The organism is Flavipsychrobacter stenotrophus, assembly GCF_002954265.1.
GTDB classification, from domain to species: domain Bacteria; phylum Bacteroidota; class Bacteroidia; order Chitinophagales; family Chitinophagaceae; genus Flavipsychrobacter; species Flavipsychrobacter stenotrophus.
On the sequence record NZ_PPSL01000006.1, the window covers coordinates 173,014 to 230,684 of the forward strand.

Sequence of the window (57,671 nt, forward strand, 5' to 3'; positions counted from 1 at the left end):
CGGAGGGGTGACACGAATACAGTGTCGATAGCAGGCAAACTGCAATGGTGATTTTTTTCATGTTTGGTAGTATTTGGACATTAATAAAAATAACGAGGGTGCAAATGAAATTCTCTTGCTGTCCAAGCCCTACCACGGGCCCCAAATACAAAAGACACAAATGCACCCCTTGAGGCACATCATATCTATACTTGTATTTGGGGCTGTTAAAATGTGGTAGTATTTGGACAGCATAACATAGTATAATGCAAAACTCTATGTTGATTCTTTATTTTTCTATAAGCAGTCTATTTTTTCACAAATATAATGTACTTATGTTCTAAGTCAAGGTGCCCTTGCACCTTTATTAATTCGTCTATTCATATTTTATAGGTTGGTTTAACGGTAAAATTCTCTGACTTGTAAATCTGGAGGTATTGGCAAAACTTTATCAATCTGTTTGAAGAAGTATGGAGTATCAGTTGCCTTGCATTCGGCAAGTAACTTTCTGGCCCAATCAGTATTAAACGGCCGTCTACCGGGTCCAGATTCGCCTCCCTGAATAACCCAGGATATCTGCTTCGACTCTAACCATGGCAATAATGTAATTTCATCCAGCTGTGGCTCTACTGAAAGAAAGCGTTTTCCATTGACCTGAAGCAACTGAGGAATTAATGTATTTGATGTAGTCTGGCTTACCGGTGAAGTACCGAACATAACATTTACCGGTGGATTCACTTTCCATGTCTCCGGAATATACTTATTGACATTACCAGGTCGCTTTGTTAGTAATAAAAACATTAGATTGGGATACATTCCATCGGATATGTTTTTGAATAGCTGATCTCGTAAGTCGCCAGTATTTTCATTTAGCGCATCACCTTTTTTATCAATTAGTGGCATCGGTTTTTCGAATATATCGCACATTGACCCAACGAATACCCGATGTATTTCTCCCACTGCTTTTGCCAACTTCTGATATTTAATTAAGTCTGAGAAAGTTGATTGTATTTTCTTTCGGGGCTTATCATTACCCCAGATGTCGTTGCCCCATCTAACTGCACATGTTTCTGCATAGCAGTTATTGCACCCTTCATGTACCTTTGTGCAACCGTGCCAGAGGTTTCCTGTATGTTTTGTCCACTCTATAGACGAGTTCTTACCCATTTGTTTTCTTTTTAAAAGTAATGTTTGATAATAAATACAATTTGCTTGGGAACATTTTTACCATTTAGGTAAAGGGTAAATTTGTTACCCCGCGCATAACTCCCCCCATTCCGACAGTATTAGATTACGTATTTCCCCTTGTGTATCCTGCCCCCCACATATAGTTGATTGATCCCTGAATTTTGTACGCTGTTTATTAAAGTACTTAGGCCTAGCCTGATGTAGTTGTTGCCAGTAGTCCCGATACTTACCCATTAATAGGAGTTCCCTCTGAATATCTGTTATACCAATTGTGTCAAGGTTTACTCCTGGTTCACTAATAAGTATATTATCCCACGCCTTCGTTAAAACTTTACCTAGCGCAGCAACCTTTCTTTTGTTAAGAAGATCAGCAAATGTTGCAATACCAAAAATTGCCATTGGTTGCATTTTAGTATACCTTACTTCAAACCTCATCAATTGCCTATCTAGTTTGTTTTGCAACCCCTTGTCATAACATTTTATTGAATGTTGAGTGTGTGGGGCGTACCGACCTAATATTAGACCTGTTGTATCGGGTTTATATTCAATGAAAGGTACTGTACGATGCAGTAATACACTGTTTGCGATATAATTGCTTACTCCAAATGACAAAGGGACGTTCACCCCGACCTCAATATTTTGTAACTTTAAATCGCTCGGTGACAAACACAACACATCAGAGAGGTGATATACTTCATAACTCAACGCAGAGTTTGGAAATTGTTGAAAGTTTACTCCATTAAAATAGTTCTTATGGAAACTTCCTTTTACAAATAAAAGACAGCTTTTTGCTCCTAATATACCCCCGTTAAAATAGTTAGTCTGTTTAACAGTAAGCGTATATTCTTCAAATTTACATTCGTAGGTATTAACTACTTCACCCACCCTCGAACTGGTGTTTTTTAATTCACCAGTATCATCATCTGTGCCTACGTAGAATGTTAAGCCTGTCCTTTTCTTCCACTCCTCAAAATCTGTAATCTCTGCAATTGCCTTAAAGCCGTCAATCATATCAACAGGTTTAATTGGGGGTTCCTGTTGAATGTTATTTTCTGTCTGTTTTCTTGTACTTCTTGAGTGTAACAATTGCCGTAGCTTCAGCCTCTGTTTTATCAGCAGTTTTAACCTCGTTGCGTAGTAGCCAATGATCCACCTCCTCTCGGTCGAAATAAATCTGCTTACCCATCGGCTTAGAATGCGGCACTAAACCAGCAGCGGTTAGTTTGTACAAATACGACTTACTTAAACCCGTGTAAGCTGCCACTTCATCAAAAGTCAGTACCGCTTTTACAGATAATAAGGCTTGTTCTATTGAAGTAAGCCGGCCATTTATCAACTGTAGTTCCTGAAATGCATCAGAATTGTTTTCCATTTTTTATAGTTCACAAATTAAAAATGGACATTGCGCAATGTCATCACCTCATTTAAAGTGACAATGCAAATTTTGAACTTATTATTCACTAAGGGAAAAAAGGGGAAGATGTCGAAACGGCTAAAACCCTTTACCAATAAGGGTTTCAGTTTAAACACAAACTAAATAAGGGGAATATCAGGGTGGAAGAAGGTGGATAATATAGGGAAGATTAGAGGCTAATCTTTACCATTTAATTTCGGTACAGCTATTTTATAGTTAATAAATCTCTTATCATGCTTTGTTAAAATAAATTTTTTAACACTCGCAGCAAGCGTAGTGTCATATCTTTTTTCGATAAACCGCCGATACAAAGGGAAATTATTAAGAGTGCTTCTATTATGAAACTGGCTCTTAAAGTACCCATGCTCAGATAGAACATGTATCAGGACAATTAATTTTAATTTATTACCCTTTTTATCTAAAAACTTATGATTGATATCAATTACGCCCTCATCTAATAGTCCTTCCTCTACTTCCAAAAAAGTTGGGATGGCTCTCGGTATAAACACATCTTCGAGGTTGTCAAGATTATGGGGTGCATTAAATTTTGCACTCATCTTTTTATCAATATTCGCTGCTTTCTTTGCGCCATTAATTTTAATTTGATTAGCTCTGCTCATAGCATCGCTGACTTTCTGTACTCTGATTGCTGTTTGTTTATATTTGTCGTATTTGAAATTAATATGGCGTGTAAATTTCCTTTTAAAATATCCAAGGACTAGCAAATACTGCTTTTTTGCGGCATTTTTCTCTAGTTCAATTAATCCTGATTTTACTATTGAAAATGCAAAAGCTACAAGGTCACGTTTTCTAGCATCAGTAGGATTTTCCAAATCCTGGAACGACAAGGTAATTATGCTGTCCAATAACCTGCATACAGCTCGTCCTTCAATTGGTAAATTATCCCCTTCGTAACGTAATTTTTCGAAGTCATATTCCCAACAATATTCAACGAGCGAGACATTTACATTTTTAGGATCAGTATTGTCTTTACGACTATCTGGGTCGTAACCGTTAACCTGACCAGTTATAACCCTAACCAATCTCTTTGATTTAGGGTTATAACCTACTTCAGATTTAAACATTTTCGACATAGCTGAGAACCATTCGCTATTCATTCTGCCGACGATAGATAAAATTTCCTCTTCAAATGACATCATAATTCCAGTTGTGGTAAGCTATTTACAGCATTTCTTTTTAATTCTTCTGCAACTCTTGCATATCTAAGTACATATTTTAAGCTAGAATGCCCCAATAATTTAGCTACTATCATGACATCTACACCATTATATATCAAATTTGTTGCAAATGTATGGCGCGCACAATGCCAGGTCACGTGCTTACCAATCTCGGCAGCATTTACCCAGTTTTTCAGTAATTTAAGAGCCCCGGTGGGGGATGGTAAAGAAAATATTATTTCGTTGGGCTCTAAAGGTTCTGGCAATAAAGCCTGTGCAGTTTTGTTTAATTGGACAACTGTCTCAGTATTAGTCTTAGCTCTATTCTTTGTTAATACGCCATTGCGAAGATTGATATTTTTCCATCGCAACTCTTTTACGTCAATCCAGGCAAGACCTGTATGACAACAGAAAAGAAATGAATTGCGAACCTGTTGATTTGATATTGGCGTTTTGGATAGAATCTGTATCTCCTCGCTCGTTAATACTGATTTAATTAAACTTTCATCACGCTTAATAGTTACCTCTTCAGCGGGATTACTAAGTATGATCTTGTCCCGATGTGCATTCTTAATCATCTTTTTAAAACGCTTGAAGTAACTACTCGCTCCTTCACCTTCAGATGTGTCCATTAAATATTCAGAGAATTTATAAACGATAGACTCCGTAAGTTGCCTCATTGTGAGACTTTTAATTCCTTCATTTTTCATAAAGGTTTGGAACCGCTTACATACACCTTCCATATTACGCTTATCCTTCTTGGTATAATTAGAAATGTAGTTTTCAAAATATTCTATGAAATCAACATTACCTTTAAAAGATGCTACCACATCATAACTAAGGCTGATTATTTCCTGCTCCCTCTTTACTCTAATATTCTCAGCAAGCTCTTTTATTTCCTTATTCCTCTTCCTATCTGCTACGGTTGTGGCATTTGTAACTAACCTACAATTCTCTAAATTTTCTTTATGTCGTTTACCATTCTGATATACATCCAGATATAAGGCTGTAAGACCATTAGCCAGGGGCTTCTTTCGTATTGTAACGCTCATGATTGTCTTTGTTTTCCTTTGGTTAGATAAAATTAGCTAAATGACAAATGTTCCCCAACAACGGGGGACAAATGAGGGACAAAAATTGTGTTAAAGTAAGAAAATAAAGAAATACCAAAAGAAAGAAAGTGTTGATTTTACTGGGTTTCAGGCATAAAAAAACCACCCCTAAAGGTGGTTTTGTGCCCCAGACGGGAATTGAACCCGTACTCGCATTACTGCAAACAGGATTTTAAGTCCTGCGCGTCTACCAATTCCGCCACCAGGGCTCCTGGCCACTTTCGGTAGAGAAAGTGTACTGCAAAAAAAAACCAAACCTAAAAGGTTTGGAATCTTTTGGAGCGGAAGACGAGACTCGGACTCGCGACCCCGACCTTGGCAAGGTCGTGCTCTACCAACTGAGCTACTTCCGCATTTTGTTAAGACCTTTTCCCCTTTCGGGAGTGCAAATATAACGACACATTCCTTTTCCACAAACTCTTTCACACTTTTTTTCAAAGAAATTTTTTCTGTATGTTTCACCAGCAGCAGATAGTCGTTAGTACATAGTAAATAGTTCCGTTTTACTCCTAATATATTGTTTTACACTTTACCCAACATTTTCTATCTCCTAACCACTATTTACTATCTGCCAACGACTATGTACTATCTACTAAATACTATCTTTGCGCCCTGAATGGCTGGAAGTGCATTTATATCGTTGGTAAAAAAAGACCTGCTCATAGAGTGGCGGCAGAAACATACACTGTTTGGTGTGCTGCTATATGTGGGTGGTACCGTATTTGTGGTGTACATGATGAATGGACAGCCTGAAGCACGCGTATGGAATGCACTCTTCTGGCTCACTCAGCTTTTTGTTGCTGTCAATTCTGTTGCCAAGAGTTTCTTGCAGGAGCATCCCAATAGATTCCGCTATTACTTTACACTCGTACACCCTATAACCTTTATGCTGGCCAAGATGACTTACAGTATCGTTCTGATGCTGGTCATGACACTGGTTACGCTATTTCTATATTACCTTATGCTGGGTTGGCCACTCACCAATTCAGGTTTATTCATCCTCATTAGTTTAGTGGGTAGCATCAGCTTGTCTTCTGTTTTCACCTTCCTCTCTGCCATAGCAGCACGTGCACAACAGAACTCGGCACTCATGGCTATTCTTGGTTTTCCATTGGTCACGCCCCTACTCATGATCCTTAGTAAACTGGCTGTTGTAGCGCTAAGTCCGGTGTATGTAGAAGGTTGGGGGGCATTGGCTGCTGTGTTATTAGCTCTTGATGGGCTGATCATTCTATTGGGTGTGATCCTGTTCCCTTTCCTGTGGCAGGAGTAGGTGGTAAATAGTCATTAGTCGAGAGTAGATAGCCCCGTGTTAGACAGATTATCTTTCAACATAAAGGTAAAGGCTAACCAATATTTCCACGTGTCCCATTCACTATTTACTATTTACTATTTACTATTTACTTTACGGTGTCGCACTCACCCAAACTTCTCCATCTTCGAAGATCTCTTTCTTCCATATAGGGACAGTTTGTTTGAGGGTATCTATTATGTAGCGGCAGGCATCAAATGCTGCACCTCTGTGTGCTGCCGAAACTGCTATTACCACCGGCACTTCCCCTACTTCAAGTATACCCGTGCGGTGATGGATCACCACTTTATGTAACGGCCATTGCGCAGTAGACTGCTCGGCTATCTTCTTCATCTCGCTGATGGCCATAGGCTCGTAGGCTTCAAATTCCAGCCGCACTACCCTTCTCCCTTTAGTAGCGTCTCTTACAGTACCAATAAATACATCAATACCACCTGCAGCAGGTGTCATCACTGCATTGATGCAGTTGGTTATATCTAATGGTCTGTCTGTAAGTACTATGTCTATCATATGTATTTGTTTATCCACCGCTTACAGGTGGAATTATAGCTATTTCTTCGTTCCCGACTAATACTACTTCATTACCTGCGTACTCATTGTTTACTGCCACCATGTAAGACGAAAGGCTTGCCAGTCTAGGATACTGTAGCTCCAGGGTTTGCTTCAGGTCTCCTATAGCGGATTTACCACCCATGTCGACACTCAGTTGCGATGTATTGAAGATCTCCTTCGCCACTCCAAAAGCCAATATTTTCACTACCATATCAGATGTACATGTTTTGATAATACTTCTACCCCGGCCGCAAACACCAGCACTGCTGTTACCCGCCTTATAGCCAGTTCATTCAACTTCTTAATCCCTACCCTCGACCCAATCTGCCCCCCAACAAATACTGCCACACACAACAGCAAAATTCGGGAATAATTGATATCCGAAGGGATGGGTTTAGACAAATGAGCTAAAAGGCTGGATACTGAATTGACCAGTATAAATACCGATGCTGCTGCGGCTATCTTCTTTGGCACGTCCCACTTAGTAAGGTGCAGCATAGGCGAAAGAAATATGCCGCCACCTATCCCTACCATCCCCGACAATAATCCGATGGATGCCCCCATGATCCCGCTCTTTACCACACCCTGCTTCTCGGCAGCAGTGTATGCACTTGGCTTCTTCAGCATCAACAAAATAGATGCAAGTATCAAACTACAGCCTAATAGAATGAAGAAGGTATCTGCACTTATCTTCACCAATGCCCCCAGGAAAGCCATAGGTATACTGAGTATAACTATGGGCAGTATCTTCTTTATGTCTACCTGCTTACTGCTCATGAACAGTATACTGCCACCGGTTACCACTATTATATTGCATACCAGCGCTACTGTCTTCATTTCATATATTGGCAGTTGATACATAGCCAGTACCGCCAGGTAACTGGAACCTCCTCCAAAACCCACAGAAGAATATATGAAGGCTATACCCAGAAAGAAAATAAGTAGCTCCCAGTGCTGCATGGGCTAAAAGTAATTAACGATAGGCAAACACCAACAAAAAACCGGGAAACAACTTTCGCTGTTTCCCGGTGAGTACTTAATGATTGTGCATATTACCTATTGGCGTTAATGAAATCATTCAATGCAGTCTTGTTAGAATCCCATGTAAATATGTTAGCTATTGTGTAGTAGTTCTGCCTGTCTACTGTTCTCTTATAGGCATACTTAGCAAAATCTATCTTACTGTCTTCCCATGAGAAGGTCTTGCAAATGGTTATCACCTGGTCTACAGTGAAATAATTGTTGTTAGCAATGGTTTTAGCTGTAGACAATCTTGTCTCGTCCCAGGCGCTTGACTTAATAGTCTGAATAGCTGCTGCAAAAGACTGATTGTCCATCTGCATTGGAGGTGGTGGTGGCGGTGGTGTAGTAACTACCTGAACCGGCGCGTTGTTACGACCATTATCACGGCCGTAGTGCATCACATACTCTCCCTGCTCACCACGGTAATCCCGCTCCAGGTTATTCATTCTGTTAAACGAAAGCCTTGCATAACCACTTCTGTCTCTCACTATCCTCATGCTCAGGTTTATCGGTCCACCCTCAATAGGATCCATAAACGTAATGGTCTTAGAAATAGCTGGTGTACGGTTATCGTCAAATATGATCTGTATATCATTTACAACAAATGGAAGATCTTCTATTCGTACCCTCGTCTGTGCGTAGGTATTCTGTTTGATACCGTTGAGCATTAAGAAAAAACGCTCCCCATTTTCAGACCAAATAGACAATGCACTACCTGGCACACCCACCATCTGGCCATATCCGCTTCCGTTTCCATTTCCGTTTCCTCTTCCTCCTCCATTACCATGTCCATTGCCACCGCCACGGCTGTCTCTGCTACCCTGAGCTAATGATAAAAATGGCAATACAATCAGTGCTAATAAAAATAATCTACGTTTCATAAAATTATGTTTGTGTGCAAGAATAATAAATATTTCTCAATCTATAGAGCTGTAAATCAATTAGTGTGCCAATTTTATTTAGTCGTTAGTAAACAGTATATAGACTTTATAAACGACAAGAATGCAGCTAGAGAGAGGATCATTTTTGTTATGGAAGTCACATGCAAGCGTTCTTATGAATATGTGCTAACGACTATAGACCAATAACTATCTACTATTTTAACATCTCTTAAAAGGCTATTTATTTATTTTCATACCTTGGTAGTTGTAAACTGATCATGAATATCAAACAAATGAAGTGGCGTATACGGTATGCCATGCAATATTTCCCCTTTACGCTCAATACCCTGCTCTGTACCGCTGCTTTTTGGGGTGGCTATCACTTGCTCTATAAGCCTACTCCAAAGGGCGAGGATCAATCTTCTCTGATGCCCTTCATCATACTTATGGGCAAAATGACATTCATGCTACTTGCATTTATAGTCATCATATCTGTGCTCAGCACCATAGCCACCTGGATATACTACCTGATCCAAAAAAGCAATGGCAAATTGCTGACTGTTGACTTCAATATAGAATCGAGGAAAGGCAGAAAGAACAGGTTGTTCCTGTATGCCAGTCTACCTGGGGCTATACGGCCTTTACTGGGCTTTGTAAAGGGTCGCCTTATCTATGACGATAACCAGATGACAGACCAGTTCAGCTTAATGTCGGGGCAACGTAAAGAACGCAGTATCTGGCGGCTGGCCATAACCGGCAAAAGCAATATTGTACTACCCGACATAAAGGAATATGACCTTAAAGGTGGCTTTGTGTACTTTCAGGATATGCTGCATCTCTTCTCGCTGGCGGTGCCGCAGCCTATAAGCGGACACTTCTACCAACCGCCTGTTTTAATGCAGGAACAGGATGCTGATGTATACCCTAAGAAGACCGAAACACTTGATGTGCGCATAGAGCAGATGCGCCGTGTAGAGGGCGAGCATACCAACTATAAAGACTTTGAGGCGGGTGATGATGTGCGCCGCATAGTATGGAAGGTATATGCCCGCAACCGCGAACTGGTAGTGCGCATCCCCGAAATGTTTGAGCCTTATGCATCGCACCTCAACTACTATGCTTCCTTCTTTGCCGATGTAAAAGACAGCTGGCTGGATGATGGCTACCTGAAGGAAATGCTCAACTACTACAAGAACAATGTATGGACTGTTTACGACACCCTTTCTAAGAAAGAATGGCAAATGTCATTTGTGCCCGACCAGGAATTTACGGTGGCAGACGAGGCTGATGACGCGGCTAAAACTGCCCGCATCATCAGCAATAGTGAGTGGCATAAAGACAAGTCATTATCAGAATATTTCAGCCCTAAAAACGGCACAGTGCTGTGCATTTCTTCACTTACCGACCCGCACGATCTAGCCAACCTGCTGGAGCGTTGCGATGCCTCAACAGTTGTGTATTTTGTAAAGGTATCGCAAGTATTTAAGCACTATGCGGCACTCAACCTGTTGAGCCGCCTGATCATCCGTCCGCCGCAAGACAGGCTCTCCAAACTTCGCACCCGCTGGCTCTTCTCGCCAATGCGCCTGCAGGTCAATAAAAGAGAGCAGGCAATTGAAGCATTGCTCAAAAAGAGCGATGTAGTGTGGGGGGAATTGTAATTCCATCTAATAAGTATATCTTTTCTTGTTACGCCCATATTAGAATGGGACGGGCTTCAATGTCACAAATTTAGTCAATAAATATAATATTCCATTTTTAATGACATATATTTGTCAATTAAATTGACATTTTATGCAAATGTCTGATTTATAGCAATACAATATGGTTATTATGAATGAACAGGTGGCAAAGAATGACGTTATCAGACAATTGCAAAAAGAGGTTCTTTCGTTGCAGGGAAATATAATACCTACTGCCGATCAGCGTTGGAAAACAGCGCTTGGCCCTATTGAAAAGGCATTCCCTAACAGCACTTTCCCTATTGGCGCTGTGCATGAGTTCATAAGTAATACACAAGAAAATACTGCAGCCACTAATGGATTTATATCCGGTCTGCTTAGTGGCTTTATGAAAAAAGAAGGCATCTGCCTTTGGGTGGGTACCAAACGGACTATATTTCCCCCGGCGTTAATAGCATTTGGCATACAACCAGAACGCATCATTTTCATTGATGTAGCTAAATCGAAAGAAGTATTATGGGTAATAGAGGAAGGATTGAAGTGCAATACGCTTATAGCTGTTGTGGGTGAGTTACAGGAGCTAAGCTTTACTGAGTCCCGGCGATTACAGTTGGCTGTTGAGGAAAGCAGGGTGACAGGTTTTATTCATCGCTATAAACCCAAAAGCGAAAATACAGTTGCCTGCGTTTCGCGCTGGAAGATCAATCCCTTACGGAGTATTATTGAAGACGGCATGCCGGGAGTGGGCGCACCCCGATGGAATGTACAGTTGGCAAAGGTAAGGAATGGTAAGCCCGGCAGCTGGGATGTGGAATGGACGGCCAATACATTCCGGTTTCTTACCCGCACTCTTGCTATTCCTGAACTTGAAACCCGAAAAGCAGGATAGCATGGGCAAGCGTTTTGTAGCATTATGGTTCCGTCATTTAACTACTGACTGGATGATCCGCCGTCGGCCGGAACTTTCAGATCGTCCATTTGTTTTTGCATCACCCGAGCGGGGACGTATGGTAGTGAGCGCAGCTAATATTGCCGCAGAGGCGAAAGGCATTATGGCAAAAATGGTTGTTGCTGATTGCAGGGCGATACTCCCATCTTTAGAGGTGCTCGATGAAATACCCGGGCAGGCCACAAAACTACTTCGTGCTATCGCCGAATGGTGCATCCGATTTACGCCTGTTGCGGCTGTTGATGAGCCCGACGGGATTATGCTGGACGTAAGCGGCTGTCCTCACTTGTGGGGAGGTGAGCGCCCATACCTTATTGACCTGCTCCAAAAGCTAAGGGGATTCGGATATGATGTAAGAGCCGCTATTGCAGACACCGCAGGTGCTGCCTGGGCTGTATGCCACTTCGGCAAGGTTAAACCTATCATTGAACCATGCTGCCAGCTGGAGGCGTTGCTACCACTTCCGCCGGCATCATTACGGCTGGAGGTAGAAACGTTACAAAAGCTTGAAAAACTGGGGTTACACCAGGTGAGCAGCTTCATTAATATGCCTCGCAGGGCATTACGCAGGCGATTTGGAGATACCCTTCTCTTAAGGCTTGACCAGGCCTTAGGGCAGGAACCGGAGATAATTCATCCCATCCAACCTATTGAGCCTTACCACGAACGGCTGCCCTGTATGGAGCCGATACGAACAGGAACAGGAATAGAGATAGCATTACAGCAGCTTTTAGAAACGATGTGCCAACGACTCGTAGATGAAGGAAAAGGATTGAGGAAAAGTATTTTTAAAGGATTCCGTATTGATGGTAATATCCAGCAAATAGTAATTGGCACGGTGCGCCCGTCAAGAAATGTTGCGCATTTATTCAAACTATTTGAAAATAAAATACCTGGTATAACACCTGCATTAGGCTTCGAATTGTTCATACTTGAAGCCCCGGTTGTTGAAGATATTGCCATAGCACAGGAAACATTATGGCACACTTCAGAGCATGATGATGTTGCCATATCAGAGCTACTAGACAGAATAGGTGGTAAGGTCGGCATGCACACTATCCACAGGTATCTGCCAGATGAGCATTACTGGCCGGAGCGCTCTTACAAGGTCACCACTGCATTGCAGGAAAAACCTGCTACAGATTGGCGTACCGACCTACCCAGGCCTTTGTACATACTTCCCCAACCGGAAATAATAGAAGTGACAGTACCCATACCAGATTATCCACCCATGCTGTTTATCTATAAAGGGGCGTTGCACACGATCATAAAAGCAGATGGCCCCGAACGAATAGAACAGGAGTGGTGGATAACAGGAGGCCTGCAAAGGGACTATTATTGTGTGGAAGACGAGAAGGGAGGCAGGTACTGGCTATTCCGTTCCGGTCATTACAGTAGCGGTGAACCTGAATGGTACATACATGGATTTTTTGCTTAAAAAACAACTACGGTGGATTATACAGAATTACAGGTAACAACTAATTTCAGCTTTTTACGGGGTGGCTCACATCCCGAAGAAATGGTAGAGGCTGCAGCAGCATTAGGCTATTCAGCAATTGCTATCACTGATGTAAATACATTAGCGGGAATTGTACGTGCTTATGCAGAAGCAAAAAAACAGGGTGTACGTATTATTCCCGCCTGTCGCCTTGATCTGATCGACGGGCATAGCCTGCTTGCCTACCCAACAGATAAGGAAGCGTATGGTCGGCTGTCAGGATTGCTTTCTGAAGGAAATCGCCGTACAGAAAAAGGGCAATGTCATTTGTATAAAAAGGATGTATACCAATATAGTCAAGGGATAAAATTTATTATACCACCACCTGCCGCGCTCGATGCATCATTTGATTTTGATCCCGCTTTTGTAGCAGATATACAAGAGTACAGGCAGGCATTGGGCAGCAATGTATATTTAGGTGCCACCCGCTCCTACCAGGCAAACGACAGTAAAAAGCTGTTCCGCCTTTCTCAATTATCAGAGCAATTCGCCATTCCACTCATTGCTACTAATGATGTGCATTACCATATTCCCGAACGTAGGGAGTTACAAGACGTACCTACCTGCATCCGCGAAAAATGCACTATACACACCGCGGGCTTCAGGCTATATCAGAATGCGGAGCGACACCTGAAAACTAAGAAGGAAATGCTACGGCTTTTTCAACAATACCCCGATGCTATATGCCGCGCACAGGAATTGGCAGAGGCATGTACATTTTCTTTAAATGAACTCAAATATATTTACCCCGAAGAAATAACCAGCGAAGGAAGAACACCACAGGAGGAACTGGTACATCTCACCTGGCAAGGGGCAAAAGAAAAATTCGGAGAAACAATACCCAACGCTATCAGGCAAACAATACAATTTGAGCTTGAGTTTATGGAGCGGAAAAATTATGCATCCTATTTTTTAACTGTTTATGATTTCGTCAGTTTCGCAAGAGATCGGAATATCCTTTGCCAAGGCCGTGGCTCGGCTGCCAATTCTGTAGTGTGTTATTGCCTTGGCATTACTTCGGTCAACCCTTCGAAATTCAAGCTGTTGTTTGCCCGCTTCATGTCTGACGCAAGGGATGAGCCACCTGATATAGACGTTGACTTTGAGCATGAGCGGAGAGAGGAGGTCATTCAATACATCTACCAGAAGTATGGGCGCGACCGCGCGGCAATTGTTGCCACGGTTACTCAGGTACATTTTAAAGGAGCAGTACGTGATGTGGCAAAAGCAATGGGTCTGTCAGTAGATGCTATCAACAGGTTGTCCGATTCCTCATGGGAGTTTACTGATGATTGGTTTGCCGGCAAGGGCACTACTTCTGATGGCTTTGACCCCAACGACAGCCATCTTATGAAGGTATTGCAGCTAACAAGGCAATACATAGGCTTTCCACGCCAGCTAGGGCAGCATACAGGTGGGTTCATCATCACACAGGGCAAGCTATCCGACCTCTGCCCTATACTTAATGCCCGTATGGAAAACCGCACCTGCATAGAATGGAACAAAGATGACATAGAAGCATTGGGCTTCCTTAAAGTAGATGTATTGGCTTTGGGTATGCTCACTTGTATCCGTAAAACTTTCGACCTGTGTAAAGCACATTACGGGCTTGACCTTACATTGGCTAATATCCCTCAGGATGATCCGCTGGTATACGAAATGATATGCCATGCCGATACTATTGGTGTATTCCAGATTGAGAGCAGAGCACAAATGTCTATGTTGCCCAGGCTCAAACCAAAATGCTTTTATGATCTGGTAATAGAAGTGGCCATAGTGCGGCCCGGCCCTATACAAGGAGACATGGTACATCCTTATTTGCGGCGGCGTGAGGGTAAAGAACCTATAGAATATCCTAAAGAAGAACTGAGAAATATATTGGGTCGCACATGCGGCGTGCCCCTGTTTCAGGAGCAGGCAATGGAAATAGCCATAGTAGCGGCAGGCTTCACACCAGCCGAAGCTGATGGGCTGCGCAGAAGCATGGCTACTTTTAAGGCAAAGGGAAAAGTGAGTGACTGGCACAAAAAACTAGTGGCAGGCATGACAGCAAATGGTTATACGGAAGAGTTTGCCAACAGGGTTTTCAAACAATTGGAAGGCTTCGGTAGTTATGGATTCCCCGAAAGCCATGCTGCAAGTTTTGCATTACTGGTGTATATCTCATCCTGGGTAAAATGTTACTACCCCGATGTATTTGCAGCCGGGCTTTTAAACAGCATGCCTATGGGTTTCTACCAACCCGCGCAGATAGTCATAGATGCGCAGAAACATGGTGTAGAGGTATTGCCGGTAGACATCAACTATTCTTATTGGGACAATACACTTGCAAAAAGATCAGGTAAATATTACAGTCTTAGATTAGGCTTCCGGCAAGTGAAAGGACTACGCGAAGAAGAGATGGTGTTGCTTACCTCCAACCGCAGTACTGAATATACCACCATTGCATCCTTACGAGATCCGGGCCTGCCATTGGCTGTATTAGAAAAACTGGCAGATGCTGACGCCTTCCGGTCTATAGGACTAGACAGGCGGCAGGCATTATGGGAAGTTTCTGCGCTTGCAGACCGGCCAACCGGAATATTCACGGGCCAGCAACCTGAAGTTGAAGAAGGAATCCAACTTCCGGAGATGTCCTTATCAGAGCATGTCTTGCAAGACTATGGCTCTGTTGCATTATCCGTAAAGGCCCACCCTGTTAGCTTTATCCGCGAAAAATTATTGATGCTGCAGGCAATTACTACGAATGATCTAACTAACTGTAATGATGGCGCTATGGTAAAAATTGCAGGTTTGGTACTTGTCCGCCAGAGACCGGGCACTGCATCAGGCATTTGCTTTATAACCATTGAGGACGAAACAGGTGTAGCTAATCTGGTAGTATTTAAAAAGCTGTTTGATAAGTACCGCAAAGAAATTGTTCGATCGAGATTATTGCTGGTTGAAGGTAAAATACAGAAAGAAGGAGAGGTGATCCATGTTGTCGCCAGGCGCTGTTCCGACATCTCAGCATTGCTCAGGCAGTTGAGTAATAATGGCATGGATGGCAAACAGGTACACACTCCCCTACGAGCTGATGAAAATGGCGAGGACATGGCGAATTATAAAACCCTCGACACGCGGGTAAAGAAAGTAGTACAGGGCGATATTTTTTATGGGGGAAGAAATTTCAGGTAACCATTAATTCATAAGAACTGAAGTACGCATACCATCGGGGGAATCTCACCATAAGTAAGAGGGCTGACCAAAGTTTTGGTCAGCCCTCTTGCTATTTAATAAAATAAGCTTGCTACAACATTACTGCTCCAATACAAAATGGAACACCTTACTCACATGTTCTGATTGTACATTAAGTATGTACTGACCATTGGCCAGCGCACCATTAAGCAAGATCTGTGTATTGATTTCGCCATTTACTGTTTTAGCGGTGTTGCTGTATACCTTACGACCCAACACATCAGTTATGTTCAGTGTCACTTCTTCATTGTTTTTTATACCCAGGTCACCCTTGATGGTGAATGAACCATTATTAGGGTTAGGGAGCAATGATAGATTAACTCCATTCTGATTGAGCTCATGCACACCTACATTAGTACCTATTGCAATGGTCAATGATGTAAACACACTCACGCCGCTACACTGGTCGGTATTGGTAACCGCGCAACTTACTGAGTCACCATTCAACAATGTGTTGGTGATGAATACAGTATTGGTAGCGCCTGTGATCGGAATATTGTCAATGAACCACTGATAGGTAGGTGCAGTACCACCACCGCTGGTAAGTGTGATGGTAAATGTATCGTTCATGCCCGCCGGAATAATATACCCGGGCTGTGCTGTGATAACACCTACAGGTTGTGTAATTGGCAACACGGTTATAGTCTCATTAGCAGTTGCAAACGGTGTGGTCACGCAAGGGAAGTTACTGGTCATGGTCACCTGCACATTATCACCATTAACAGGTGGATAAGAGAATATAGGACCCGCGACTGTGTTCACTCCGTTTACTGCCCACTGGTAAGTAGGAGCTGTACCACCACCTATCATATTGGTTGTAAATATTTCGGGGTAACCCTCGCAGGTTGTCAAGCCCAATGATGAGTTGATGGAAACAAATGGCGTTATCAGGTTACTTACCGTTAGTGTCTTGGTAGCCGTGGCAGTTGTGGCCGTGCGGCAGAAAGCATTACTGTTTAGAATAGCAGTTACTACATCACCATTAGCAGGAATATATCCGTAAGACGAACTTGTACCTACAAAACCAAGGTTAACATACCACTGATACGTAGGTGCCGTACCACCCGCCACAGGAATTGCATTGATGGTAGTAAATGCACCCGAACAAACAGTATCTCCGCCAGGTATAGACAAGCTTACAGCCGGTGTAACAATAGGATGCACCGTCATGGTAACCCAATTACTTGCAGTATCAGGCACAGCACAACCATAGTTACTCAGTATCCAAAGCCTTACCAGGTCACCATCGGCAGGATGGTAAGTGTAAGTAGATGCACCGGATAAGATAACATTATTGATACTCCATACGTATAACGGGGCAGATCCACCGTTAACAATAGTACCCGAGAATGTAACCGTATCTCCTGCACATATAGTTGTAGACGGGCTGGCATTTACGGTAACTGAAGGCACCACAATAGACGTAACATTTACAGGCAAGATCACATAACAGCCGCTTGTACCTGTAGTATAAGAAATGGTTGCAGGCCCTATAGCCACACCATGTGCCACACCCGATGCGTCGATAGTTACATTCGTAGTATTGCTACTGCTCCATGTGCCGCCACCAACAGCATTGCTTAGTGTGCTTATGCCATTGATACATATGGCAGCTGAGCCTGTAATAGGCCCCGGTATTGAATTTACAATAACACTTGTAGCTGTTTTACAACCCGTTGGCAATGTGTAGGTGATAGTAGATGTACCCGGAGTTAGCCCCGTAACACCACCACCCGAACTAACAGTAGCAACAAATGGATTGCCAACCGTCCAGGTGCCACCAGGCGTAGAGGAAAGCGTTGTTACAGATGTCTGGCAAACAGAAAGCGTACCTGCAATAGCAGATGGCAATGGTTTTACCTGAAATGGAGCGGTATAAGAGCAAGCGTTACTGCCGGTATAGCTAACAGTAGCAATACCCGCATTTACACCGGTAACTACTCCCGCTGAAGTGATCGTTGCTATTGTAGCAGGAGTGATACTCCACGTACCAGGAGTGGTAGTATTTGTCAATGTGGTCATATCACCCGCCTCGCATACAGACAAAGCTCCTCCTATTGGATTAGGTATTGGCAATACAGTAACGTTGGTAGCTATAGAGCAACCCGTAGCTGTAATAGTATAAGAAATAGCCACTACTCCCGCAGCTACACCATACACCACACCACCGGCATCAACAGTAGCTGTGGCTGTAGCACCACTGCTCCATGTACCACCCGTTGTAGTTTCAGTAAGCGTAATAGTTGCACCACCACCGCATACGGTAGTTGTCGCACCACCTATTGGCGCAGGCAATGGATTAACGGTAGCCGGAACAGATACGTAGCAGCCGGTAGCATTTAATGTATAAGTAATATTGGCTGTGCCTACTGCAGCACCTGTCATAGTACCCGCAGGTGAACCCATAGTAACATTCGCATTAGAAGAAGACCATGTACCGGGAGCAGAAGCATCTGTAAGTAAGGTCGACTGATTCAAACAAACAACTGGTGTACCACCAATAGCCGCAGGAAGCGGATTGACCGTAATAGCTCTGGTAACATAACAACCGGTTATTGGCAGTGTGTAAGTAACTGTGCCAGCACCCGCACCTACCCCTGTAATAGTACCGGCAGCATCAATTGTCAAAGCTGTACCCGGACCACCGCTCCATGAACCTGTGCCTGAAGCATCGGCCACGGTTACTGTAGCACCATTCTCGCAAACTGCTGACGCGCCGGTAATAGCCAAAGGAAGCGGATTGACCGTAATTGGCGTGGTTACATAACAACCGGTAACCGGTAAGGTATAAGTGATAGTAACACTACCTGTAGTACCGCCCGTAACTACCCCACCCGAAGTGATCGTAGCGGTAGCTGATGGCCCTGAACTGCTCCATGACCCCGTACCACTTGCATCTGTAAGTGATATGGTAGCACCACCCGCACATACGCCCGAAGGACCTGATATTGGTGATGGCAAAGGATTGACCGTAATAGTGGTTGATGCACTGCAACCAACTGACACTGCATAAGTAATAGCCGAGCTACCCGATGCAACTCCTCCAACTGTACCAATAGTACCGGCGCCCGATACTGTGGCGGCGGCAGTGGTACCGCTGGTCCATGTACCACCAGTAGCAGTATTAGCCAATGATATTGTGCTACCCGCACACACTGCCGTAGAACCCGTGATGGCAGGCATAGCTGCATTTACCGTGATAGGATAAACAACATAGCAACCCGACGGCATAATATAACTGATAGTAACCGGACCGGTAGACACACCGTAAACCGCACCACTGGCTGCATCAACAGTAGAACGAGCTATAGTACCGCTGCTCCATGAACCACCCAATGTAGTTTCAGACAGCGTCATGATACCGCCTACGCACACTGTAGTTGGGCCCGTGATACTGTTTGGTGCCGATATAACCGTGATCAAAGCGGTATCTGAACAGCCCGTGATAGGTGCTGTATAAGATACTATAGTAGTACCTACCCCAACACTTGTTACCTGGCCTGTAGCACTAATGGTAGCTACAGCAGGACTGCCACCACTCCATGTACCGCCAGCGGTAAGATCTGTAAGCGTGGTGGTAAAACCACCCGTACATAATGTGAACAGACCCAGGATAGGTGAAGGTGGAGGATTCACAATGAGCGTCAATGTATAAGTATTGGTACAACCTGTAGTTGAGTTTTTGATAGTTAAAGTACCCGTATATGTATTGGCTGCTGTACCACCCGGAACAGTAACCGTGAGCGGGCTTGCAGGCAAAGCAGTGAAAGCGGTAATATCTGCCGGACCGCCTGCAGGCAACCAGGTAAGTGTATATTGGTTAGGCGTACTTAGTGAGCCTGTATATATATAGTTGACAGTTGCTGTTGCGGTATTGTAACACATTATGGCCGACGTAGTCAACCCGGTAAGGCTTACCGCTATTACTGTGTAACTGTTAGGCGTAGTAGGCGCTGTTGTAACCGTGTTCACATCGGTAGCTACCAACCCTGCAGAAGGATTGGCGAACACTGCACCGGCCGTTGTCTGCGCTATTACGTAATAAGTGATCACATCGGTACCCGCTACACCACCCATAGTACCGGCAGTAATGTTGAAATTCCATGTACCGCTGCTGGCAGTACCACTGGCCAAGGTACCCGAGGAATGGAACCATGCACCTGCATTCTTCCTGAAGTAGATTTGCGGAACGGTAACACCGGTAGTAGGCACACCCACACCCGACGTAATGGTCACACCATTCAGTGCCACATCGCCCGTGCTGCAGGTAGTAGTTGGCAGCAAAGTGTAAGAAATGTTATTGGCTACTATCTCATCTGCGCCCATTGTTGGAAAAGTAGTGCTTCTTGTATTGCCATCTATGTCGGTAGTAATTGCTGGTGTGCCAATGGGGGTACCTGTAGCTAATACGTTGTTGGCGGCCGCTGTAGTAAGATGTAGATCATAAGGAACAACAGTAGAAACAAATGCAGGTAGGTATGGAGTAATTGAATTGACATTACCACCAAAACCCGTTTGCATTGCAGCAATTGTGGTTCTGTTTACACCACCAATTCTACCCAGGTTAGGTGAAACAGAATAATAGTCGTTATAATCCATCCCATTTGCTGGGAAAATTGTATTTGCAGCCGTGCAATAGACGCCATAACGGGTAGAACCAGATGTCTGGCTATTTACAATAATGTTGTTTTTAATTATTACTGACCCAGCTGTCGTAACAGCATTTGTAATATTAATAGCCGCAGTAGCAAGTCCCGCAGTGGAATTGGTAATTAGCTGTATCGTATTGTTATACAAATTATATCCACCTCCCAGATCTATAATTATTCCATAGCCATTATCTCCGAAACCAGTGCCGCCAGTCCAACCAGTAGTTGACCAGATGTTGTAGACAAAATTATTGTACACATTAATATTGGATGCTGTAGTTGTTGCATCCAGAAAAATACCATTGCAACCAAATGTAGCAGCGGTATTATTTACGTTGCCCACACTATTATTATATATATTTCCTCCGGCAAAAGAAGATGTCAACTGAATACCGGTTGGGCAGGATGCTGTGTTAGCACTTACTCCATCTATAATATTATTACTAATAGTGAAACTGCCAGCATTCTGTAAGATCATTCCGCGAAATCCAAGTGTAAGAAATGAGTTACCCGTAATATTCCAGTTCAAATCGTACGGGGCTGTTGCCACTCCAAAAAGATAAATACCATTCTGTGTATTTGAAAAAAGATTATTCTGTATTGTATTGTTTGAATTGGCTGTTAATGCCGCGGCACCAACAGTACTACTGCCAGTAAGTATACCAGCAACAGTTGTTCCTGCTGAAAACCCGGTTATTTTACAATTCTTAATTACGTTATTCGTAGCTCCATCTGCCGCACTTGCGCTTACTATCCAAAGCACAGTGACAGTTCCTGTATTAGTATTTGTAATAGTGAGGTCCCTGGTTGTTCCACCGGCTGTATTTGATCCATCAATGGTAACATTATCTGCTCCGTTCAACTGAAGGATGCTACTGGTAGCTATATTTCCTGTTATCGTTGGCGTTGTTGCTGCAGCTGGCTTTATTGTAATAGCACTATAAACAGACGATCCTGTCCCACTACTGTTCAAAACTGACTGTACCGTTTCGGTTGTATTCGCCGTGACTGACACATTAATAACACCCTGATGTGTACCCGCATTGATCGCATTTACAGCACCATTCAATGTAGTATACACAGTTGGCCCAACCGTACCCGCAGTGGCGGTAACACTAATCTGCGCATGCGCAACAGTGGCAAATAATAGGGTAAATGCAAAAATGAGCAAGCCAGAAAACTTACTCTTCATCAATGTATAGATAGACATAACAACAACTTTATAGAATTATTCAATATAGATAACCCATTGTAAACTTAACGATTCCTTATTATTAGAACAAATTTACGTTTGAGATTGTTTATTTATTATCTTTTTACACTTTTTTATTAACCGTAAGTTATAATTACTTAATCCACAAAAAACTAAAACAGCCCGTCCATATTACCGGACGGGCTGCTCAACCTTTTATCTAAATATAATAGACGAGGTATTATCTACTATCTACTATCTACTCAATGAGAAATGGAACGTCTTGCTCACATTAGGCGATTGAACGTTGAGCAGGTACATGCCTGCTGCAAGGCTATTGCTCAATATCACCTGCTGGTCCAGTTCACCACCCTTTGTTATCGCGGTATTTCTGTAGATCACCTGGCCCAGCATATTGGTAACTTCCAGAGTCACTTCCTCATCCTTAGCATTACCTACACTACCTTTTATAGTAAATGTACCACTGTTAGGGTTGGGTATCAGCAAGAGGTTACTACCCTGCTGCGTAAGATCATGTACGCCTACATTGCTGCCTATGGCAATGGTGAGAGAATTGAACACACTTACACCGCTGCACTGGTCAGTATTGGTTACCGCACAACTTACTGAGTCACCATTCATAAGTACATTAGTGATGAACACAGAGTTAGTAGCACCTGTAATCGGAATATTATCAATGAACCACTGGTAAGTAGGTGCAAGACCACCACCACTTATCAGGTTGATGGTAAACGTATCGTTCATGCCAGCAGGAATAATATAACCAGGCTGTGCGCTGATCACACCTATTGGCTGTGAGATCGGCAATACCGTTATAGTCTCATTTGCAGTAGCTGTTGGTGTTAACACGCAAGGGAAATTGCTGGTCATTGTTACCTGCACGTTATCACCATTTACAGGAGGATAAGTGAAGATATTACCTGAAACTGTATTCACACCATTTACCGCCCACTGATAAGAGGGAGCAGTACCACCACCTGTCATGTTGGTAGTAAATACCTCAGGATAACCTTCGCAGGTAGTCAATCCTAATGACGAGTTGATAGATACGAATGGCGTTATCAGATCACTTACAGTAATTACCTTAGTTGCCGATGCCGTAGGCGCCGTGCTGCAAGGCGCATTGCTGGTCACAATAGCAGTTACCACATCACCGTTTGCCGGTGTGTAGGTGATATTCGGACCTACACCCGCAAAGGCAAGATTCACATACCACTGGTAACTAGGCGCTGTGCCACCTGCTACAGCTATGGCATTTACCATTGTTGGCACACCTGTACAAACTGTGTCGCCACCCGTTATAAATAAGGTAAGGCCAGGAGTTACTATCGGGTTAACGGTCATAGTTATCCAGTTACTCGCTGTATCGGGTATAGCGCATGAATAGCTGCTCAGTACCCATAGCCTTACCAGGTCGCCATTGGCAGGAGTATAGCTATAACTTGTTGCATTAGATAAGATCACATTGTTCACACTCCACACATACAGCGGACTTGCGCCACCATCTGTTATTGCAGCAGAATAAGTAACCGGTGTGCCCGCGCACACAGTGCTTGATGGGCTGGCGAACAAAGAAACCGTAGGGCTCACTATACCATTCACTGTTATTGGTAGTGTTGCATAGCAACCACTGGTACCAGTTGTATAGGTCATCGTAGCCGCACCCACCACAAGGCCGTGCATAATGCCGGTTGTAGCTTCTATCGATGCTATAGCAGGTGCGCTGGTGGTCCACACGCCACCCGCTATTGAATTATGTAGTGTAGATACGCCACCGAAGCAAACATAGTTAGCGCCGGTGATAGTGCCCGGTATAGCATTTACAGTAACCGTTGCGGTAGTAATACAACCCGTAGGCAATGTGTAAGTAACCAGCGAATTACCGGCCAGTATACCACCTACACCACCACCTGAGTTTACAGAGGCAATGAACGGACTACCCACACTCCATCCGCCGCCCGGGCTGGTAGAAGACAAGGTAGTCACTGACAACTGACATACAGAGAACGTACCGGTAATGGTAGCCGGTAATGGATTAACAGTGATCGGTGTAGTTACAAAGCAACCATTACCACGTGTATAGGTAACCGTTGCACTACCTGCCGCAATTCCTGTTACTGCGCCTGTTCCTGATATAGTTGCGCTGGCGCCAGAGCTTATGCTCCATACACCTGGCACTGTTGAATTGTAAAGATTGGTAACACTACCCGCCTCACATACAGATGTAGTACCGGTTATTACAGCGGGTGTAGGTATTACAGTAATATTTCTGGAAATATAACAGCTGGTTGTTCCATTGCTATATGTGATAGGCGCCGTACCTGCTGATACACCGCTTACCACGCCGGTTGTTGCATCTATTGTTGCTACAGACATATTACCGCTGCTCCATGTACCACCAGTTGTTGCACTTGTCAGCGAAATATTCGCACCACCTCCGCACACAGTGTCGGTAATTCCGGTTATTGGTTGAGGCAATGGATTAACAGTTGCGGCAGCGGTAGTGTAACACCCTGTCACAGGCAATGTGTAAGTGATGATTGCAGACCCTGCACTTACACCGCCCATAATACCGGAACCTGTACCAATTGTTGCTACTGCTGTATTATTAGAGCTCCATGTACCTGTTCCTGAAGTATTAATAAGAGTAACCTGGTCATTAACGCACACCGTAGGTGTACCTCCTATCGCAGCAGGCAACGGATTAACTGATATGGCACTTGTAACAAAACAGCCTGTAACAGATAAAGTATAGGAAACTGTTCCTGCACCTGCCGTGCCGCCTGTGATCGTTCCGACTGCATCTATAGACAAGGTACCCGACGGGGTTGCGCTCCATGAACCACCTGCGGTAACATCCGATACTGTAACAGTTGAACCACCTTCACAAACAGCACCCGGACCAGATATAGGAGCCGGTAACGGATTAACTGCAATTGGTGTAGTTATATAACAGCCTGTAACCGGTAGTGTATAAGTAATAGTAACACCACCTGTTGCTACACCTGTAACCACACCACCCGATGTAATTGTAGCAATAGTAGAAGGTCCCGAGCTACTCCACGAACCTGTACCTGTAGCATTGGTAAGTGAAATCGTTGCACCGGCAGCACACACACCTGTAGGACCACTGATAGGTGCAGGGAGCGGATTCACATTGACACTCTTGTAAGCATTACATCCTACGCTGGTAGAATAAGTAATTGTAGATGTTCCTGCAGCCACGCCACCCACTACTCCGCTACCTGTTACAGTAGCCGCAGCTATAGTCCCACTGGTCCATGATCCACCTGCCGTTGTATTGGCCAGTGATATAGTACTACCTGCACATACCGCCGTAGGGCCGGTAATAGATGGCAGCGGAGGATTAACCGTAACATTGGCACTTGAATAACAACCTGAAGGATAGAGATAGCTTATAGCCGCTGTACCCGCAGATACGCCATAAACAGCGCCCGTAGCAGAGTTGACAGTAGCTACCCCGGTGCTGCCACTCACCCATGTACCACCTGTAGAAGTAGTACTAAGCGTAGTTACACCACCGCCATAACATACGATCGTAGACCCGGTAATAGCAGCAGGAGGAGCAATAACATCTACAAGTGCCGTATCGGTACAACCGCCGGGTACTGAGTATGTAATTATTGCCTGACCGGTAGCCACACCGGTCACTACACCTGTTGTGTTTATTGATGCGGTAGCAGGTGCACCGGTGCTCCATGTACCACCACCGGTAGCATTACTTAAAGTGATCGATCCTGTTACACAAACTGTTCCGGGCCCTGTAATAGGGAAAGTACCTGAGTTAACTGTGAATACCATAAAGGCAGTACAACCCGATGCTGTATAATATACAGTGTCTGTACCTATAGCCAGCCCGGTTATAACGCCGGTAGTTGGATTAATGGATGCGACAGTAGTATTAGATGTTGTCCATGTACCACCTGCTGTAGTATTTGATAAAGTTGTAGATAGCCCCTGACAAATGCTTGTAGCTCCTGTAATGGCTGCAGCGCCCGGGTTAATGGTAACTACTGCTGTATCCATAGAATTACAACCACTACCTGTTACAGTAGCTATGTAATTAACAATGGTAGTTGTAGAGATGGTTGTAGGATGAACATATACTGTAGTGGCAGGTGAACCGGCTACATAAGCTGTGGTACCTGCAGGATTAGTAAATAAGTTAGTAGTTGGTGTCCATGTTGGTGCGGCACCTGCTGTAGGTGTACCTGAGATAAGTACATTGTCTACAGCCCAGAAATAACCCCAGATACTACCATAGTCATACCTTATCTTACAATTGGCATTACCAAGGTAAGCGGCTAATGAAAATGTTGCTGTCTGGAATGACGTACTTGTTCCAACTGTTGCTGTATAGGCATTAATTAATGTCCATGTTGCACCACCGTTGATAGAAATTTCAAGGCGGGCTATATCATTTGTGTTCCAATATTGATAAAAATGCTGGAAGGTAAGTGTAGCCGCAGAGTAGCCCACCAAGGAGAAAACAGGAGAGACCAATTTTGTTCTCGTTGTAGAACCACTCCCACCTGCATCCCCATTTGTTAAAGCAAATGAAGTACCATCGGGAGTAGAAAATGCCGGATAGAACCCATATAGGTAACCATTGGCCTGCACTTGCCACGGGCTTAGCGCAGATGTAGCTCCCATGCCTGTATTATCAACTGTCCAAGGCGCAATACCAGAATTAAAGTTTTGCGATAATACTGTACCTGGTGTAGGAGGAACTGTAGCGGTTAATGTAACGGTTGCACCATTACAAATAGTAGCTACAGAAGGGGTAACAACCGGCACAGGTGGTGCTGCTAATAAACTTACTGTTGTTGTAGCTGTAGTAGTACATGTACCATTTGTAGCCGACAAAGTATAAATACCAGCTGTGGCACCAGGAACTGAAGGACTAAGTAAAGTAGATGTGAAACCACCGGGCCCAGTCCACGAGTACGATGTTCCTGAAGAAACGCCTGTTAATGTAACAGTTCCACCTGGACAAACAGCGGGACTCGCTGTAGCAGATGCCGTAACAGCACAACCAGACCAACGATAAATTTGACCGTTAGTTGGGTTGCCACCTAGGGTAGAAGTAAATGTAACACTTGATGGTGCCGGTGAAGCGCCAGTTCCCGGCAACGTTTGGTAGTCCGTACCGCTATTAGAGATACCTATAGAAGCGGACATTCCGGAATAGGTACCTGCGCCATAGCAGTAATCAATTATATTTGACCCTTCATACAATTTGATTTGAAATGTAGCTCTTGTCGTTAAAAAAAAAGGCGCAAAATTGTTCCATTCAAAAGTAAAAATCCTATTTGGAGAAGAGCCCGTTGTTTGATAGTATGCAGTACCGGCAGGGCTTACAAATGCTCCACCGTCAAGATCATCCCAATAAGCAAAAAGTAATCCTGCACCAATAGTGGCGGTAGATGTCGTTGCATTATTCCTGCTTACAAAACCAGTACCATTGTAATTGGTCAATGACAACCATCCATTTGAGCAAGCAGAAACCGTGTTATACGTGACGCCTGAGAAAGTAAAGTTGAATCCTATTGGGATGCCGGTTTGGCTGATGTCATCGCCGATAACACCTCCTGCGTATGTACCGGTTGCAGCAATACTCGAAAATGTTCCCGAGAATGCATTAAAGTTATACGCAGCAGCTGTTGTTTGTCCATTCCCCCGTGTAGTAACAATCAAGGCACACAGCAATATCAACACATGTTTAAGCGAGAATAAATTTTTCATCATAAGCGTATTAAGAAATAATGAGTATAATTTTAACGTAAACTTAATAATTTCGATTTATTATAACAACTTTATTATTATCATTTACGCTGAAATTTCAATATTTATCCACCTACTATTAACTTATGATTGCTGTTAACCAATAAATCACTTTTACCCCAATTTTTAACTTTTAAAGCTATTTTGATCACAAAAAAAGCAACCCATCCATACCGGACGGGCTGCTCTATCTACTATCTACTATCTACTATCTACTGTTGCACTGTAAAGTGGAATGTGTTACTACCGGCTTGTGTGCGAACGTTTAGCAGGTAAATACCATTGGCTAGGCTGCCGGGGAGGGAAACACTTTCATTCAGTTCGCCTGCCTGCGTGCTCACCTGCTGTTTGTAAACTACCTGTCCCAACATATCAGTCACTTCCAGGGTGGCCTGTTCGTTGGTCGTTACGCCCAAATTACCCTTTATGGTAAATGTCCCGTTGTTGGGATTGGGAGCCAGCACCAGGTTACCGGTGGTATTAACGTTATTCACACCCACATTACTACCTACCGTTACTACCACATAGTTAAAGACAGTTACACCGCTGCATTCATCGGTATTAGTTACCTGGCAGCTTACTGAGTCGCCGGTAAATAATACGTTGGTGCTGTAGATGCTGTTTGTTTCACCTGCCAGCGGTATGTTGTTCTTCAGCCACTGGTAGGTTGGCGCAGTACCGCCTCCGCTTAGTATGGTACATGTAAATGTAGCCGTTACACCTGCCGGTATGATATAACCGGGATCCGCAGTTACTACTCCTATTGGTTGTACAACCGGTATCACCGTAGGTACAAAATGGGTGAATGCCGTTGGTGAAGACACGCAAGGAAAATTGCTGGTCAGCATTACGCTTACATCGTCGCCATTTGCAGGCGCATAAGAGAATACAGCGCCTGTGGCTGTATTCACACCATTCACTGCCCACTGATAGGTTGGGGCTGTACCGCCATTTACCTGTGCTGCCGTAAATACATCAGGGTAACCCTCACACATTACAGGTCCCATTGATGAGGTAAGGCTAACCATTGGTGTCACATACGGACTCACAGTAAGTACCTTGCTCCCTGAAACCGCAGTTGTTGTGCGGCATGGAGCCGAGCTGCTCATATTCACTGTTACTACATCACCATTAGCAGGCACATAGCTATATGTTGTACCACCACCTACAGGCAGTGAGTTCACAAACCGTTGGTAGGTAGGTGAAGGCCCAGGCGCTACCGGTAACGCGGTCATTGTGGTCAACATACCCGTACAAACTGTATCGCCCATACCGGTAGTAAGTCCCACCGATGGTGTCACTATCGGGTTAACGGTCATAGTGAGTACCGCGCTTGATGTATCGGGTATAGAACATGCATAGCTGCTCAGTACCCACAGTCTTACCACATCACCATTAGCAGGCGTATAGCTGTAGATAGTAGCATTTGATGATATGACATTGTTGATGCTCCAGACATACAGCGGACTTATACCTCCATCAATTACCGAAGAGTTAAACGTAACCGGTGTGCCCGCGCAAATAGTAGTACCTGTGCTGGCTGCTATAGTTACCACCGGTGGTGCCGTAGGACTTATGGTTATCGGCTTGGTAGCAAAGCAGCTACCCGGCCCTGTAGTATAAGTAATAACAGCACTACCAACTGCCACACCCGATACAGTACCTGTAGTATCAACTGTAGCCTGTAAATTGTTACTGCTGCTCCATGTTCCGCCGACAGTCGCATCGCTAAGTAATGACGTATAACCGTTACACACATAGTTGTTACCTGTTATGGCCGCTGGGATCTGGTCTACCTGCACATTGGAAGTGGTTTTACAGCCTGTGGGCAGCGTATAGGTAATAGAAGCAATACCGCCTGTCACACCCCCTACTCCACCACCAGCGTTTACTGTAGCAATTGATGTAGCACCAGATGTCCAGGTACCACCGCCGCTTGTACTGCTCAATGTGGTTATATTGGTCTGGCATACTTCAAATGTACCTGTAAGTGCTGCCGGCAAAGGATTCACGGTTACCGCAGTACTTACGTAGCAGCTGTTAGGCGCTGTATAAGTGATCATTTCTGTACCGGCTGTTACACCTGTAACCACACCATTAGAATCTATATAGGCCGATGCACCTGCACCGCTCCATGCACCACCTGGTGTAGCATCACTTAGTGAGGTCATAGATCCCGCTTCACATACATCCGTTATACCCGCTATTGGTGCAGGGTTAGCCTTCATCAACACAGGTGTGGTCGCAAAGCAACCCGGTATATAAGTATAGGTGATCGTTGGTGTACCTGCGGTATAGCCGGTAACCACACCTGTAGCAGCATCAACGGAAGCAACAGATGGATTGCTGCTTGTCCATGTACCGCCAGTTGGTGTGCTGGCCAGTACCGTAGTACCGCCATTATAACATACCTCTGCAAGGCCCGTAATAGCGGTTGGCGGCGGCAATACATTTAACAACGTGGTATCATTACAACCCGATGGCATTGTATAAGTGATCACGGCTGTTCCTGCAACTCCCGATGTTACCACACCAGCTGCGCTGACTGTCGCGATCGTAGCATTGCTTGTTGTCCAGCTACCACCCGGGGTACTATTAGCAAGGGCTGTTGTGAAGCCACCATTACAAATAATAGTATTACCTGTAGTGGCTGTAGAGAAAGTAATTACATTAACTACGAAAAATGCACTACACCCACCCGACACTGTATAGTATATGGTATCAATCCCCGCTGCCAGTCCGCTCACTACACCCGTTAGAGGATCTATTGTGGCCACAGTGTTATTACATGCCGACCACGTACCACCCGGCGTAGGATTAGCTAATGTAGCAGACGTGCCCACGCAAATGCTTGAGCTACCGGTAATAGCAGGCACGCCTGTATTTACTGTAATCACTGCCGTGTCTGAAGAGGTACAAACACCGTTAGTAATAGTAGCAATATAACTTGTTGTAGTACTGGTAACAGTACTTGTTGGGTGCATATAAACAGTCAACAATGTATCGCCCGCCGCATATGGCGTACTGAACGTTGGTGTGCTGAACAGGTCAGTAATTGGTGTCCACACTGGTGGCGCGAGTGCCTGCAAGCCGGTTATGCTTATGTCGTCTGTATGTATGTCATTGCCAAAGCGACTGTAAAAATAGAACATCAGGTAGTTAGTACCACCAGTGAAACCCGCTGGTATAGCACAGGTATATTGATACCAACCCGCAGTACCCGGTGAAGACGTACCCGTAACACTACCGGTAGTCACCCCACCCATTCTCCTGGGAACATATCCCAGAGTTGTTGCTCCCGTTACAGAGGCCGTAGTGTTCAGGTAAATAGTCACACCTTCAAGGTCATAAGTCGCAGTGTTGTAACCCGCATCTCTGTACATCCAGAAGGAGATCTGTCCACCGGTGATGCCACTCATAGAGAACGATGGCGATATCAATGTAGCATTGGTACCCGTGCCATAGCTCCAGCTATGAAATGCCGCCAGGAAGCTACCTGTATGCGGTGCTACAGTAGGATAAGTACCATTCGCTACCTGCGTTAGATATGCTGCCGATGTAGCTGTAGTATTCCACCCTGCTACCGGTGTACCCGGCACTGTAGGCACACCACTCTCCCATCCCTGGTTGGGTATAAGATTAATGGCGGCCGGGGGCAATGTAGCGGTAAGTGTAACCGTATTACCATTACATATGGTAGCTACCGATGGTGTTACCACCGGTGCCGGCGGTGGAGTGAGTAAACTCACGTTTGCGGTTGCAGTTACACTGCAACTACCATTGGTACCGGTAAAAGTGTATACACCCGCTGTAGTAATACCATTGATTACCGGGCTAAGGTTTGTTGAAGTAAAACCTCCCGGTCCGGCCCATGAATAACCAGTACCACTGGTAGTACCTGTCAGTGTTACCGTACCACCGGGACACACAGCCGCACTGGCAGCAGCCGCAACCGTTACCGGGCAGCCAAACCACCTGTATACTGTCCCACTGCCCGGCGATGTACCGATATTTGTTGTAAACGTAGTGCTCGATGGTGTTGGCGATGCCGCAGCAGATGGAAGGCTTTGATAATCGGTAGTGCTGTTAGCAATACCAATAGATGCCGAGTGCGATGCGTAGGTACTGCTACCATACCAGAATTCGATCACATTAGTAGTCTCGTAAAGCTTTACCTGCATATTGCAATTGCCCGATCCTGTCCAGGTGCCCCAGTTGGTGTATTCAAATGTAAAAACCCTGTTGGGCGATGTGCCGGTTGTCTGGTACCAGGCCGTATTACCAGCCCCGTTCAGATCATCCCAATACGGCATCAGGAATCCCGCGCCTTGTATATTGGCTGCACTATTGGTCAGTATGGTAGACGAACTGTTGTTAAGCGATAACCAGCCATTAGAGCATGCCGACAATTGCGTATAGGCTACGCCACAAAAAGTAAATGAGAACCCTATAGGCACTCCCGTCTGGTTCCTGTCATCCCCCAAAAATGTAGACCCCATAGCCGTTCCCGTTGCCGATATACTGCTGTATGTGCCCGTTGTGGCGGTGAAATTATAAGCTGCTGCTGTTGTCTGGCCATACCCGGCCCACGATACCAAAAGGAGGATAAATAAGATGGATAAACGTTTCATAAAAGGTACATTTTAAGCTGCATTAATGAGTATTTTTTTATATGCTTCCTATTAACTAAATTAAATAAAAATGAACACCTGAATAACTTTTGATTACATTTTTAACAGTCGGAAATCAATATAAAATCATGCCATAAAACCGCTCAATATCCCCCAAAATTTGGTGCTATAATTGTTTGATTGACAACGCCTTTTCCAACACAAAAAATAAAGCTTATTATACTTTTACAATTCGTAGTTAAATAATATGTTATCCATTTTAACAAATTTGTGAAATGCGTAGAATGTCTTTCATTGCATACTCTTCAGATGTGACGACTTTCTAAAAAGTTGCCAAATCTCATAATCGTTGCTTTGAGACTATTTCTTAAATGCACCATGATCTTCTGATCACCACAAAAAAAATCTCCCGGATATACCGGGAGATTTTCATCTATTTATTAAGCTACACCTCCCGCTCTCTTAAAGAGGCCGGGTGCGGCTAAGCATTATTACTTCTGCTCCAGAACAAAATGGAAGATCTTGCTCATGTGCTGCGAACGTACGCTCAACACGTAGCTACCATTAGCAAGAATACCGTTCAGTTTCACCTGCTCGTTAAACTCACCATTCTTAGCTTCTGTATGACCGGTATACACTACCTGGCCCAGCATGTTGGTTACTTCCAGTGTCATATCCTCATTGCTCGACAGACCAAGGTTACCCTTCACTATGAACGAACCATTATTAGGATTTGGCACCAGAGATATACTAGCCTCGCCACCGCTCACATTGTTCACATTTACACCACCGCTGCCCAGTACACTCATAGCCAGAACGTTGGATATAGTAGTACCACCGCAAAGGTCCGTGTTGGTAACATGGCAGGTAACCAGGTCGCCCGATACAAGCAGGCTCGTAATGAACGTAGTACCATTAGCACCAGATACCGGTACACCGTTAATGTACCACTGGTAAGCCGGAGCTGCACCACCACCGCTTACTAAAGTAACGGTAAAGGTGTCTGTCATACCAAGCGTTATGGTAGTACCCGGATGAGCTGCTATAGTTGCTACAGGTGTTACTGTAGTTCCTACTGTCATGGTCATTTGTGCGGTATCAGATGTTGGTGCTACGCAAGGATAGCTGCTGGTCATTCTTACCACAACCATATCACCATTTGCAGGCACATAGAAGTAGGTAGGACCTGTTGCTACTGCAACGCCATTTACTGTCCACAGGTAAGCAGGACTGCCGCCACCATTGGTTTCCGTTGTGTTGTAAACAACTATACTGCCACCGCATGATGTAGCACCGGTGCTCGATGTCAAGGTAACATCAGGCACTACGAATGGTATGATATCCAGTGTAAGACTTGCTGATGTAACTACTGCAGTACTACCCGACAGACAACCCGCTGTGCTGGTCATTACCGCGGTAACAACATCGCCATTGGTAGCCAGGTAAGTATAGTTGCTGGTGCCCGATACTGGAGAACCATTTACATACCACTGGAAGGTAGCACCTGTACCGGCACTAACCGGATGAGTATAAACTGTAGTGAATGCTCCCGCACAACCCGTATCGGTATACGCTGTTGCCAGAGTAAGAGCCGGAGTAACAATCGGATCTACTGTCATAGTAACAGATCCGCTTGCTGTTGCAGGAACCGCACAGCTAAGGTTACTTACGATGCTCACTCCAACAACATCACCCGTTACTGGTACATAGCTGTAAGAGCTTGCGGCAGACATTGGCGAACCATTTACTGTCCATGAGTAAGTTGGCGCGGTACCACCATTAGTAATCGTTGGCGTGTAGGTAACTGTAGAACCCGCACAAACCGTTGTACCTGGGTTGGCATTAATAGTTACTGTAGGTACAAATGAAGGATTAACCGTCATAGTGCTGTATGCCTGGCAACCGCTGCCATTCGTAAGTGTAATGTTTGCGGTACCCACACTCAATGCATGTACTATACCTGTACCAGCTTCTATCGATGCGATGGCAGGTGAACCACTTGTCCATGTACCACCCGATGGTGAGCTGGTAAGCGTAGTAGTAGTATTGTTACACATTGATGTAACGCCTGATATTGCGCCGGGCAATGCATTTACGGTAACCGTAGTGCTGCGTGAGCAACCTGTTGATGTTTGTGTAAAGATGATCGTACCACTACCCGAAGTAACACCCGTTACCATACCCGATGCATTCACGGTAGTGATCGTTGGTGTAGAGGTACTCCATGTACCCGGTGTACTTGCATCGGCCAGTGTGGTAGAAGCAAGGTTACAGATAGTTGTAGTACCCGTTATTGCCGCAGGCAAAGCGTTTACTGTTACAAGTGCTGTATCAAAGCAACCATTTACAGCAGTGTAAGAGATAACCACGGTACCGGAAGTAACACCTGTTACCACACCCGAAGAATTCACTGTAGCTCTGAACACATTACCCGATGCCCATGTACCCGATCCTGTAGCATCAGACAAGGTAGTAGCACCACCCGATGCACACACAGCCATTGTACCTGTTATGTTCGCAGGATTAGCATTTAGTGTCAATGACTTTGTAGCCATACAACCCGGTATTGTAGTATAGGTAATATTGGCAGTACCCGCTGTAAGGCCGGTAACTGTTATTGGAGAACCCGTAGCTGCAGATATAGTAGCTATTGTACCTGTCGAGGTTGTCCATGTACCACCCGTTGTTGATTCAGTAAGCGTAGTAGTACCACCGTTATAACATACCGATGTACCACCGCCTATTGCTGCCGGAGGCGCCACTGATGTTACCAATGAAGTATCGGCACAACCAGTAGGCAATGTATAGGTAATGATAGCAGTACCTGCTGTACCCATAGTTACCACACCACCCGAGCTTACCGTAGCCACACCTGCATTGCTGCTGGTCCATGTACCACCGGTAGTAGGGTTAGTTAATGTTGTAGAAAGGCCGCTGCAGATAACTGTGCTGCCTGTAGTTGTTGTAACGAAAGTAGACACGTTAATTACAGTGAAAGTAACACAACCACCTACTGTATAGAATACAGTATCTGCACCCGCAGCAACACCCTGGATCACACCACCCGCAGTAACAGTTGCTACTGTAGTATTAGATGTTGTCCATGTGCCACCTGTAGTGGTATTAGATAAGGTAAGATTGCTGCCTGCACACACATAATTAGAACCGGTAGCTGTTGTTATAGCAGGCGGTGCTGTAATAGTTACCGTACTTGTATCGAACGACGAACATGTACCCAACGTTGTGCCGGCTATATAATCTACAGCTGTTGTAGTCAATACCGTAGTAGGATGCACATACACTTCATATGCTGCGGTACCCGCTACATAAGGAGTTGTCAACGCAGGGTCAGAGAACAGATAGGTTGACGGCGTCCATACCGGAGCCGGGCCTACTATTGGTGTACCTGTTAAGCTTACATTGTCAACAGCCCAATAATAACCGTAGTTAGTGTTATAATAGAAACGCAACTGGCAATTAGTACTACCCGCATACGGAGTAAGATCATAGTTATCAGTAACAAAACTAGTCGCTGTACCGGTAGTAATCGTTGCATAATCATGGATCAAACTCCAGGTTACACCACCATCTGTCGAAATATCTACAGAGACAACATTATCCATATAGTATGCATGCAAATAATGTTGGAACGATAATGCCACGGAAGCAAACCCGGCTAACGAGAACGTGGGAGATATAAGACTACTTACTGTAGTGTATGAACTACTACCTGAAACGTCCGCATTCGTTATTACAAATGGTGAATTATCAGGACTATGGAATGTAGTACCAAAACCATACGTGTAGCCATCTGGTTCTCCCTGCCAAGGACTCAACGCAGCAGGTGATGTACTACCCGTGTTATCAACTGTCCATGTACCTAATCCTGCATTAAAATCTTCAGTAAGAATTGGTGTACCTGGTAAACCCGGCACAGTAGCAGTAAGCGTCACACTTGAACCATTACACACAGTAGCCGGAGCCGGAGTTACAACCGGTATAGGCGATGTAGGTAACAAAGGCTGCGTAGCTGTCATTGTCAATGTACATGTACCATCAGTAGCGGTAAATGAATACACACCAACAGTAGCAGCACCAGGAACTGTAGGGTTTAGCAATGTAGATGTGAAGCCACCCGGTCCGCTCCATGAATAAGATGGTGCTGTAGTAGTACCTGTAAGATTGAACGGACTGTTAGGACATACCGCAGCGCTTGCAGCAGCAGTAGAAGTAAACAGGCAATGAGGTATGATATAAACTCTGTAATCAATTGCATCACCACTGTAGTAAGATGGAGAAGTTCCAAGGTAAGACATATTACATGGGTCAAGGTGCAAAGGTGCACTAGAGCCACCCGGATATTGCTCCCATATAGCACGTACACGCATATTGTGTGTACCCAATGCGCCACCCGCAGGGATAGAGATATTGAAATTGGTAGGATTAGAAGTGAAGCTCGGATCAAATCCACTTACAGGAGATACTTCCTCTGTTGTTTCAAAGATACCGTTATCGTTAAAGTCTATCCACACCTGCAATTCCTGATGATCGTAAGTGCTGTACCACAAACCTGATGATGCGTAAACACCACCCTGTTCCATTGTGATTGGCGCTAATGTTGTATGGTCCAGATATCCGGTAGTAGTACTAACAACAGCATTCAGACCTATATCATCAAGGTTAGAACCTGCAAAACCCGCTACGTGGAACTCATCGATACCCGCATAGGTACCACCGGCATAAGACCATGAAGAGCTACCTGGGTAGCAAGGTGGTGTAGCTACATAAGTGATCATAGCAGGGGTAGATGTTGTTGATGTACTGCTTAGCGTACAAACAACTACACACTGGTACCACATGTCATTAAATATACTTATAAACGAGTAGGTATTATTAGTTGCGCCTGTTATGTCCGTCCACGGTCCGGTAGCACTTGTAGCAGACTGCCACTGGAATGTAAGGCCAGCTGCCATAGACAGGCCTGGCAGACTTAAAGTAAATGGTATAGAAACACCACCACTTGTAGGTGATGCAGCAGCAGTACCAACTACGGGAGCACCGGTACATGCAGGAAGAGCAATGATATTTGCCATGTAATCGCGCGTCATACCATAGTAGTAATTATACATTGCATCGTATGAATTACATGGATCCATATCCGAAGATAAACCGCAATCATATGTGTATGCATTTCTAACACGCATTCTGTGAAGGCCAACGGCCGCTGTCATTGGAATAGAAAGGGTATAACCATCAGATGTTATATAGCTCGAGCATAATCCTGTTCCAATCACAGGAGTTACTTCTTCGGAAACATCAAAAACTCCGTTGTTATTAAAGTCTATCCAGATCTGGTTTTCATATTCATAACCACCACTGCTGTATGACAGGTTACCGGTATAAACACCACCTTGCTGCAGATCTACCGCAGGTACCGATGTCATATCTTCATATCCACTCGCAGGTATTGTTGCAGGTCCTGCATCGCTAAGCGTAGAGCCGGCATAGCCAGTTAATGAAACAACATCTAAGCCATAAGAAGTTGCTGCAGGTGAGTAAACATAAGACGGAGTGCAAAAGCAATAGCCAAAATAGTTCACAAAGACTGGAGTTGAAGTTCCCGACAAACTCGTTGCCGAGCAGGTAACCACTATTTGATAATAAGTAGGCGCAGTTTCAACATTTGAATAGATCAATGAGGTCGCACCTGCTATATCTGCATATGGACCACCCACGCTTACAGATGACTGCCATTGGTAGGTAAGACCGGTTGCTGTAGATGTACCGGTTGAATTCAAGGTAAACGCTGTTGAAGGACATGCAAGTGTTGTTGACGCGGTTGCGGTACCACCTGCTGGTGCACCTGAACAAGGTGGAGCAGCAATAATATTAGCAATATAATCGCGTGTCATACCATAGGTATATGTATTGCCACTTGCATCACTCAATGCGCATGGATCCATATCTGCCGATGTTGAACTACCATAATACATCACGCTGTATCTCACTCTCATACGATGTGTGCCTACAGCAGCAGTAATTGGTATATTCATAGTGTAAACATCAAAATAGCTATATGGCGATGAATAGATCGGCGCAGTCACCTCTTCTGAAATATCAAAAACACCATCATTATTGAAGTCTATCCAAATCTGACTTTCGTAAGCATTCCAGCCATCGTGGTAACTTATGTCTCCTGTATAAGTATCTCCTTGTTGTAGATCAACACTGATCGTTGTTCTGTCGTCATAACCATTAGTAGGCTGTGGCGATGTTCCACCATCACTTATTGAGCTACCGGCATACCCTGTGAGGTTATATATATCTATACCCTCGTAAGATGGTGATGCTGGTGAATTGCTGTAAGAAGGCACACAATAGCAGAAGCCAAAGTAGTTAACAAATACCGGAGTAGATGTCCCACTTGTAGAAGATGCAGGGCAGTTAACTACCAATTGGAAATAGGTTGGAGAAGTTATCACGTTAGAATATGTTGGAGAAGTTGCTCCCGATATATCTGTCCACGGTCCTGTAGCACTTGTAGATTCCTGCCACTGGTAAGTAAGTCCTGCTGCTACTGTAAGTCCTGTTGAACCTAAAGTAAATGCTGTTGCAGGACACGCCAATGTAGCAGATGATGTAGCAGTACCACCGCTTGGTGTACCCGTACATGAAGGCGCTGCTAGTATGTTAACTGTATAATCACGGGTCACACCATAATAATAATAAGTCGAATACCCCAGACTCATATCAAAGTTGTTACAAGGATCCATCTCCGAAGGAACACTACTATACTGAAGATCAGTGTAACGCACTCTCATACGGTGAGAACCTAAAGGAGCGGTAATAGGAACTGTAATTGAAAAAGGGTCGGAAGAAGAATACGAACTTGTATAAATTACAGGAGTGGCTAGTTCTGAAATATCAAATATGCCATCATCGTTATAGTCTATCCATATCTGACTTGCATAGGTGTATACACTGTAACTATAATTAAGGTTGCCGCTGTATGTATTTCCTTGTTGCATGTCAACAGAAATACCTGTTCTGTTTTCATAGCCATCCGCTGGCACTGTAGCCGGCCCGGCATCGCTAATTGTCGATCCGGCTTCCCCAGTAATATCGAACAAACCAAGTGCACCTGCGTAGGTATATGTGGCAGGATAATAATAATACAACCCAGTATTACAATAACATACCGGACTAAAGGTAACACTGGTCGTAGTAGAAATATCGAAAGAACCTGAACCTGGGCACGTAACTACAACCCTGTAATACATGTCCATAGTTTCAGTTGTCACAGAAGTACTATTTGTTGCACCCGGTATATTGGTCCAGGTAGAAAAGTCTGGAGAAGACTGCCATTGGAAAGTAAGGCCAGTTGCTGCTGTTGTACCGGTAACGCTTAAAGTAATATTGTCAGTTATACATGCCGTAGCTACATCTGCCACTGCAGTACCAGCCACCGGTGTACCTGTACAAGGTGGTGGGGGTGTCCAGCTATAGATTTGACCATTGGCTGGCGAATTATAAATGTAATCGAAAAATGATGTCGAAGATGCAGTCGGTGCTGAGCTCACATCAGATAAGGTCTGCCAGTCGCTCCCACTATTAGCAATACCAACAGTAAGGTCATTAGAGGTAAGCGTTCCGTTATTATAAACAAAATCGATTTGGTTGGTCGTTTCATATAAAATAACCTGGAAGTCTTGTGATCCGGCACCCGAGTACCCATACCTTTCAAAGCCATTCCATTCAAAAATAAATTTCCTGTTTGGCGCAACGCCCACAGTAGTGTAGTATGTACTACCTGTGGCTGCTGTGTATGCACCTCCATCAAGGTCATCCCATAAAGGCATCAATAGGCCAACGCCGCCTGCAACACCTGACACCGAGCCTAGGGAATTATACCCATAAGATGAAGGATATCCCGCCAGCGATAACCAGCCGTTCGAACAGGCAGTAAGCTGAGTATATGTTACACCGCAAAACTCAAAATTAAACCCAATATTAATCGGGTCTGATGTAACATCATCCCAATTCAATGTGTAGGGGTAAGAGCTAACTGGGGGTAATGTACCCGTCGGTGCTATACTGGTGAACGTACCCGATGAAGCCGTAAACCCATAAGTGGCGGCCGTTATCTGGCTGTAACCCGCAAAAGACAAACACAGCAAGACAAGAAGTAAGGAAATTTGTTTCATGATACTGTAATTTTTATTGGTTTGGTACTGTTTCATAAAAGATGTATCAACACAGAGTTGACCAACTAAAGTTAACTATTTGTTCACTATTTATAAACCCATGGTTTTTATGCAAAACTTTTTACATGGCTAAAAATCATACCAACACCCCATTTTATAGCTATTTACAATACAAGAAATTAAAACATAACAGAATTAACAAATAATAACTTTCAACTCTATCGCATTCAATTTATACTAATCACCTATTTATAACGGCGCAGTTAATTATATCACTTACAATTAATGTTACAAAAATAAATACTTTAAACCCTTTAAAACAGGGCCATTGACACCACAAAACAGCCGATATTATTAATAATAAATGTGTTTGTATTTTATTTTTTTACTATACCCGTTTTGTAGACTAAATACTATCAATTGAAAAATTAAATTTTTATATGCATTTTATTTACTGCACAATATTGTTAAAAATTATAAAAACGTTAACATTTTTTTAACACACCAAACCCAAGCTTTTGCCTCCTAAAAACTCATATATCACTCTATCTTTATCTTTCGGTTAATAAAAACCTGCATTTCACCCCTCCAAACCTCATATACCCGAAACACACCTTTGTTAAACACCTTAACAAATGAAAACCAACCCTTTGAACAACACATATGTCTTCAACCCGCTTAACAAGGTCCCACACTGGTCGAAGCGTCCCGCCGGTGCTGAGCGTAGACTCTGTCTACGCTCGAGCGGTTGCCGGTCTCTGACCGGCACATCCGGACGTATTCGTTTTATGACGCACTAACCATACGCCCATATCGGCCGCTGTAGAGCGTAGACCCAAACTGGTCGAAGCGTCTCGCTTCGTCCCAGGCCATGCAAGCGTCCCGCTTGCGAAAAAAAAATCAGTGCAATCCGCCGTAACCTGTGATTCAGCCAAAACATATCCACATTCACACACCCATTTTCAGCTGTATCACCCCACAACAAAGGCATACACGCGATCCAAAAAATGTGAATATCTTCTTTTGCTAAAAACAGCAACCTGAACTAATTTGCACCCGATTTATAAACTGTCACCCTGGTGAGTAGTGCCACATAAGATCTTTGACTTTATGAGCCCTAACCATCCCAAACAGAACGTAGGGGCTGAAGATCTTCAGCCCTACAGCAGCAATACAACAAAAACTATTCTGGTCCTCGTTTGGGCGTTTGTAACGCCCGTCACTACATATACAAACTGCAACCGGACAAAAAAAGTGGCACCATGTGGCAGAAAGTAGCAGTTCGTTAAAATCCCCCAAAAACCTTACCCATAAAGCACTCTAGCCAAAACACCCCATTCAAAACTGCCACTTTCACGAAAAACTGCCACTTTTATATCCGGCACTTCCCCTATTATCAGATCGCCGAATTGTCAAATTGCCGAATTATTCAATTGTCAAATTGAAATTAACTAACTTTGCACCTTTAAAAATCCCACGCTTTACGTATGAAATTTACATTCTATGGCCACGCCTGCTTTGCGGTAGAAACCGGTGGCAAAAAAATACTTTTTGACCCCTTCATTACACACAATGAACTGGCAAAAGATATCAACGTAGATACTATCGGTGCCGATTTCATATTACTTTCTCACGGTCATAGCGACCACGTTGCAGACGTGGCCAGCATTGCGAAGAGAACCGGAGCCCTCGTAATTGCGGCATATGAAGTAATTGATTGGGTTAAGAAACAAGGCATTGAAAACGTTCACCCTATCAACTTCGGCGCTACAATATTTCCATTCGGCAAACTCCATTTTTTACCTGCGGCACACAGTAGCACCATGCCCGATGGTAGCAGTGGCGGAGCACCCGGTGGATTCATACTGCATGGCGCGGAAAAGAAATTTTACTACAGCGGCGATACATGCGTAACTATGGACATGCAGTTGGTTCCACGTTATGCAAAACTCGATTTTGCCATACTACCTATTGGCGGCAATTTTACTATGGATGTTGAAGATGCGGTAATAGCTGCAGAATTTATACAATGCAAAAAAATAATTGGCGTACATTACGATACATTCGGTTACATCAAAATAAATAAAGACGAAGCAAAAGCTACGTTCGCTGCCGCAGGCAACGAGTTACTGCTACCGGCTATTGGTGAGACAATTGAACTTTAGTAAATAGTCGTTAGTAAATAGTTCCGATGTAAAGAGACGTTACTGAGAGGACGACTTTCAATAAATACAAATAACAGGAGTAAGCAGGCGAGACTATGTAAGCTCTGCTAACTACTACATACTAAATAAGCAGTCTATGTACTATGTACTATCGACTATATACTAAAAGAAAATGGCAAAAGTAATCGCTATAGCGAATCAGAAGGGAGGAGTAGGCAAAACAACAACTGCAATTAATCTTGCGGCAAGTTTGGCTGTACTGGAATATAGAACATTATTGGTAGATGCAGATCCGCAGGCCAACAGCACCACAGGCAATGGTTTTGACCTGAGGAATATACAGCTGAGCCTATACGACTGCATGGTGAACGAAACACCGGTCAACCAGGTAGTGTTAGAAACAGAAACACCCAATTTATTTTTGCTGCCCAGTCACCTCGATCTGGTAGGAGCGGAAATAGAATTGATCAATCAGCCAAACAGAGAGCATGTTTTACGCAAGGCGCTGGAGGCGGAACAAAACAATTACGATTTCATCATTATCGACTGTTCTCCTTCTCTGGGTTTAATTACTGTCAACTCCCTTTCTGCTGCCGATAGCGTTATCATACCGGTTCAGTGCGAGTATTTCGCCTTAGAGGGCCTGGGCAAATTGCTCAATACTATTAAGATCGTTCAGACACGTATCAACTCCGAACTGAAAATAGAAGGTATTCTGATGACCATGTATGATGGTCGTCTCCGTCTTTCTAACCAGGTTGTGGAAGAGATCAAAAATCACTTCTCAGAATTGGTATTCAACACCATTCTTCATCGCAATACAAGATTGGGCGAAGCACCAAGCTTTGGCAAACCAGTGTTGCTGTATGATGCCGAAAGCACAGGCGCGGTCAACTATCTTAACCTGGCAAAGGAGATACTGCAGAAGAACAATATGACCAAGATCAAGAACGAAGATAAAATTTTCGAAAAATAGCATGTCGCAAGTAAATAAGAAATCGGCTCTGGGTAAGGGAATACGCGCACTGCTCGATAATATAGACGAAGAAATAAATGCACCCAAGCAGGGCGTACCGGCCACTGCGGGGCAGAATAATAATGCCAATAATAACAACAGTAATGCTGCCAATAGTAATACCAACAGCATTGCCCGCATACCTGTTACACAGATCGAGGTAAACCCTAAACAGCCACGTCATGATTTCGACGAACAGGCGCTTAAGGAACTATCTGAAAGCATCAAGCTGCACGACATAATCCAGCCGGTTACAGTCATAAAGGTAGGCACCAATAAATACCAGCTTATCTCGGGAGAACGACGTTGGCGCGCTTCTAAGATGGCAGGCCTTACAGACATACCTGCTTACATACGCACCGCCGGCAGCCAGGAATTACTGGAGATGGCGCTCCTCGAAAACCTGCAGCGCGAGAACCTCAATGCTATAGAAATAGCGATGAGCTACCGCCGCCTTATGGATGAGTGCGAACTTACCCAGGAGCAAGTGTCAGACCGCATGAAAAAAGAACGCAGCACAGTAGCCAACTACCTGCGTTTGCTTAAGTTACCTCCCGATGTGCAGAAAGCCGTAAGAGACGGACAACTCAGCATGGGCCATGCAAGAGCTATCATCGGTTTGGAGCATGTAGATCAGCAACTCTATGCATTCCGCGAAGTCATTACCCGTGGTTTGTCTGTACGCCAGGTAGAACAGCTGGTCAAAGACATGGCAACCGAACGCGCTCCTAAAGAAGCTGCAATGGCCGCCATAAAACTACCACCAGCCTACAAGCGTATAGAAGATAATATGGCCTCACAGCTATCTACCCGCGTAAAGCTGGCCCGCAAAAAAAATGGTAAAGGAAGCATACTCATAGAGTTCTACAGCGATGAAGACCTCGAAAGAATTATGGACAAAATGAGCATTTAATAAGCCCTGTAAGGGCGACGTCAATAGCGAGGGGTTTTAACCCCTCGTAAAAAACGAAAAATGTAAAAGCCCTGCAGGGGCGAAATAACCACATCAAACTATTCGCCATTGTAGGTATTCTGACCAACAGCAATCGGGACGGCCCTCTTTGAGACTTAGGGATCGGTAATTGCAGGGAACGAAGCAATCTCATATTTGGACGTATTCGTTTTGAATGCACTAAAAAACTCTTTGCGCACTAAAATCAAAAACCCTTTGCGCTTCTTTGCGATTAACCTTTGCGCTCTTTGCGTGAAACTGCATAAACCAACAAACAAGACATGATCGACGAAGGCTGGGATAAAGAATCGAAAGAACATCAGAAGCAGTATAAATACATGCTGGAGCGTGGCAACAAGAACAACATTCTTCGTGCCCTGCCACGTCTTAACGATGAAGCCTTCGCAAAGATCGACTGCCTGGAATGCGCCAACTGCTGTAAGAACTACTCTCCCCGCTTCAAGCAACCCGACATAAAACGCATCTCCAAAAGTCTTCGCCTGAAAGAAGGAGAACTGGTAGCTCGCTACCTAATATTGGATAGCGAAGGAGACTACGTATCCCGCACAAAACCATGCCCCTTCCTTGCCGAAGACAATACCTGCAACATCTATGACGATCGCCCCAGCGACTGTGCCCGCTACCCCTATACCGACGAAGACGTGCTGATAAAACGCGTACCTCTTACCCTCAAAAACTCACTATCATGCCCCATCACTCACCACGTACTCGAAGCCCTTCTGGAACTGGAAGGCGGCAAAAAAAGTTAACTCAAGCAACCACCGAAAGAAAACACCTATTCATGTCTTTGCGCCGTTAGGTGCAAAAGGTTTGTAGCAATCGTGTCCCCCAAACAATGCGTGCCGTAGGTACGCAACTCATCATTAACCACTACGGCACGATCACCGGGCTATAATTTTTCTTCACCAGGTAATAATACGGCTCAAAAATATGGTGCCTGAACACATTGCTACCTGAGTCCGGAAATTTCTTATAATAGTCAGCATCGGGTTGTAATACTATAGGATTACCCGCACGCATATAGTTGCAGGTGCCACTATACCTGGGTTGTTCAAGGCGGGGCATGTACTTCTTCACCTGCTTATACGCCAGCTTACCCACATACCTGTTATAAGTGCGCTGTGCCCGCCTTGGCGTCTTCGACAATCTATTATAAACATGACTTAACGCCACCCTCACCAACCTCTTCTGTGTCTTCACCTGCTCTCTCGAATTGCTAAACGGATTGAGCTTATTAAAGTCATTAGGCGTCTGTATAGAAACCGGTGTTTCAGGCACCCAATCAGCAGTATTCACAATAGTAAACGCCCAGCCACCGCGGGTTATATAGTCAAAGTCATAAGCATAGTAAAGGTTACCTACTTTAGGCGCGGCACTGGCATAGGTCTTAAACACTATATCCCCGGGCAAGTTACCCGCTATCTGTTGGTAATGCAGGTAGGATGCCATCAATGTACTCAACGCCCCACCCTGGCTATGCCCTTCCAGAATCACTTGTTTCACCCCACGTGTATGATACTCTTTTATCTTAGCCATCACCTCGGGCGCCATACTACCTATGCCTATCGTCCATCCTACGTGCACCGTAGCTTTCGGATCATTGGCCAGCTTGTAATTAAAGGTATAATTGCTATCCAGTTTCAGCGTGCCTGTGGCCGGTATCATGGCGCTATAAAAGTTCTCCAGCCAGCTATCTACATCATAAGTAGTCCCTCTGAAGTTGATGACAATTATAGTAGAATCCCTGTTCAGCCAAAGGTCCCACCTGTTATGCAAGCCAACTTCCGTTCCTCTAAATACCCTTGTAAACCCCGTCTCCTTAGGTGTCGCTCCCCTGAATTTCGTATCCACCTGCACTGCCGATCTGCGTAACGTGCCTTCATATTCTGTTGCATCAAATCCCGGCTTCAGGAGTTGGGCATAAGAATTGGAAATTATCAGTAGACATAATAACTGCGCGAGGACTTTTTGCATATTATAAATTTAGAGAAAACCCATCATCAATTAAAAACCATCAACGTCCCTACACATGCTTTTAACTAAACACTCACATCCTATACGCAGTGAAGGAGGCATGGCTGCCTCCTTCACTAATAATTGCAATAAAAAAGCTTAGCGCTGTACCTGCATCTTATTGGTATAATTAACCGCAGCAGATCTTACTGATATAGTATACAAGCCATTGGTCAATGAAGATATATCTACCTGGCCCATACCTGCACCAGCAGTCATATCGATAACATTGCTGTATACCTCACGTCCGGTAATATCACAAACTGATACGGTGCCCTGCTGTGCCGCAGGTAATGTCCAGGCAATGTTCACATGTCCGTTAGTTGGGTTAGGGAATGCGAGGATAGCAGCCGCATCAGCAGATACACTGCCTACACCAACAGGAATTGGAGTTATAGTCTTAGCCACCGTATTCTGCTTAAAGCTGGCAGTAGTCATAGATGGTGCAGCCGCAGTAAGTGTGGCCCATGAACAAGGCGTAGTAAGGTAGTTCAGCGAATCAGGGAATATCATGTAGGTTTGGCCCACAGGAATGTTGCTGAATGTATAGTGCCCTGTCGCATCAGTAGTTGTTCCCTGTACCAGCTGCATGGTAGTGGCATTAAGAATATACATCTTCATACCATTTACCGGTATGCCTACTGAGGTTCCTTTATTAGCTCCGGCTGTTACATCACCCGCTACAAAACCAGGTCCGGTAGTTACTGTACCCGCCATCATATTTATATCCTGATTGATATCGCCTGCACCACTTGCATGTACAAGCACGTCTGCGGTATTCCAGTAAAAGCTGCTTGTGTGGTAAGTTGGAATGTACCCTGTAGTTCCGGCCAATGAGTCAGAAGTTGCTGCCTTGATCCTATATGAATTTGGCGACACCCCAACAAACTGGTAGCTAACACTTGTTCCTGATGCATACAAATTAACAGAGTCAACCGCAGTAAGCATAGGAGCCACATAAGTGATCAGCCATACCTTTACCGGGCCATAATAGGCGCCTGAAGTGAAATTGACCTGGCCTGATATACCATCAAAAGGAAGTATAGTTACAGGGAACGTTGCAGAGGCAACACCACCACAACCGGTAGTTGTATAACTAACTGTTGCTGCACCAGCAGAAACTCCTGTAAGATTGCCATAGGCATCTATTGTGGCGAGTGAAGAAGGTGTAACGCTCCATGTGCCGGTATAAACTGTTTCGCCAAGATTTATCACAGAACCCACATTAACAGATCCTGTGCCATAAATAATACCGACATCTGTTGTATTTGACACCGTGATCGGCAACACAGTACTGATTGGGCCACAACCGCCTGTAGCAGCAAATGTGTAAGAGATATCAGCAGTTCCAAGCGTAAGACCGGTTAGTGTAGCAGTAAAGCCGCTGGTGCCAACAACAGTAGCAACGGCAGGATTAGAGCTACTCCATACACCACCGGAAAGGCTGTCATTTATTGTGATGGCAGATCCCAGGCAAACAACAGACGGGCCAATGATCGGACCGGCAGGTGTACCTGAAACTGTGACAGTTGCTATAACTGGGCAGCCTGTTGAAAGACTATAGTATATATCTGCTGTACCCGGATTTACACCATACACAACTCCTGTAACGTAGTCAACAGTCGCAATGTAGGTATCACCACTATACCAGGTACCACCCGGGGTTGCGTCAGCCAACGCAGTTGTATAACTGGTGCACAAACTAAGTGTGCCGGTAATAGGCAAGGGAACGAAATCCACAGTAAGCGGCGCGGAAGATAGCCCTGCGCTTGATACATAACTGATCGTTACCGTGCCCGAAGCAACAGCATAAGCTACTCCACTGGTAGGATCAATGGTAGCTATTGCAGTGTTGCTGCTAGACCATGTACCACCTGTAGTAAGGCTGTCATAAAAATAAAGCGTATTACCGGGGCAAGCCGAGGTAGGGCCGGAGAAACCATAAGATGCAAAACAAGCCAGTAGTGCAACCATAGTAATAAGAAATTGTTTTTTCATGATATTGAATTTGAAATAGTGAATAAAGCAAAAGTGAGTTGTACAATTATGCGCAAAAGTACCTGCATATATGACGTTAGGATCTTAAAAAATGTTAGTAATACAGGAATATATAGAATTGCCTACTTACAATAAAACCAAAAGGAAAGCATCTCTGCTTCCCTTTTGGTAAATCTAAAAAAATAAGCGGTCTGATTAGTGCTGTACCTGTATCTTATTGATATAATTAACCGCAGCAGACTTTACTGAGATTGTATACAAACCATTAGTTAATGAAGATATATTCACCTGGCTGATGCCTGTACCTGCGGTCATATCAATTACACTGCTGTATACTTCGCGGCCGGTAACATCGCAAACCGAAACCGCACCCAGCTGTGCAGTTGGTAAAGTCCAGGCGATGTTTACTCGTCCGTTAGTAGGGTTAGGGAAGGCAAGGATAGTAGCCGCATCGGTAGATACACTGCCTACACCAACAGGTATTGGCGTGATGGTCTTAGCAACTGTGTGCTGCTTAAAGCTGGCAGACGTAACAGAAGGAACAGCCGTAGTAAGTGCTATACCCGTGCATGGCGTAGTAAAATAGTTCAGCGAATCGGGGAACACATAATATGTGGCACCAACCGGAAGGTTACTGAACGAATAATGTCCGGTAGCATCTGTACGGATTGCCTGCATCAACTGTAAGGTTGTTGAGTTGAAGATATACATCATTAATCCCTTAACAGGCACACTGGTTGTAGTACCCTTATTTGCACCTGCGCTTACGTCACCGGCAACAAATCCCGGACCTGTTGTAACAGTACCATAAGACATGTTGATGTCTTTGTTGATATCGCTGGTTCCTGAAGTGTGGTAGAACACGTTAGCACCATTCCAGTAGAAGCTGCTGATGTGGTAGGTAGGGATATAACCGGAAGTACCTATCACTGAAGAAGAATCAAGAGGTGCAGCCTTTATACGGAAAGAATCTGTTGGGGCGCCAAGGAACTGGTAAGCGACGCTTGTACCTGTAGAGTAAACCGTAACAGAATCAATAGCGGTAAGGAAAGGAGATACATACCTGATCAGCCAAATCTTAACCGGGCCTGTATGAGCACCACTCAGGAAATTAACGTGACCGGAGATACCATCGAACGCAGTAACTGTAACTGTATGTGTTACAGACATTGCACCACCACAACCATTTACAGTATAGGTAGCGATTGCAGTACCTGCACTTACTCCAGTTACAACACCGGACGCACTAATGGTAGCAACGCTTGTTGGCGTAATGCTCCATGTACCGCCGGTGGTAGCATCAGTAAGATTAATAGTAGAACTTGTAGCTACAGTAGAAGGCCCTGCTATTGCAGCGGGAGGCGTAGTAGTGTTCAATACATCTACGCTGTAAGTGCTGTAAAAAGTACCGCATGCATTAGTTACACTGTAAGTTATAGTTGCAGTTCCTACAGAAACACCGGTAAGCGTAGTTGTGGAACCGGAACCCAATGCGGAAGTAGCAATAACCGTAGCTATACCCGGTGCGGAAGAGCTCCACATTCCTACAGTCGTGGTGTCGTGAAGGGTAATTGTTGAGCCTACGCATACTACAGAATCGCCTGAAATAGAAGATGGTGTAGTAGCCAAGACTGTAACTATGACCTGCGCATAGCAACCTGGCCCTACAGTATATCGGATAGAGGTACCGCTACTTGGCATTATGCCAAAAACAGTTCCACCTGAATTAACTGTTGCAACAGATGTGTAGACGCTGCTCCAGGTACCTCCCGGTGTAGCATCAGCCAATACTGTCGTTCCTCCGGGGCAAACCGTACTAGTACCTGTTATAGCAGCCGGAGCGGTTGTGACTGTAAATAGTGATGTAACATATGCCGACCCTACTGTGTATGTGATCGTAGTGGTGCCGGCTGAAACACCATACACATTACCTGTAGTACCTACTGTGGCTACCGAAGGGGTACTGCTCGACCACACGCCACCAGCGGTGCTGTCGGCAACGTGACCCATGCCACCAACACAGGTGCCGGTAGCACCGGTAATTGGCATCTGCGCAAAAGAGGCAAAGCAACTAAATAATGCAATAATGGAAAGAATACAATGTCTTTTCATAATAATGGCTTTTTGTTGAATGATTAAAAATAATAATTTTATCTGTAGTTAAAAACTAATTATTAACTACCCACTAGTAAGACGGAAATACAGTTCAATTCGTTAGTACTGGAGGAAAATAAATGGGCCTTATTAAGAATAAGTCCATCTTGTCCGGAAAAACCAGCTCGGATCAATGACCTCAACAGAGAAAGTCCAGGTTTGCCCTTACAAAAACCACAAGGGAAGCATCTCTGCTTCCCTTGTGGTAAAACTAAAACACACTCACTATTTATTAGTGTTGTACCTGTATTTTGTTGTTGTAATTTACAGGAGCAGACCTTACAGAGATAGTGTACAAACCGCTTGTCAGTGAAGACAAATCGATCTGATGAACACCTGCACCCGCAGTCATTTTGATATTACTGTGGAATACTTCACGGCCCGTAATATCCGCTACTACTATTGTTGCCTCTTCTGACGAAGGCATAGTCCATGTGATATTCACCTTACCGTTAGTAGGGTTAGGGAAAACGAACACGTTAGGATCAGGCGCTATATCTACTATCGCAACAGGAGCCGGGGTGATCGTATGTGACAGGGTATGTTGTACAAAAGCTGCATTAGAAACAGATGGTGCAGCCGTGGTAAGTGCCAGACCTGTGTAAGGAGTAGTAAGGTAATTAAGAGAATCAGGGAATACGTAATAGGTTTGACCAAGTGGCAGGTTATTAAAATAATAATGCCCCGTAGCGTCGGTAGGTACAGACCGGATCAACTGTAGCGTGGATGAATTAAAAATGTACATCATCATCCCGCTTACAGGCACACTTGTTGTGGTGCCCTTGTTAGCACCCGTGGTAACATTGCCCGCTACAAAGCCTGCGCCGGATGTAACAGTGCCATACGCCATATTGATATCCTGATTGATATCGGGCGCACCCGATATGTGGTATAATACATCAGCAGCATACCAGTAAAAACTGCTTGTGTGGTATGTAGGAATAAAGCCGGTCGATGAAACAGCAAATGTATCTATCACCGCTGCCTTTATACGATAAGAATCTGTAAGTGCACCTAAAAACTGATAATAGACAGAAGTAGCCCCTGTACATGGAATAAGTACCGAGTCAACCGCTGCAAGGTTCATTGTAGAAGCGTTGTAGGTGATGAGCCATACTTTAACGTCGGCATGACAGTAGCCACCGGGAAAGTTTACATGCCCTGAAATACCATTGAACGCAGAAACAGTAACAGGATGGGTAGCATATGCCAGCCCGCTGCATCCACTTACACCATATGAAATAGTGGCTGTTCCGGCCGCTAAACCAGTGACACCACCTGTGGCACTCACAGTAGCTATGGATGGATTGCTACTGCTCCACGTACCACCGGAAACGCTGCCGGAAAGGGAAATTGAAGCACCAACCGCAACTGATGAGGGTCCGGAAATAGTTCCCGATGAAGTAGACGTGGTGACGGTGATGTTTTTATAAAAAGAGCGTGATGTACCGCAGCCCCCTGCCCCGGAAAGAACGACATATTTTATTGAGTCTGCTCCGGCGGAGATACCGGTAACCACACCGGTAGCATTAACTGTAGCCACAGCTATATTGCTGCTTACCCATATCCCTCCCATTGCGGTAGTAGATAGCGTAGTTGATGAACCAACACAGACATGAATGGCTCCAGTTAACCCGCTATCTATTGTAGATGAGGGTACATAAATACTGTGATGAGCTGTGCAATAGCCTGACAAAGTGTAGTTGATCACTGTGGTACCTCCATGCACCGCAGTAACCATACCTGCGGATGAACTTACAGTAGCCACATATGTGCTGCTACTGCTCCATATACCGCCAGACACCAAGTTGCTTACAGAACCAGACGCGCCGATACACAGCGTATCTACCCCGGCAATAGCAGGAAGAGACAAGTATACAGTAAATGTAGAAGTGGTAACACTTGCGCCCAGCGTATAAGTGATGGTAGTCGTACCGGCAGAAACAGCATACACCGTGGCGTGTGAGCCAGAGCTGCCCGGACGTATTGTAGCTACAGCAGGATTACTACTTGACCATACACCTCCAGTAGTAAGGCTATCGTGAAAATCATATGTCAACCCCACACAGCCGGATGACGGACCGGTAAATGCGTAGGAAAGACAACTGGATAACAAGACAAATAATACAAGGGTAAAAAACTTGTTCATAGACGAAAATCTAATTGTAAGACACGGTAATCCCCGCGGCAATGTTGCCGCCATTAATTAAGACAGCTGGCCCACCACAAAGGTTAGTTTTTATTTTAATTATTCAAAAAACAAAATGTGTTTTTATTAAATACACAAGGGAAGCATTGCTGCTTCCCTTGTGGTAAAACTAAAACACACTCACTATATATTAGTGTTGTACCTGTATTTTGTTGTTGTAATTAACAGCTGCAGACTTTACAGAGATAGTGTACAAACCGCTTGTCAATGAAGACAGATCGATCTGGTTAACACCTGCACCTGCAGTCATATTGATATTGCTGTGAAATACTTCACGGCCAGTGATATCAGCTACAACTATTGTTGCTTCTTCTGATGAAGGCATGTTCCATGTGATATTCACCTTACCATTAGTAGGGTTGGGGAATGCCAGGATAGAAGCAGATGCGGTAACATCATTAACACCCACGCCTATTGGCTTAATGGTCATTGCAGTTGCCGAAGTATTTTGCTTAAAGCTTGCTCCTGTCATAGAAGGTGCCGCTGCAGTAAGAGCAATACCTGCAAAAGGAGTTGTAGCGTAATTCAGAGAATCAGGGAATACGTAGTAAGTAGCTCCTACAGGCAGATTACTGAAAGAATAGTGTCCTGTAGCATCTGTACGAACAGCCTGCATCAATTGTAAAGAAGCTGCATCGAAGATATACATCATCATACCATTTACCGGAACTGAAGTAGAAGTACCCTTGTTAGCACCAGCTGTAACATCACCGGCTACAAAACCAGCACCTGAAGTAACGGTACCGTAAGCCATATTGATATCCTGGTTTATATCACCAACACCGGCAGTATGAGCCAATACATCGGCAGTGCTCCAGTAGAAGCTGCTTGTATGATAAGTAGGAATAAAGCCCGTACCCAGGAACAATGAATCAAGAGTAGCAGCCTTGATGCGGTAAGAGTTGGTTGGCTCACTTGCAAAAGAGTAAGCTACGCTTGTACCCGCAGCGTATACAGTTGTAGAGTCAATAGCAGCAAGCATAGTACCGGTAAGAGTGATCACCCATACTTTAACCGGGCCATAATGAGCAACCGAACCGAAGTTAACATGACCGGAGATGCCACCAAATGCACTTACGGTAACACTGTGTGTAGCATAAGCAAGACCACCGCAACCGGTAACACCATAGCTGATAGTAGCGGTGCCAGCGGCAACACCAGTAACCACACCAGTTGCAGACACAGAAGCGATAGCTGTATTAGATGAACTCCATGCACCACCGGTAACAGCATCAGACAGGTTAATAGTATTACCAACAAATACTGATGAAGGTCCGGTGATAGTACCAGTACCAGTGGTAGCCGAAACGCTAACATAAGCTACCGCTGTAGAAGAACCACATGAACCAGTAACAGTGTAAGATACTAATGTACCACCCGCTGTAAGACCTGTGATCAAACCTGACGTACTGATAGTAGCTACTGCAGGAGTTGCAACAGACCATACACCGCCGGTAGTTGCATCTGTTAATGAAAGTGAACTTCCTACGCAAACAGAACCGCTGCCATAGATAGAGTCAACAAAAGGAGCACCTACAGTTACTGCCTGAGATACAGAGCAACCGCCCGGCATTGTGTAGTATATGTTAGTAGTACCACCGGCTACACCATATACCCAACCGCTGGCATTGATGGTAGCTACAGATGGAACAGAAGAACTCCATGTGCCCCCCGGGGTAGCATCGGCCAATGTAGTAGTAGAACCTGCGCAAACAGTAAAAGAAACACCCGTTATAGGAGCAGGAGCAGCGGTAACCGTGAGTACAAGTATGTCTGTGAGTAACGAGCTGGAACAACTAATGGTAGTGGTACCAGTTCCTACTGTGACACATGTACCATAAGCATCTACAGTAGCTACAGCGGTGTTGCTGCTAGACCATATTCCACCAGTCAGAATTGCACTGTCGTGGTAATATATTGTTGCCCCGGTACAGGCACCAGTAGGTCCCGTAATAGAAGCAAAAGATGCCATACATCCCAATAAAGCAATAATGGTTAAGAGGAAATGTTTTTTCATAAAAGTTTTTGTTTGGTTAGTTAATTATGTTTTTAATTGATTTCACACAGAATTGTATTATGCCTGCATATATGACGACAGAAGCACAGCAAATGTTAGTAAATGGCTAACATTTTTTATTTCGCTGCAAATTAACACAAATAAAAATATTTATAGTGGTCTAATTATAAATAGATAAAGTAAATTGTTTACACCTAACCAATTGCAGAAGCAAAAAGAATACGACCCCATATCCACTAAAATACAAAAGGCATAAAACAGTTAGTTCTATGCCTTTTGTACATTATTTTATATCTACTACGACTTAAAGTGCTTGAGTAAAACTATTTCGCGCTCGTTTAGGTAACGCCACTTGCCGCGAGGCAGATTCTTTTTTGTGAGATTGGCATACATTACCCTATCCAGTTTTTCAACTACATAGCCAAGGCTTTCAAATATGCGCCTAACGATTCTGTTACGGCCAATGTGGATCTCTATTCCCAATTCGCTCTTAGTTTCCAGGTAAGATAGTGCATCTACATGCGCCTTACCGTCTTCCAGATCCAATCCATTGATGATCTTTTCAAAATCGGCCTTTGTAACCGGCTTGTCTAATGTAACCTGATATATTTTCTTGACCCTGTTAGAAGGGTGTGCCAGTTTCTGTGTAAGGTCACCATCGTTGGTGATCAGCAACAGACCGGAAGTATTTCTGTCCAATCTGCCTACAGGGAATAATCTCTCGCCCTCAGCAGTAGCTACCAGCTGCATTACCGTCTTACGTCCCTGAGGATCATCGTTGGTGGTGATGTAATCTTTAGGTTTGTTCAGTAATATATATACCATACCCTTTTGTATGGTCAGCTTCTTATCATTGAAGTAAACAACATCTTCATCACCCACCTTGTGACCCGGATTAGTAATTACTTCGCCGTTTATTTTCACTTTACCTTCCTTCACCAGTAATGCCGCGTCTCTGCGACTGCAAACACCACTGTGTGCAAGATATTTATTCAATGGCATGGCCTCAGGTCCTTTCACTTCTTCCTCTTCGTCTTCATCATGATGATGGCGTCTCTTCTTTTTACGGATAGGCTCGTCATCTTCATCCTCTTCACCGGCTTCTACTTCAGGATGCCTGTCCTTACGATCGAATGGTTTTTTACCTTCTCCGGGAGCCTTTTTGAATGGCCTCTTTTCGTCGGCTTTCTCTATTTTATTTTTAGGCTTTTTATCACCGGTATCTTTCCTGGCTGGCTTGTCACCGAATCTTGCAGAAATTGGCTCATTAGTTTCCTTCTTAAAAGCACGTGCCGGATCTTCTTTCTTAACCGCTACCTTCCTGTTCTTCTTCTTCTCTTCGAGCAGTTCATCGCTTATTTTGAAAGATTCATATGGCATTTCTTCCGGCGCATCAAACTTCGGCTCCGTACCCTTTGCGGCATCGCGTTGGAAAAATGGCTTATCACTGTCTTTTATTGCTCGCTTTTCACCAGTCTTCTTTGGCATTCCACGGTCGCTATAGTCAATACCTTTCTGCCACAGGCTACCTTCAGTGCTCTCTTTTTTAGCGTATGGCTTCTTTTCGCCATCACCTTCTTTTTTCTTCCATGTTCCTTCCGCATCTCCATCAGGACGTGGTTTACGGGCATATGGTGCATCACCGTCTTTCTTTGCAAAAGGCTTTTTTGCGCCATAAGGGGTATCGCCATCTCTCTTTGCAAATGGTTTCTTTGCACCGTATGGAGCATCACCATCTTTCTTAGGGAATGGCCTTTTTTCTGCTCTGTCCTTTTTAGGGAAAGGCTTCTTGCCATCTTCATTACTTCTTTCCCACTTGTTCTCTGCTTCTTTACCGGTATAGTCAGCATCTCCCTTTACAAAAGGCATTTTTCTATCGGTCTTTTCAGTTCTTTTCCAGGCATTGTCGCTATCGGTGCGTGGTTTGCGATCAGCATAAGGCGCATCACCCTCTCTTTTTTCAAAAGGTTTCTTTCTGTCGCTACCCTTACCCTCACGTTTCCATGGATTATCTCCGTCTTCGCGTGGTTTACGGTCGGCAAACGAACTATCGCCATCTTTTTTATCAAATGATTTGCTGCGTCCACCCTTCTTTTCTCTCTTCCACGGATTATGCTCATCGCTTCCGGGAGCTGCATTATCAGCATCAGCACGGGGAGCAGCTTTTTTCCTGTCACCACTTTTGCTTGGGCGTTTCCACGGATTGTCGGAATCGTCGGCAGGTTTGTTGCTATCACTATCTTTTTTAAAGGCAGGCCTTACTTTATCGGCACCATCTTTATTATAAGGCTTATCGTCTTTTTTTGTACTGCTCCGTTTAAATGGATTGCTGTCACCACCGCCGGCATATTTGCTTCTGCCAAATGGTTTTGCGGTACCGCCATCCTCCTTGCGTTGATACCCTTTTTCATTATTATTTTCTCTGCCGGATGCAGATCCTGATTTCTTATTCATGAGTATTCGCTTTTTTTGGAGGGTGCAAAGGTAAGACATATGTAGTCAACAACCCTAAGAGAATTGCCGAGCCCCCTGCTTTCTATTATATATTAATTGTCTTTCAGATAAGAATTAAGCCCTTCCAGCTATTAAGAACGGTAGTGCTTCGTTGTAATTAGTGATG

Annotated in this window: 30 protein-coding genes and 2 tRNA genes (2 of these 32 only partly in view); 9 read left to right on the forward strand and 23 right to left on the reverse strand. The window is 44.4% G+C overall.

The genetic code is table 11. The annotated features are described in order from the left end of the window. The 8 genes from CJD36_RS19215 to CJD36_RS19250 form a co-directional block, all read right to left on the reverse strand. On the reverse strand, positions 1-61 hold the 5' portion of the coding sequence (locus tag CJD36_RS19215; RefSeq protein ID WP_105040828.1) for a hypothetical protein. It extends 455 nt beyond the left edge of the window; the window shows 61 of its 516 coding nt (coding positions 1-61); the start codon lies at positions 59-61; its stop codon lies beyond the left edge, outside the window. 317 nt (positions 62-378) lie between these two features. Further along, positions 379-1,146, reverse strand: a complete 768-nt coding sequence (locus CJD36_RS19220) for a DUF5131 family protein (protein ID WP_105040829.1) — start codon at positions 1,144-1,146, stop codon at positions 379-381. 84 nt (positions 1,147-1,230) lie between these two features. After that, a complete protein-coding gene (locus CJD36_RS19225) occupies positions 1,231-2,178 on the reverse strand; it encodes a hypothetical protein (protein ID WP_105040830.1) in 948 nt (315 codons plus the stop codon). 34 nt (positions 2,179-2,212) lie between these two features. Further along, on the reverse strand, positions 2,213-2,539 hold the full coding sequence (locus tag CJD36_RS19230; protein ID WP_105040831.1) for a helix-turn-helix transcriptional regulator: 327 nt from the start codon (positions 2,537-2,539) through the stop codon (positions 2,213-2,215). Positions 2,540-2,757: 218 nt separating this feature from the next. Then, entirely contained in the window at positions 2,758-3,741 is a 984-nt protein-coding gene (locus CJD36_RS19235; RefSeq protein ID WP_133162718.1) for a hypothetical protein, read from the reverse strand. After that, positions 3,738-4,811, reverse strand: a complete 1,074-nt coding sequence (locus tag CJD36_RS19240) for a tyrosine-type recombinase/integrase (RefSeq protein ID WP_105040833.1) — start codon at positions 4,809-4,811, stop codon at positions 3,738-3,740. Before CJD36_RS19240 ends, CJD36_RS19235 begins: the two co-directional genes overlap by 4 nt. A 183-nt stretch (positions 4,812-4,994) precedes the next feature. After that, positions 4,995-5,080 (reverse strand) — tRNA-Leu (locus CJD36_RS19245). Between the two features lie 68 nt (positions 5,081-5,148). Further along, a tRNA-Gly gene (locus CJD36_RS19250) sits at positions 5,149-5,224 on the reverse strand. A 263-nt stretch (positions 5,225-5,487) separates the two neighbouring features. Between CJD36_RS19250 and CJD36_RS19255 the strand changes: the two genes are divergently transcribed. Beyond that, complete coding sequence (locus CJD36_RS19255) at positions 5,488-6,144, forward strand: heme exporter protein CcmB (RefSeq protein ID WP_105040834.1); 657 nt, start codon at positions 5,488-5,490, stop codon at positions 6,142-6,144. A 132-nt stretch (positions 6,145-6,276) separates the two neighbouring features. Here the strand turns inward: CJD36_RS19255 and CJD36_RS19260 are convergent, their stop codons facing one another. From CJD36_RS19260 to CJD36_RS19275, 4 genes are all read right to left on the reverse strand, one after another. Then, a complete protein-coding gene (locus CJD36_RS19260) occupies positions 6,277-6,693 on the reverse strand; it encodes a molybdenum cofactor biosynthesis protein MoaE (protein WP_105041004.1) in 417 nt (138 codons plus the stop codon). Between the two features lie 10 nt (positions 6,694-6,703). Beyond that, positions 6,704-6,946: a MoaD/ThiS family protein gene (locus CJD36_RS19265; RefSeq protein ID WP_105040835.1), complete on the reverse strand. Its 243-nt coding sequence runs from the start codon at positions 6,944-6,946 to the stop codon at positions 6,704-6,706. Beyond that, positions 6,940-7,695 carry a sulfite exporter TauE/SafE family protein gene (locus CJD36_RS19270; protein ID WP_105040836.1) on the reverse strand — a complete coding sequence of 252 codons (756 nt, stop codon included), beginning with the start codon at positions 7,693-7,695 and terminating at the stop codon, positions 6,940-6,942. Before CJD36_RS19270 ends, CJD36_RS19265 begins: the two co-directional genes overlap by 7 nt. 92 nt (positions 7,696-7,787) lie before the next feature. Next, positions 7,788-8,639, reverse strand: a complete 852-nt coding sequence (locus tag CJD36_RS19275) for a DUF4476 domain-containing protein (RefSeq protein WP_105040837.1) — start codon at positions 8,637-8,639, stop codon at positions 7,788-7,790. Between the two features lie 278 nt (positions 8,640-8,917). Between CJD36_RS19275 and CJD36_RS19280 the strand changes: the two genes are divergently transcribed. The 4 genes from CJD36_RS19280 (at position 8,918) to CJD36_RS19295 (ending at position 15,945) form a co-directional block, all read left to right on the forward strand. Continuing rightward, positions 8,918-10,300 carry a DUF58 domain-containing protein gene (locus tag CJD36_RS19280; RefSeq protein WP_105040838.1) on the forward strand — a complete coding sequence of 461 codons (1,383 nt, stop codon included), beginning with the start codon at positions 8,918-8,920 and terminating at the stop codon, positions 10,298-10,300. Positions 10,301-10,472: 172 nt separating this feature from the next. Further along, positions 10,473-11,210 (forward strand): ImuA family protein, encoded by a 738-nt coding sequence (locus CJD36_RS19285; protein ID WP_105041005.1) that lies wholly within the window; start codon positions 10,473-10,475, stop codon positions 11,208-11,210. A 1-nt stretch (position 11,211) separates the two neighbouring features. Then, on the forward strand, positions 11,212-12,708 hold the full coding sequence (locus CJD36_RS19290; RefSeq protein ID WP_105040839.1) for a Y-family DNA polymerase: 1,497 nt from the start codon (positions 11,212-11,214) through the stop codon (positions 12,706-12,708). A 12-nt stretch (positions 12,709-12,720) separates the two neighbouring features. Further along, on the forward strand, positions 12,721-15,945 hold the full coding sequence (locus tag CJD36_RS19295; RefSeq protein WP_105040840.1) for an error-prone DNA polymerase: 3,225 nt from the start codon (positions 12,721-12,723) through the stop codon (positions 15,943-15,945). 120 nt (positions 15,946-16,065) lie between these two features. Here CJD36_RS19295 and CJD36_RS19300 read toward each other — a convergent pair whose 3' ends face one another. The 4 genes from CJD36_RS19300 to CJD36_RS19315 all read right to left on the reverse strand — a co-directional run bounded on the left by CJD36_RS19300 (position 16,066) and on the right by CJD36_RS19315 (position 40,507). Continuing rightward, a complete protein-coding gene (locus tag CJD36_RS19300; RefSeq protein ID WP_105040841.1) occupies positions 16,066-21,864 on the reverse strand; it encodes a T9SS type A sorting domain-containing protein in 5,799 nt (1,932 codons plus the stop codon). Between the two features lie 237 nt (positions 21,865-22,101). After that, positions 22,102-27,633, reverse strand: a complete 5,532-nt coding sequence (locus CJD36_RS19305) for a beta strand repeat-containing protein (protein WP_161499388.1) — start codon at positions 27,631-27,633, stop codon at positions 22,102-22,104. A 251-nt stretch (positions 27,634-27,884) separates the two neighbouring features. Then, entirely contained in the window at positions 27,885-32,303 is a 4,419-nt protein-coding gene (locus tag CJD36_RS19310) for a beta strand repeat-containing protein (protein ID WP_105040843.1), read from the reverse strand. A gap of 491 nt (positions 32,304-32,794) precedes the next feature. After that, positions 32,795-40,507, reverse strand: coding sequence for a beta strand repeat-containing protein (locus CJD36_RS19315; RefSeq protein WP_161499389.1), 7,713 nt, complete (start codon positions 40,505-40,507; stop codon positions 32,795-32,797). A 1,487-nt stretch (positions 40,508-41,994) separates the two neighbouring features. Between CJD36_RS19315 and CJD36_RS19320 the strand changes: the two genes are divergently transcribed. From CJD36_RS19320 to CJD36_RS19335, 4 genes are all read left to right on the forward strand, one after another. Further along, a complete protein-coding gene (locus tag CJD36_RS19320) occupies positions 41,995-42,672 on the forward strand; it encodes a metal-dependent hydrolase (RefSeq protein ID WP_105040845.1) in 678 nt (225 codons plus the stop codon). Between the two features lie 172 nt (positions 42,673-42,844). Continuing rightward, positions 42,845-43,648, forward strand: a complete 804-nt coding sequence (locus CJD36_RS19325) for a ParA family protein (RefSeq protein WP_105040846.1) — start codon at positions 42,845-42,847, stop codon at positions 43,646-43,648. A 1-nt stretch (position 43,649) separates the two neighbouring features. Beyond that, a complete protein-coding gene (locus CJD36_RS19330; RefSeq protein ID WP_105040847.1) occupies positions 43,650-44,600 on the forward strand; it encodes a ParB/RepB/Spo0J family partition protein in 951 nt (316 codons plus the stop codon). A 320-nt stretch (positions 44,601-44,920) separates the two neighbouring features. Continuing rightward, the gene (locus CJD36_RS19335) at positions 44,921-45,409 is read left to right on the forward strand and encodes a YkgJ family cysteine cluster protein (RefSeq protein ID WP_105040848.1); all 489 of its coding nucleotides are present in this window, start codon (positions 44,921-44,923) and stop codon (positions 45,407-45,409) included. Between the two features lie 121 nt (positions 45,410-45,530). Here CJD36_RS19335 and CJD36_RS19340 read toward each other — a convergent pair whose 3' ends face one another. The 7 genes from CJD36_RS19340 to CJD36_RS19370 form a co-directional block, all read right to left on the reverse strand. Continuing rightward, positions 45,531-46,634, reverse strand: coding sequence for a lipase family protein (locus CJD36_RS19340; protein ID WP_105040849.1), 1,104 nt, complete (start codon positions 46,632-46,634; stop codon positions 45,531-45,533). Positions 46,635-46,772: 138 nt separating this feature from the next. Then, entirely contained in the window at positions 46,773-48,671 is a 1,899-nt protein-coding gene (locus CJD36_RS19345; protein WP_105040850.1) for a T9SS type A sorting domain-containing protein, read from the reverse strand. A 195-nt stretch (positions 48,672-48,866) separates the two neighbouring features. After that, positions 48,867-50,783, reverse strand: a complete 1,917-nt coding sequence (locus CJD36_RS19350) for a T9SS type A sorting domain-containing protein (protein ID WP_105040851.1) — start codon at positions 50,781-50,783, stop codon at positions 48,867-48,869. Between the two features lie 274 nt (positions 50,784-51,057). Continuing rightward, entirely contained in the window at positions 51,058-52,974 is a 1,917-nt protein-coding gene (locus CJD36_RS19355; RefSeq protein ID WP_161499390.1) for an Ig-like domain-containing protein, read from the reverse strand. A gap of 190 nt (positions 52,975-53,164) precedes the next feature. Continuing rightward, on the reverse strand, positions 53,165-55,051 hold the full coding sequence (locus CJD36_RS19360; protein ID WP_105040853.1) for a T9SS type A sorting domain-containing protein: 1,887 nt from the start codon (positions 55,049-55,051) through the stop codon (positions 53,165-53,167). A 297-nt stretch (positions 55,052-55,348) separates the two neighbouring features. Further along, positions 55,349-57,505 (reverse strand): pseudouridine synthase, encoded by a 2,157-nt coding sequence (locus CJD36_RS23750; RefSeq protein ID WP_240609388.1) that lies wholly within the window; start codon positions 57,503-57,505, stop codon positions 55,349-55,351. A 114-nt stretch (positions 57,506-57,619) separates the two neighbouring features. Then, positions 57,620-57,671, reverse strand: partial view of an Hpt domain-containing protein gene (locus CJD36_RS19370; protein WP_105040854.1) — the end only. 302 nt of this gene lie beyond the right edge of the window; 52 of the gene's 354 nt are visible here — the last part of the coding sequence; its start codon lies off the right edge, out of view — the gene reads right to left on this strand; it ends in the stop codon at positions 57,620-57,622.

Excerpts from the sequence above, each read along its gene's own strand:
- CJD36_RS19225 (WP_105040830.1), bottom strand. The coding sequence starts at position 2,178 with ATGATTGACGGCTTTAAGGCAATTGCAGAGATTACAGATTTTGAGGAG.
- CJD36_RS19310 (WP_105040843.1), bottom strand. The coding sequence starts at position 32,303 with ATGAAACGTTTATCCATCTTATTTATCCTCCTTTTGGTATCGTGGGCC.
- CJD36_RS19220 (WP_105040829.1), bottom strand. The coding sequence starts at position 1,146 with ATGGGTAAGAACTCGTCTATAGAGTGGACAAAACATACAGGAAACCTC.
- CJD36_RS19280 (WP_105040838.1), top strand. The coding sequence starts at position 8,918 with ATGAATATCAAACAAATGAAGTGGCGTATACGGTATGCCATGCAATAT.
- CJD36_RS19350 (WP_105040851.1), bottom strand. The coding sequence starts at position 50,783 with ATGAAAAGACATTGTATTCTTTCCATTATTGCATTATTTAGTTGCTTT.
- CJD36_RS19265 (WP_105040835.1), bottom strand. The coding sequence starts at position 6,946 with ATGGTAGTGAAAATATTGGCTTTTGGAGTGGCGAAGGAGATCTTCAAT.
- CJD36_RS19300 (WP_105040841.1), bottom strand. The coding sequence starts at position 21,864 with ATGTCTATCTATACATTGATGAAGAGTAAGTTTTCTGGCTTGCTCATT.
- CJD36_RS19285 (WP_105041005.1), top strand. The coding sequence starts at position 10,473 with ATGAATGAACAGGTGGCAAAGAATGACGTTATCAGACAATTGCAAAAA.
- CJD36_RS19320 (WP_105040845.1), top strand. The coding sequence starts at position 41,995 with ATGAAATTTACATTCTATGGCCACGCCTGCTTTGCGGTAGAAACCGGT.
- CJD36_RS19290 (WP_105040839.1), top strand. The coding sequence starts at position 11,212 with ATGGGCAAGCGTTTTGTAGCATTATGGTTCCGTCATTTAACTACTGAC.
- CJD36_RS19260 (WP_105041004.1), bottom strand. The coding sequence starts at position 6,693 with ATGATAGACATAGTACTTACAGACAGACCATTAGATATAACCAACTGC.
- CJD36_RS19360 (WP_105040853.1), bottom strand. The coding sequence starts at position 55,051 with ATGAAAAAACATTTCCTCTTAACCATTATTGCTTTATTGGGATGTATG.
- CJD36_RS19330 (WP_105040847.1), top strand. The coding sequence starts at position 43,650 with ATGTCGCAAGTAAATAAGAAATCGGCTCTGGGTAAGGGAATACGCGCA.
- CJD36_RS19315 (WP_161499389.1), bottom strand. The coding sequence starts at position 40,507 with ATGAAACAAATTTCCTTACTTCTTGTCTTGCTGTGTTTGTCTTTTGCG.
- CJD36_RS19240 (WP_105040833.1), bottom strand. The coding sequence starts at position 4,811 with ATGAGCGTTACAATACGAAAGAAGCCCCTGGCTAATGGTCTTACAGCC.
- CJD36_RS19270 (WP_105040836.1), bottom strand. The coding sequence starts at position 7,695 with ATGCAGCACTGGGAGCTACTTATTTTCTTTCTGGGTATAGCCTTCATA.
- CJD36_RS19340 (WP_105040849.1), bottom strand. The coding sequence starts at position 46,634 with ATGCAAAAAGTCCTCGCGCAGTTATTATGTCTACTGATAATTTCCAAT.
- CJD36_RS19355 (WP_161499390.1), bottom strand. The coding sequence starts at position 52,974 with ATGAACAAGTTTTTTACCCTTGTATTATTTGTCTTGTTATCCAGTTGT.
- CJD36_RS19230 (WP_105040831.1), bottom strand. The coding sequence starts at position 2,539 with ATGGAAAACAATTCTGATGCATTTCAGGAACTACAGTTGATAAATGGC.
- CJD36_RS19275 (WP_105040837.1), bottom strand. The coding sequence starts at position 8,639 with ATGAAACGTAGATTATTTTTATTAGCACTGATTGTATTGCCATTTTTA.
- CJD36_RS23750 (WP_240609388.1), bottom strand. The coding sequence starts at position 57,505 with ATGAATAAGAAATCAGGATCTGCATCCGGCAGAGAAAATAATAATGAA.
- CJD36_RS19345 (WP_105040850.1), bottom strand. The coding sequence starts at position 48,671 with ATGAAAAAACAATTTCTTATTACTATGGTTGCACTACTGGCTTGTTTT.
- CJD36_RS19235 (WP_133162718.1), bottom strand. The coding sequence starts at position 3,741 with ATGATGTCATTTGAAGAGGAAATTTTATCTATCGTCGGCAGAATGAAT.
- CJD36_RS19255 (WP_105040834.1), top strand. The coding sequence starts at position 5,488 with ATGGCTGGAAGTGCATTTATATCGTTGGTAAAAAAAGACCTGCTCATA.
- CJD36_RS19325 (WP_105040846.1), top strand. The coding sequence starts at position 42,845 with ATGGCAAAAGTAATCGCTATAGCGAATCAGAAGGGAGGAGTAGGCAAA.
- CJD36_RS19305 (WP_161499388.1), bottom strand. The coding sequence starts at position 27,633 with ATGAAAAATTTATTCTCGCTTAAACATGTGTTGATATTGCTGTGTGCC.
- CJD36_RS19335 (WP_105040848.1), top strand. The coding sequence starts at position 44,921 with ATGATCGACGAAGGCTGGGATAAAGAATCGAAAGAACATCAGAAGCAG.